This window comes from Streptomyces sp. NPDC059524 (genome assembly GCF_042749255.1).
Classification (GTDB): Bacteria; Actinomycetota; Actinomycetes; order Streptomycetales; family Streptomycetaceae; genus Streptomyces; species Streptomyces xanthii.
The window spans coordinates 1-46,735 of the sequence record NZ_JBHYTK010000049.1 but is presented as its reverse complement, the minus strand read 5'-3'; the positions used below and the strand labels follow the sequence as shown (position 1 = coordinate 46,735).

Annotated in this window: 39 protein-coding genes; 19 read left to right on the top strand and 20 right to left on the bottom strand. The window is 73.0% G+C overall.

Annotated elements, in window-relative coordinates:
* Window positions 1-100: 100 nt before the first annotated feature.
* Window positions 101-598 carry a hypothetical protein gene (locus ACFW9D_RS16400; RefSeq protein WP_188340540.1) on the bottom strand — a complete coding sequence of 166 codons (498 nt, stop codon included), beginning with the start codon at window positions 596-598 and terminating at the stop codon, window positions 101-103.
* Window positions 599-643: 45 nt separating this feature from the next.
* Window positions 644-1,285 carry a CGNR zinc finger domain-containing protein gene (locus tag ACFW9D_RS16395; protein ID WP_384622553.1) on the bottom strand — a complete coding sequence of 214 codons (642 nt, stop codon included), beginning with the start codon at window positions 1,283-1,285 and terminating at the stop codon, window positions 644-646.
* A gap of 79 nt (window positions 1,286-1,364) precedes the next feature.
* Here ACFW9D_RS16395 and ACFW9D_RS16390 point away from each other — a divergent pair, with 79 nt between their 5' ends.
* Complete coding sequence (locus ACFW9D_RS16390; RefSeq protein ID WP_384622550.1) at window positions 1,365-2,102, top strand: leucine-rich repeat domain-containing protein; 738 nt, start codon at window positions 1,365-1,367, stop codon at window positions 2,100-2,102.
* Between the two features lie 189 nt (window positions 2,103-2,291).
* Here the strand turns inward: ACFW9D_RS16390 and ACFW9D_RS16385 are convergent, their stop codons facing one another.
* The 6 genes from ACFW9D_RS16385 to ACFW9D_RS16360 all read right to left on the bottom strand — a co-directional run bounded on the left by ACFW9D_RS16385 (window position 2,292) and on the right by ACFW9D_RS16360 (window position 7,957).
* A complete protein-coding gene (locus ACFW9D_RS16385) occupies window positions 2,292-3,218 on the bottom strand; it encodes a universal stress protein (RefSeq protein WP_384622547.1) in 927 nt (308 codons plus the stop codon).
* A gap of 149 nt (window positions 3,219-3,367) precedes the next feature.
* Window positions 3,368-3,610: a DUF397 domain-containing protein gene (locus ACFW9D_RS16380; protein WP_188340537.1), complete on the bottom strand. Its 243-nt coding sequence runs from the start codon at window positions 3,608-3,610 to the stop codon at window positions 3,368-3,370.
* 84 nt (window positions 3,611-3,694) lie between these two features.
* Window positions 3,695-4,873: a thiolase domain-containing protein gene (locus tag ACFW9D_RS16375; RefSeq protein WP_188340536.1), complete on the bottom strand. Its 1,179-nt coding sequence runs from the start codon at window positions 4,871-4,873 to the stop codon at window positions 3,695-3,697.
* Entirely contained in the window at window positions 4,870-5,949 is a 1,080-nt protein-coding gene (locus tag ACFW9D_RS16370; RefSeq protein ID WP_384622542.1) for a thiolase domain-containing protein, read from the bottom strand. Before ACFW9D_RS16370 ends, ACFW9D_RS16375 begins: the two co-directional genes overlap by 4 nt.
* A gap of 1 nt (window position 5,950) precedes the next feature.
* Window positions 5,951-6,913, bottom strand: coding sequence for a Zn-ribbon domain-containing OB-fold protein (locus ACFW9D_RS16365; RefSeq protein WP_384622539.1), 963 nt, complete (start codon window positions 6,911-6,913; stop codon window positions 5,951-5,953).
* Between the two features lie 243 nt (window positions 6,914-7,156).
* On the bottom strand, window positions 7,157-7,957 hold the full coding sequence (locus tag ACFW9D_RS16360) for a crotonase/enoyl-CoA hydratase family protein (RefSeq protein WP_384622536.1): 801 nt from the start codon (window positions 7,955-7,957) through the stop codon (window positions 7,157-7,159).
* Between the two features lie 191 nt (window positions 7,958-8,148).
* Here ACFW9D_RS16360 and ACFW9D_RS16355 point away from each other — a divergent pair, with 191 nt between their 5' ends.
* The 3 genes from ACFW9D_RS16355 to paaK all read left to right on the top strand — a co-directional run bounded on the left by ACFW9D_RS16355 (window position 8,149) and on the right by paaK (window position 12,010).
* Window positions 8,149-9,771 (top strand): acyl-CoA synthetase, encoded by a 1,623-nt coding sequence (locus ACFW9D_RS16355; RefSeq protein WP_384622533.1) that lies wholly within the window; start codon window positions 8,149-8,151, stop codon window positions 9,769-9,771.
* Between the two features lie 50 nt (window positions 9,772-9,821).
* Entirely contained in the window at window positions 9,822-10,625 is an 804-nt protein-coding gene (locus ACFW9D_RS16350; protein WP_384622530.1) for a GNAT family N-acetyltransferase, read from the top strand.
* 77 nt (window positions 10,626-10,702) lie between these two features.
* A complete protein-coding gene (paaK, locus tag ACFW9D_RS16345) occupies window positions 10,703-12,010 on the top strand; it encodes a phenylacetate--CoA ligase PaaK (RefSeq protein ID WP_188340530.1) in 1,308 nt (435 codons plus the stop codon).
* Window positions 12,011-12,372: 362 nt separating this feature from the next.
* On the opposite strand, the gene ACFW9D_RS16340 is transcribed toward paaK, so the two are convergent.
* On the bottom strand, window positions 12,373-13,887 hold the full coding sequence (locus ACFW9D_RS16340) for an acyl-CoA synthetase (RefSeq protein ID WP_384622527.1): 1,515 nt from the start codon (window positions 13,885-13,887) through the stop codon (window positions 12,373-12,375).
* Between the two features lie 117 nt (window positions 13,888-14,004).
* On the opposite strand from ACFW9D_RS16340, the gene ACFW9D_RS16335 reads away from it, so the two are divergent.
* Window positions 14,005-16,419, top strand: a complete 2,415-nt coding sequence (locus ACFW9D_RS16335) for a penicillin acylase family protein (RefSeq protein ID WP_384622524.1) — start codon at window positions 14,005-14,007, stop codon at window positions 16,417-16,419.
* 72 nt (window positions 16,420-16,491) lie between these two features.
* On the opposite strand, the gene ACFW9D_RS16330 is transcribed toward ACFW9D_RS16335, so the two are convergent.
* Both ACFW9D_RS16330 and ACFW9D_RS16325 read right to left on the bottom strand, forming a co-directional pair.
* Window positions 16,492-18,057: an acyl-CoA synthetase gene (locus ACFW9D_RS16330; protein WP_384622521.1), complete on the bottom strand. Its 1,566-nt coding sequence runs from the start codon at window positions 18,055-18,057 to the stop codon at window positions 16,492-16,494.
* A 270-nt stretch (window positions 18,058-18,327) separates the two neighbouring features.
* On the bottom strand, window positions 18,328-19,428 hold the full coding sequence (locus ACFW9D_RS16325; protein ID WP_384622519.1) for an NAD(P)H-dependent flavin oxidoreductase: 1,101 nt from the start codon (window positions 19,426-19,428) through the stop codon (window positions 18,328-18,330).
* 178 nt (window positions 19,429-19,606) lie between these two features.
* Between ACFW9D_RS16325 and ACFW9D_RS16320 the strand changes: the two genes are divergently transcribed.
* Both ACFW9D_RS16320 and ACFW9D_RS16315 read left to right on the top strand, forming a co-directional pair.
* Window positions 19,607-21,400 (top strand): serine hydrolase, encoded by a 1,794-nt coding sequence (locus ACFW9D_RS16320; RefSeq protein ID WP_384622516.1) that lies wholly within the window; start codon window positions 19,607-19,609, stop codon window positions 21,398-21,400.
* Between the two features lie 101 nt (window positions 21,401-21,501).
* Complete coding sequence (locus ACFW9D_RS16315) at window positions 21,502-22,749, top strand: FAD-dependent oxidoreductase (RefSeq protein WP_384622514.1); 1,248 nt, start codon at window positions 21,502-21,504, stop codon at window positions 22,747-22,749.
* A gap of 8 nt (window positions 22,750-22,757) precedes the next feature.
* Here the strand turns inward: ACFW9D_RS16315 and ACFW9D_RS16310 are convergent, their stop codons facing one another.
* The gene (locus ACFW9D_RS16310; RefSeq protein WP_384622511.1) at window positions 22,758-23,375 is read right to left on the bottom strand and encodes a TetR/AcrR family transcriptional regulator; all 618 of its coding nucleotides are present in this window, start codon (window positions 23,373-23,375) and stop codon (window positions 22,758-22,760) included.
* A gap of 112 nt (window positions 23,376-23,487) precedes the next feature.
* Window positions 23,488-24,540 carry a LacI family DNA-binding transcriptional regulator gene (locus ACFW9D_RS16305; RefSeq protein ID WP_188340522.1) on the bottom strand — a complete coding sequence of 351 codons (1,053 nt, stop codon included), beginning with the start codon at window positions 24,538-24,540 and terminating at the stop codon, window positions 23,488-23,490.
* A 264-nt stretch (window positions 24,541-24,804) separates the two neighbouring features.
* On the opposite strand from ACFW9D_RS16305, the gene ACFW9D_RS16300 reads away from it, so the two are divergent.
* From ACFW9D_RS16300 to ACFW9D_RS16255, 10 genes are read left to right on the top strand one after another with little or no spacing between them, the layout of a single operon-like run.
* Window positions 24,805-26,076, top strand: a complete 1,272-nt coding sequence (locus ACFW9D_RS16300) for an ABC transporter substrate-binding protein (RefSeq protein WP_384622507.1) — start codon at window positions 24,805-24,807, stop codon at window positions 26,074-26,076.
* 11 nt (window positions 26,077-26,087) lie between these two features.
* On the top strand, window positions 26,088-27,044 hold the full coding sequence (locus ACFW9D_RS16295) for a carbohydrate ABC transporter permease (RefSeq protein ID WP_384622505.1): 957 nt from the start codon (window positions 26,088-26,090) through the stop codon (window positions 27,042-27,044).
* Entirely contained in the window at window positions 27,031-27,939 is a 909-nt protein-coding gene (locus tag ACFW9D_RS16290; protein ID WP_384622502.1) for a carbohydrate ABC transporter permease, read from the top strand. Before ACFW9D_RS16295 ends, ACFW9D_RS16290 begins: the two co-directional genes overlap by 14 nt.
* 53 nt (window positions 27,940-27,992) lie before the next feature.
* The gene (locus ACFW9D_RS16285; protein WP_384622499.1) at window positions 27,993-28,757 is read left to right on the top strand and encodes an SDR family NAD(P)-dependent oxidoreductase; all 765 of its coding nucleotides are present in this window, start codon (window positions 27,993-27,995) and stop codon (window positions 28,755-28,757) included.
* The gene (locus ACFW9D_RS16280; protein ID WP_384622495.1) at window positions 28,745-30,544 is read left to right on the top strand and encodes a heparinase II/III family protein; all 1,800 of its coding nucleotides are present in this window, start codon (window positions 28,745-28,747) and stop codon (window positions 30,542-30,544) included. The genes ACFW9D_RS16285 and ACFW9D_RS16280 overlap by 13 nt, the downstream gene beginning before the upstream one ends.
* 1 nt (window position 30,545) lies before the next feature.
* Window positions 30,546-32,552 (top strand): hypothetical protein, encoded by a 2,007-nt coding sequence (locus tag ACFW9D_RS16275; RefSeq protein ID WP_384622492.1) that lies wholly within the window; start codon window positions 30,546-30,548, stop codon window positions 32,550-32,552.
* On the top strand, window positions 32,549-33,163 hold the full coding sequence (locus tag ACFW9D_RS16270; protein WP_384622489.1) for a DUF624 domain-containing protein: 615 nt from the start codon (window positions 32,549-32,551) through the stop codon (window positions 33,161-33,163). The genes ACFW9D_RS16275 and ACFW9D_RS16270 overlap by 4 nt, the downstream gene beginning before the upstream one ends.
* Window positions 33,163-34,263: a DUF1565 domain-containing protein gene (locus ACFW9D_RS16265; protein ID WP_384622487.1), complete on the top strand. Its 1,101-nt coding sequence runs from the start codon at window positions 33,163-33,165 to the stop codon at window positions 34,261-34,263. Before ACFW9D_RS16270 ends, ACFW9D_RS16265 begins: the two co-directional genes overlap by 1 nt.
* Window positions 34,260-36,653, top strand: a complete 2,394-nt coding sequence (locus ACFW9D_RS16260; protein WP_384622484.1) for a polysaccharide lyase 8 family protein — start codon at window positions 34,260-34,262, stop codon at window positions 36,651-36,653. Before ACFW9D_RS16265 ends, ACFW9D_RS16260 begins: the two co-directional genes overlap by 4 nt.
* Window positions 36,654-36,655: 2 nt before the next feature.
* Window positions 36,656-37,630, top strand: a complete 975-nt coding sequence (locus tag ACFW9D_RS16255; protein ID WP_384622481.1) for an acetylxylan esterase — start codon at window positions 36,656-36,658, stop codon at window positions 37,628-37,630.
* A gap of 32 nt (window positions 37,631-37,662) precedes the next feature.
* Here ACFW9D_RS16255 and ACFW9D_RS16250 read toward each other — a convergent pair whose 3' ends face one another.
* From ACFW9D_RS16250 to ACFW9D_RS16220, 7 genes are all read right to left on the bottom strand, one after another.
* Window positions 37,663-39,036 (bottom strand): SMI1/KNR4 family protein, encoded by a 1,374-nt coding sequence (locus ACFW9D_RS16250; protein ID WP_384622478.1) that lies wholly within the window; start codon window positions 39,034-39,036, stop codon window positions 37,663-37,665.
* A gap of 51 nt (window positions 39,037-39,087) precedes the next feature.
* Entirely contained in the window at window positions 39,088-41,340 is a 2,253-nt protein-coding gene (locus ACFW9D_RS16245) for a tetratricopeptide repeat protein (RefSeq protein WP_384622476.1), read from the bottom strand.
* Window positions 41,341-41,358: 18 nt separating this feature from the next.
* Window positions 41,359-42,261 carry an oxygenase MpaB family protein gene (locus ACFW9D_RS16240; RefSeq protein ID WP_384622473.1) on the bottom strand — a complete coding sequence of 301 codons (903 nt, stop codon included), beginning with the start codon at window positions 42,259-42,261 and terminating at the stop codon, window positions 41,359-41,361.
* A 64-nt stretch (window positions 42,262-42,325) separates the two neighbouring features.
* Complete coding sequence (locus ACFW9D_RS16235; RefSeq protein WP_188340510.1) at window positions 42,326-42,883, bottom strand: hypothetical protein; 558 nt, start codon at window positions 42,881-42,883, stop codon at window positions 42,326-42,328.
* Window positions 42,884-43,055: 172 nt separating this feature from the next.
* Window positions 43,056-44,234 carry an acyl-CoA dehydrogenase family protein gene (locus ACFW9D_RS16230; RefSeq protein WP_188340509.1) on the bottom strand — a complete coding sequence of 393 codons (1,179 nt, stop codon included), beginning with the start codon at window positions 44,232-44,234 and terminating at the stop codon, window positions 43,056-43,058.
* A gap of 146 nt (window positions 44,235-44,380) precedes the next feature.
* The gene (locus tag ACFW9D_RS16225) at window positions 44,381-44,764 is read right to left on the bottom strand and encodes a ferredoxin (protein ID WP_384622470.1); all 384 of its coding nucleotides are present in this window, start codon (window positions 44,762-44,764) and stop codon (window positions 44,381-44,383) included.
* A gap of 37 nt (window positions 44,765-44,801) precedes the next feature.
* Complete coding sequence (locus tag ACFW9D_RS16220) at window positions 44,802-44,972, bottom strand: hydrophobic protein (RefSeq protein ID WP_188340507.1); 171 nt, start codon at window positions 44,970-44,972, stop codon at window positions 44,802-44,804.
* Between the two features lie 121 nt (window positions 44,973-45,093).
* Here ACFW9D_RS16220 and ACFW9D_RS16215 point away from each other — a divergent pair, with 121 nt between their 5' ends.
* Window positions 45,094-45,471: a VOC family protein gene (locus tag ACFW9D_RS16215; protein ID WP_384622467.1), complete on the top strand. Its 378-nt coding sequence runs from the start codon at window positions 45,094-45,096 to the stop codon at window positions 45,469-45,471.
* A gap of 165 nt (window positions 45,472-45,636) precedes the next feature.
* Window positions 45,637-46,716, top strand: a complete 1,080-nt coding sequence (locus ACFW9D_RS16210; RefSeq protein WP_384622465.1) for a hypothetical protein — start codon at window positions 45,637-45,639, stop codon at window positions 46,714-46,716.
* Window positions 46,717-46,735 lie beyond the last annotated feature (19 nt).

Below are 46,735 nucleotides of genomic sequence, written 5' to 3'. Positions count from 1 at the left end.
GTCGCGGCTGCCTGGCCCTCCCGCCTCGGCGGGTCAAGTAGCGGGCCCGGCACCGCGGTGGCGGCGGCCCGGCCCCGGTCGTGTGTCGTGGGAGCTGGGCTCAGCCCTGCTGGAAGAGCTCCGCGGGCAGCGGCTTGAGCAGCGCGTACAGGTCGTCGGTGATGGGGCGGTCCCAGGAGGCGATCGTCACCAGCACGTTGTCGCTGCGGTCGAACTGGACGCAGGAGATGCGGGTCTCCGACAGCTTGAGGCGGCGCACGATGAGGAGGTTGTCGCCCTGCATCACGGGGACGTCCTCGACGTCGGTGACGGTGACCTCCTCGTCGTTCTCCAGCGCGATCAGGAGCTGGGCCACCTCGAAGGGGATCTCGCCCTCGGCGGTGTCCCGGGCCGGGGAGCCCTCGGGCAGGTTGCCGATGATCATCGCGGGGCCGCGGCCGCCGAACAGGTCGTAGCGCAGGAACACGCCCTGGCAGGAGCCGTCGGGGGCGGGCAGCAGGCCGGCCCCGAGATTGCCCGGCCAGTCACCCGGGTCCATGGCCAGGACGTCGAAGTCGGGGCCCGCGGGGGTCGCTGCGCGGCGGCGGAGGAAGGACATGCGGTCCATCGTACGTCGACTCGGCGGCTCGCCCCGTGTCGGGGTTCACTCGCTGTGAGGTGCCCGTCCCGTGCGGGAGTTGTGCCGCTCGTGGTGGCGGGCGACCCGGGCGCGGTTGCCGCAGGAGGGCTTGCACCACTCCTGGCGCGGGTGCTCCTTGAGGAAGTAGCGCACACAGCGCGGGGCGTGGCAGGCCCGCAGCCGGGTCCGGTCCTCGCTCGCCAGGAAGGCGGTCGCGGCGCGGGCGAGCGCGGCGACGAGGAGGTCGGCGGGCGGTGCGTCCTGCGCCGCGCGCTCCTGTACGAGGGGTGTCGCGTCGTCGGCGGTGTCCCAGGTCAGCACCGGGACGACGGGGCACAGGGCGGCGGCCGCGTTCAGCCGGGCGAGCGCCTCGGGCACGGGGAGCAGGCGGCGGGCGTCGGCGGGGCTCGGCTCTCCCGGGCGCACGGCGCGGGCGAAGAGGGCCCGTACGGCGGCGCGCAGGTCACGTACCCGCTCGAGGGCCGGTTCGTCGGCGCGGAAGCCGGTGCCGGCGGGGAGCGCGTCGGCGCGCTCGCGGACCCAGGCGGTCAGTCCGTCGGGCGTGGTGAGGTCGTCGGCGACGCCACCGTGGCCGTCGTGACGGACGGTGAGGGTGAGGTCGAGGGCGAGCCGGGTGCTGTCGGGGGCGGCGCCGTTGTCTGGCATGCGGCCATCATAGGACCCGCGCTAATGATAGATTCCGCGCCGACCATTAGACGGGCGGCGGGTGGGGGCGAGGGCTGAGATGGCCGCGAGCGGAGCGGTGCCGAAGGTGCTGAACTACTGGCGGGCCGGTCTGGACTCCGTGCCGGACGAGGTGTGGCGCCACCCGGAGACGGAGGTGCTGCTCCTGGCGGACAACCGTCTGACCGCGGTCTCCGACCGGATCGGTGATCTCACCCGGCTGCACACGATCGACCTCGGCCACAACCTGCTGACGTCGGTGCCCGCGCGGATCGGCACGCTGCCGGAGCTGACGCGTTTCCTGTACCTGCACGACAACCGCCTCACGGAGCTGCCGGACACACTGGGGGCGCTCGACCGGCTGGCGTATCTGAACGTCGGGGAGAACCGGCTGACGGCGCTGCCGCCGGCCCTCGCCGCGATGACCGGCCTGGTCGAGCTGCGTGCCCAGGACAACCGGCTGACGGCGCTGCCCGACGGAATCGGCGGCCTGTCCGCGCTGCGTGAACTGTGGCTGCGCGGCAACGCCCTGACCGCTCTCCCGGATTCGGCGCGCGACCTGACGGAACTGCGCGAGCTGGAGCTGCGGGACAACGCGTTCGCGCACGTGCCCGAGCCCCTGCGCGCGCTGCCGCGACTGCGCCGCCTGGACCTGCGCGCCAACCGGCTGCGCGAACTGCCCGCCTGGATCACGGAGCTCCCCGCGCTGGAGAAGCTCGACCTGCGCTGGAACGACGTGCACGTCGCGCCCGGCCTGCTCGACGAGCTGACCGGGCGCGGATGCGTGGTCCTGCGCTGAGATCCCCACAGGCGAGCCGGCGTTCCGCGGCCGGGCTCGGTCGAGCGTGCACGACCGGCACCCTCACGCGCGGCGCGGTCCCCCACGCCGCCCACTGAACACCCCGCGCCACCCCGGTCCCGCCCGATCATGGGTGGCGGCACCGCGGACGGCAGAACCGGCCGTCGACCGGGTGCTCGCCGGACCGGCTCAGGCGGGTTCGTCCCCCTCCGGCGCCGGGGGCACCACCGCCACCGGGCTCGCCGCGTGCAGCAGCACCGCGTGCGTGACCGAGCCGAGCATCGGCGCGGGGCGGGTGAGGCGGCGGCGGTGCCGGCCCACGACGACCAGTTCCGCCTCGCGGGAGGCGTCGACGAGATGCCCCGCCGCGTCGCCGGGCGCCACGTACAGCTCGACCTCTACTTCAGGGTGAGACTTCCGCTGTTCCACGAGCGCGTCATTGGCGAGGTCCAGCGTCTCGCGCTCGGCCGCCTTCTGGTCCTGGACCGTCGGCGTGAAGTCGCCGAACGCGCTCCAGGCCAGTACGGGCCAGGGGTACGCGGCGACGACGTGGAGCCGCGCACCGGTGCGGGAGGCGTGGGCGAAGGCGAAGGCCAGGGCCGTCTCGTCGGGGTCGTCGGTCTGCAGTCCGACGACGACGCGCGGACCGGCCGGCAGCGGCGTCTCGGAGTCGATCCGGCGGCCCGGCCGGGGCACCACGACCACGGGGCAGTCGGCGTCCCGGGCCGTCGCGACCCCGTTCGACCCGAGCAGCAGGCTGGCGAAGCCGCCGCGTCCGCGCGAGCCGAGGACGAGCAGCTGGGCCCGCGCGCTCTCCTCGGGCAGCAGTGCGGCCGGGAGGCCTTCACGGCTGACGTACTCGACGGGCGGCAGTTCGCCGCCGCGCGCCACGAGCGAGGTGCGGACGGCTTCCAGCACCCGGTCCTCGCGCTCGGGGGACTCGCCCCCGGCGACGAGCACCCCGGGCTGCACGGCCGGCGCGTACTGCCGCACGTGCAGGACGCGCAGCGCCGTGCCGCGCCGGGACGCCTCGGCGAGGGCCCAGTCGAGGGCTCTGCGGCTGTCGTCGGATCCGTCGACCGCGGCGACTACGGGCTGGGCGTGCGGCGTGCTCATGGCTGGTTTCGCCTCCGACACCGGGCACGGTGTCCGTGCCCTGTTAGACCGGCTGTTCCTGCGGCCAGGGTTTCGCATGCGCGCGCCGCAGGACAGGGCCGAAGGTCACGTGTCGGAGGGAAATCGGTGAGGGGCCCGCGGACGACGGGCTACGTCAGATCGAACTCGCCCTCGCGGGCGCCGTGCACGAACGCACCCCACTCGGCGGGGGTGAAGATCAGCGAGGGGCTCTGCGGGCTGCCGCTGTTGCGCATCGCGACGAACCCCTCGACGAAGGCGATCTGGACGTCGCCCCTGCCGTTGCTGCTGGACCGCCAGTCCGCCGCGCTCAGGTCCAGATCCGGCTTGTCCCACCCCGCGAGCGGGTGCTGGTCGATGGTGCTCTCGGCCACGTCCGTGCTCCTCCCGGTTCGTCGTCCGTGCGCCAGCGTAGCGACCGGGCCGGGCCCCGCACAGGCCGCGAGGCGCGGCGGTGTTCAGCTCGTGGGCGGCTCCGCGCCGACGAGCCACATGGAGAAGAACTGCGCGCCGCCGCCATAGGCGTGCCCGAGGACCTTGCGGGCCCCGTCCACCTGGTGTTCCCCGGCCTGGCCGCGGACCTGGAGCGCCGCCTCGGCGAAGCGGATCATGCCGGAGGCGCCGATCGGATTCGTGGAGAGGACACCGCCCGACATGTTGACGGGGAGGTCCCCGTCGAGCTCCGTGACACCCGATTCGGTGAGTTTCCAGCCTTCGCCCTCGGCGGCGAAGCCGAGGTTCTCCAGCCACATCGGCTCGTACCAGGAGAACGGCACGTACATCTCGACGGCGTCGATCTCACGGCGCGGGTCGGCGATGCCCGCCTGCCGGTACACGTCGGCGGCGCAGTCCTTGCCGGCCTGCGGCGACACGAAGTCCTTGCCCGCGAACAGGGTCGGTTCGCTGCGCATGGCGCCGCCGTGCAGCCAGGCGGGCGGGCGCGGGGCGCGGGCCGCTCCGGCGCGGTCGGTGAGGATCATCGCGCAGGCGCCGTCGGAGGACGGGCAGGTCTCGGAGTAGCGGATGGGGTCCCAGAGCATGGGCGCGGACTGCACCTTCTCCAGGGTGATGTCGTGCTCGTGGAGGTGGGCGTAGGGGTTCTTGAGGGCGTTGCGGCGGTCCTTGTAGGCGACGAGGGAGCCGACGGTGTCGGGGGCTCCGGTGCGCCGCATGTAGGCGCGGACGTGCGGGGCGAAGAAGCCGCCGGCGCCGGCGAGGAGCGGCTGCTGGAAGGGGATCGGCAGGGAGAGTCCCCACATGGCGTTGGACTCGGACTGCTTCTCGAAGGCGAGGGTGAGGACGGTGCCGTGGACGCGGCCCGCGATCAGGTTCGAGGCGACGAGCGCGGTCGAGCCGCCGACGGAACCGGCGGTGTGGACGCGGAGCATGGGCTTGCCGACGGCGCCGAGCGCGTCGGCGAGGTACAGCTCCGGCATCATGACGCCCTCGAAGAAGTCGGGCGCCTTGCCGATGACGACGGCGTCGATGTCGGCCCAGGTCAACTCGGCGTCGTCGAGGGCGCGTCGGGCGGCTTCGCGGACGAGTCCGGCGAGGGAGACGTCGCGGCGGGCGGCGACGTGCTTGGTCTGGCCGATGCCGACGACCGCGACCGGTTCCTTGTGTGCCGTGCTGGTCATCGGGTCGCTCCTTCGGATCCTTCGGAAGCTTCGAGTACGGCGACCAGGTTCTGCTGGAGGCAGGGCCCGGAGGTGGCGTGGGCGAGGGCGCGCCGCGCCTCGCCGCGGTGGATGCGGGCGGCGGCCTCGCCGATGCGGATGAGGCCCGCGGCCATGACGGGGTTGGCGGCGAGGGCGCCGCCGGACGGGTTGACGTCGACGTCGTCGCCGAGCCGCAGCGCCTTGCGCAGAACGACCTCCTGCGAAGTGAAGGGGGCGTGCAACTCGGCCGTGTCGACCGGTCGTTCGAAGGCTCCGGCGTGTTCGGCGGCGAGCCGGGTGGAGGGCGAGTCGGTGAGGTCGCGGACGCCCAGGGAGTGGGCCTCGATGCGGTGGTCGATGCCGCGGATCCAGGCGGGCCGCTCGCACAGTTCGCGGGCGCGGTCGCCGGCGGCGAGGATCACGGCCGCCGCGCCGTCGCCGACGGGCGGGCAGTCGCCGGTGCGCAGCGGCTGGACGACGTAGTCGCCCTGCGGGACGCCGGGGCCGCGCAGTTGGGCGTGCGGGTTGGTCGCGGCGGCGGTGCGGCTGCGGGCGGCCACCCCGGCGAGGGCCTTCTCGTCGGTCTCTCCGGCGTCGACGAGGGCCTGTGCCTGAAGGGCGGCGAGGGCGACGGAGTCGGGCCACAGCGGGGCCACGTAGTAGGGGTCGAGCTGGCGGGTCAGCACGTCGCGCACGGAGCCGGGCGATGACTTGCCGTAGGAGTAGACGAGGGCGGTGTCGGCCTCGCCGGTGAGCAGCTTGGTCCACGCCTCGTACAGCGCCCAGGCGCCGTCCATCTCGACGTGCGACTCGGAGATCGGCGGCCAGGCGCCGACGCCGTCGAGCGCCATCGTGAACGAGAAGGCGCGGCCCGCGAGGTAGTCGCTGGATCCCGAGCAGGTGAACCCGATGTCGCTGGTCCTCAGGCCGGTGGCGTCGAGGACCTGGTGCAGCACGGGCATCAGCATCTCCACCTCCGACACCTCGTCGGTGGTGCGCCGGTGGTCGCTCTGCGCGAAGGCGACGACGGCGATGTCCCGGATCGGCGGCCGCATCTCAGATCAGCTCCTTGTACGAGTCGTAATCGGCGTCGGGTTCGCCGGTCGGCCGGTAGTGGTCGGGGTAGCGCCCGCCCTCCGTCCAGACCGGTTCGACGCGCAGCCCCATGCGCACCTGGTCGTAGGGGATCCCGGCGATGCGGCCGTGCAGGGCGAGGTCGGCGCCGTCGAGTGCGATGTGCGCGTAGACGTACGGCACTTCGATGTCGAGGTTCTTCGCCTTGATGTTGACGATGCAGTACGTGGTGACGGTGCCGGCCGGGCCGACCTCGACCTGTTCCGTCGTGGCGACGCCGCAGGTGGGGCAGGCGCCGCGAGGCGGGACGTAGACCTTGCGGCAGGAGGGGCAGCGTTCGCCGACGGTGCGGCGGTCCGCGAGGGCGTTGATGTACCGGGTCTGGGCGCCGCCGGGACTGTACTCGTAGTCGAGCCGGGCCGGGGTGACGATGCCGGTGACCATGTCGCCGAACTCGCCCTGGTGCGAGGCGGCTTGAGCCGGTTCCGTGGTGCTGTCGTCCGGTTCGAAGCAGGCGATGTCGGTGATGGCGCCCTCGCGCTCGGCCGCCCAGCGGACGCGGACGCGCTGCCCGGTGCGGACCGCCTCCGGACCGGGTACGTCGAGGGCGTGCAGCAGGGCGGTGTCGGCGCCGTCGAGCTTGACGAGGACCCAGGCGAAGGGGGTGTCGAGGGGCTGGCCGCGGCGCGGTTCGTGGTTCCACGCCCAGGTGGTGACGGTGCCGGTGGCGCCGACCTCGACGAGGTCGCGGAGCTCCTCGGCGGTGTCCGGGTCGTACTCGACGGGCGGTACGAGGACCTTGCCGGTCGGGGTGCGGACGCCGAGGGTGACCTTGTTCCGGAGTCCGGTGAGGAAGGCGCTCTGGACGGGGCCCAGGGAGCGGGTGAACGGGAACTCCACGATCAGGGGTGCCCGGAGTATGTCTGGGCGGGGGGCTGTCGTCATCGCGCGGGTCTCCTTCGGTTCGGGTCGGGTCCCCGTCTGCGGGGTTCGCTGTCTCGTCGCCGGGTGCGGCCCGGTGGGGGCTGGTCGCGCAGTTCCCCGCGCCCCTGAAAGGCAGCGGCTTCGCCGCGCCTTTCTCCGTGAAAAGGCCGGCCCGCACCTGTGTCAGGGAAATGCACCCGAAGGGCATGCATTTCAGGGGCGCGGGGAACTGCGCGATCAGCCCCCACCGGGCGGACGGCCGGGCTACTCGCGAAGGAAAACGGCGGGGCGGTGCTCCGCAAATGCGCGGGCGCCTTCCTTCGCGTCGGCCGTGTCGAAGATGGGCCACCCACGCTTGAGCTCCGCGGCGAGCCCGTCCGACTCGGACAGCTCCGCGGTCTCGTACACGGAGGCCTTCACGGCCTCGACGGCGAGCGGCCCGCACGCGTTGACCCGCTCGGCCAGGGCCAGCGCCGCGTCCAGCGCCGTGCCGTCGGGCACGACGCTCCCGACGAGCCCGATGGCCGCCGCCTCCGCCGCCGAATAGGGCCGGCCCGTGAGCAGCATCTCCAGCGCGTGCGTGCGCGGGATCTGCCGGGGCAGCCGGACCGTGGAGCCGCCGATCGGGAACAGCCCGCGCTTGACCTCGAAGAGCCCGAACATCGCCGACTCCCCCGCGACCCGGATGTCCGTGCCCTGGAGGATCTCCGTGCCGCCCGCGACACAGGCCCCCTCGACCGCCGCGATCACCGGCTTGCGCGGCCGGTGATGGCGCAGCATCGCCTTCCAGTGCAGGTCGGGGTCGGCCTTCATGCGGTCTCTGTACTGCTGTCCGTCCATGCCCTTGCCGGCGAGGGCCTTGAGGTCCATGCCGGCGCAGAACGCGCCGCCGGCCCCGGTGAGCACGACGGAGCGGATCGCGTCGTCGGCGTCCGCCTCCAGCCAGCCGTCGTAGAGGCCGACGAGCATCGGCAGGGACAGGGCGTTCTTCGCCTCCGGCCGGTTGAGCGTGAGGACGAGCGTCGCGCCCTCACGCCGTACGTCGAGATGTTCGGTACCGCCCATGGCTGCCCTCCAGTCGGCCGGAGCCCCGAAGTCCCGTAGCCCTCGGAACGAGAACAGGTTGCAGGAGGGGGCGGACGGGCACAAGAGTTTTCTGACAGGTAGTCAGATTTCTTGCCGCGGCCTCTTCCGCCTTCCTGCCGACTCTGCTGTGATGACCGGCACACGAGACGGTGCCACGGTCAGGAGGAGCGGTGGAGTACAACCTTGCCGACCTGTTCGAGTCGGTCGTCGACGTGGTCCCTGACCGCGAGGCGCTCGTCTATGTCGATCACCCGGGCACCGGGGCGGAGCGCCGGCTGACGTACGCGGAGCTGGACGCGGCGGCCAACCGCCTCGCGCACCACCTCGTCGACAGCGGCGTCCGGCCCGGCGAGCACCTGGGGCTCCACCTCTACAACGGGGTCGAGTACCTCCAGACCGTGCTCGCCTGCCTGAAGGCGCGCGTCGTGCCGGTGAACGTCAACTACCGGTACGTGGAGGAGGAGCTGGTCTATCTCTACCGCGACGCCGATCTGGCGGCGCTGGTCTTCGACGCCGAGTTCACCGAGCGGGTGGCGGCGGCGCTGCCGCGGACGGAGAAGCTGCGGCACCTGGTCCGGGTGGGGACCCCGGATCCGGCCGCGCCGCCGCTCAAGGCCGTGGACTTCACGGAGGCGGAGGCGGCCGGTTCACCGGAGCGCGGGTTCGGGCCACGCTCGGCGGACGACCAGTTCATCATCTACACGGGCGGCACCACGGGCATGCCGAAGGGCGTGATGTGGCGCCAGGAGGACCTGTTCTTCTCGGGGCTCGGGGGCGGCGCGCCGACCGGGGAGCCGGTGGCGCGGCCGGAGGAGCTCGCCGAGCGGGTCGCGGCGGGCGGTGACGGCATCACGTTCTTCCCGACGCCGCCCCTCATGCACGGCACGTCGACGCTCACCGCGTTCATCGGTTTCAACTTCGGCCAGCGCATCGTGATCCACCGCAAGTTCGCGCCGGAGGAAGTGCTGCGCACGGTCGCGAAGGAGAAGGTCACCAGCATGTCGCTGGTGGGCGACGCGATGCTGCGTCCGCTGATCGACGCGCTCAGCGGCCCGCTGAAGGGCACCGACTGCTCGTCGATGTTCAGCGTCTCGTCGTCCGGCGCGATCATGTCGGACTCGGTGCGCGCGGCGTTCCAGGCGCTGGTGCCGAACGTGATGCTCCTGAACAACTTCGGCTCGTCCGAGTCCGGGTTCAACGGCACCGCGACCGACGGCTCGGGCGCGGGCCAGGGTTTCCGGCTGCGGGTCAACGCCCGTACCCAGGTGGTGGATCCGGCGACGCACCGGCCGGTCGAGGTCGGCGAGGTGGGCCGGCTCGCGCAGCGCGGCCATGTGCCGCTCGGCTACTACAACGACCCGAAGAAAACCGCCGAGACGTTCTTCGAGTACGACGGGGCGCGCTGGGTGCTGCTCGGCGACATGGCGACCGTGGACGAGGAGGGCATCGTCACGGTCCTGGGCCGGGGCTCGCAGTGCATCAACACCGGGGGCGAGAAGGTCTATCCGGAAGAGGTCGAGCAGGCCCTCAAGTCGCACCCGGACATCTACGACGCGCTGGTCGCCGGCGTCCCGGACCCGAAGTGGGGCAACCACGTCGCGGCCGTGGTGCAGCTGCGCGACGGCGCCCCGGAGCTGACCCTGGACTCGCTCCAGACGCACTGCCGCACCCATCTGGCCGGGTACAAGATCCCCCGCCAGCTCGTCGTGACGGACCGCATCCAGCGCTCCCCCAGCGGCAAGGCGGACTACCGCTGGGCGCGCTCTGTGGCGGCGGAGTCGGCGGCCGGCTAGCGCGGGTTAATCCGGTTGCCCCGGCATCACGGCGGTGCTGGGGTGACCGCATGGATTCCGAAGCGGTACTGAAGCTGTACGACCGGCAGATGCGGCGCGAGGCGCGGCCCGACGAGGCGGGCGCGGTGATCGAGCGGACCGGCGGCGTCGTGCGCCAGCTGGGCCCCGAGGGCGGCTGGAGCGCGGTCCTCTGGTCGGACCTCGACGAGGAGAGCGCCGACGCGGCGATCGCGGAGCAGGTCCGCTTCTTCGGCGCGGCCGGGCGTGACGTCGAGTGGAAGACGTACGGGCACGACCGGCCCGCCGATCTGCCCGCGCGCCTGACGGCGGCCGGGTTCACGGCCGAGGAGCGCGAGGCGCTGCTCGTCGCCGAGACGGCGGCGCTGCCGCTCGACGTGCCGCCGCCGGACGGGATCCGTCTGCTGCCGGTGACCGAGGAGGCGGACGTCGCGCTCGTCGAGAAGGTCCACGACCAGGCCTTCGAGGGCGGCCGCTCGGTCATCGGACAGCTGCTCCGCAGCCAGCTGGCCCAGGATCCGGGCACGGTCGCCGCGGTGGTCGCGCTGGCCGGGGACGAGCCGGTGAGCGCCGCCCGGCTCGAGCTGCACCCGGGCACGGACTTCGTGAGCCTGTGGGGCGGCGGCACGGTGCCGGCCTGGCGCGGGCGCGGGATCTACCGCTCTTTGGTGGCGTTCCGGACCCGCATCGCCGCCGAGCGCGGCTTCCGGTACGTGCATGTCGACGCCTCGCCGTACAGCCGGCCGATCCTGGAGCGCCTCGGCTTCGCCGTGCTGGGCACGACCACCCCGTACGTCCTGGAGGCGAAGGACAACCCGCAGGCCCGTATCTCTTGACGTGGGCGGTCCCGGCTTGAATTACTGACGTCAGCAGATCAACCGAATGATCGGTCGGGACTTCGGGAGTGCGGACGATGACGTCGAGGGCTTCGAACACGCAGGGCTGGGACGCGGGCGAGCTGATGGGCCTGCCCGAGCTGCGGGCGCTGCAGCTGGAGCGGCTGCGGGAGACCCTGGCCCGTGTCTACGAGCGGGTGCCGTTCTACCGCGACGCCTTCGACAAGGCCGGGGTCCGCCCGCAGGACTGCGCCTCCCTCGCGGACCTGGCCCGCTTCCCGTTCACCACCAAGACGGACCTGCGGGACAACTATCCGTTCGGGATGTTCGCCGTGGACCGCTCGGACGTGCGCCGGCTGCACGCCTCCAGCGGCACGACGGGCCTGCCGACCGTCGTGGGGTACACGCAGGACGACCTGGACACGTGGGCGGACCTGGTGGCGCGGGCGATCCGCGCGGCCGGGGGCCGCCCCGGGGACACGGTGCACGTGGCGTACGGGTACGGCCTGTTCACGGGCGGTCTCGGCGCGCACTACGGAGCCGAGCGGCTCGGCTGCACCGTGATCCCGGCGTCGGGCGGGATGACCTCGCGGCAGGTACGGCTCATCCAGGACCTCAAGCCCGAGATCATCATGGTCACGCCGTCGTACATGCTGACGCTGCTCGACGAGTTCGAGCGGCAGGGCGTGGACCCGCGCGCCTCCTCGCTGCGCGTCGGGATCTTCGGCGCGGAGCCGTGGACGGAGGAGATGCGGCGCGAGATCGAGGAGCGGGCCGGGATCGACGCCGTCGACATCTACGGTCTGTCCGAGGTCATGGGCCCGGGCGTCTCGCAGGAGTGCGTGGAGACCAAGGACGGACTGCACATCTGGGAGGACCACTTCCTCCCCGAGATCGTCGATCCGATCACGGGCGAGGTGCTGCCCGACGGGGAGCAGGGCGAGCTGGTCTTCACGTCGCTCACCAAGCAGGCGATGCCGGTGATCCGCTACCGGACCCGGGACCTGACCCGGCTCCTTCCCGGCACGGCGCGGCCCGCGTTCCGCCGCATGGAGAAGATCACGGGCCGCAGCGACGACATGGTGATCCTGCGCGGGGTGAACCTGTTCCCGACCCAGGTCGAGGAGATCGTGCTGCGCACCCCGGCCGTCGCCCCGCACTTCCAGCTGAAGCTGACCCGCGAGGGCCGCATGGACGCCCTGACGATCCGCGCGGAGGCCCGCCCGGACGCGACGCCGGACGAGCGGGAGGCGGCGGCCCGGGCCATCGCGGCGGGCATGAAGGACGGCGTCGGCGTGACGGTCTGCGTGGAGATCGTCGACCCCGAGACCCTGGAGCGCTCGGTCGGCAAGATCAAGCGCATCATGGACCTGCGCGGCGCGTGAGGCCACCGGGCCGAGAGCCGGGCCGAGCGACCACGGCCCGGCTGCCCCGCCGAAGCAGCGGGACAGCGACCCGCCCCGGCCTGACGCGACACCGGGCCGCACCAAGCCGCACCCGCCGACAGCCACACCGCCGAACCCCGGAGCCGCCGGCCGCCGCACTCACCCGCGCACCCCCAGGCCCCACCGGGACGGCGAGACACCGGCGCCGCACAGGACCCGGCTGACGGGCCACCTCACGGCACGCGCGGGCACACCCCTGCGACACCGGCCCTTGGGCTCCCCGCCCGCCGTACGCTCCCGCGTGCCGGTGCGCACGGTGCCGGGCGGTACCCGTGCCGGGGGCCGCCGCGTGAGCGGCCGGATCAGTCCTGCGCGAAGCGGTCCCGCAGTTCGCGCTTGAGGATCTTGCCGCTCGCATTGCGCGGGAGTTCGTCGACGAAGACCACGCGCTTCGGCGCCTTGAAGTGGGCGAGCTTCTCGCGGGCATGGGCGAGGAGTTCGGCCTCGGTGACTTCTCCGCCGCGCACCACGACGGCGGTCACGGCCTCGATCCAGCGCTCGTCCGGCAGACCGACGACGGCCGTCTCCGCGACGGCGGGGTGGGTGTAGAGCGCGTCCTCGACCTGGCGGGAGGCGACCAGGACGCCGCCGGAGTTGATGACGTCCTTGACCCGGTCGACGACGGTGAAGTAGCCCTCGGCGTCCCGCACGGCGAGGTCGCCGGAGCGGAACCAGCCGTCACGGAAGGCCTGTTCGGTCTCCTCGGGCTTGTCCCAGTAGCCGTCGCACAGCTGCGGCGAGCGGTAGACGACCTCGCCGGGCGTGCCGTCGGGCACGTCCTTGCCGTCCTCGTCGACGATCTTCGCCTCGACGAACAGCACCGGGCGGCCGCACGAGTCCATCCGGCCCTCGTGCTCGTCGGGGCCGAGGACGGTGGCGAGCGGCCCGATCTCGCTCTGCCCGAAGCAGTTGTAGAAGGCGAGCGAGGGCAGCCGTTCGCGCAGCCGCTCCAGGACGGGCACGGGCATGATCGAGGCGCCGTAGTACGCCTTGCGCAGGGCGCCGAGGTCGCGGGTGGCGAAGCCGGGGTCCTGGGACAGGGCGATCCACACGGTCGGGGGCGCGAAGAGACTGTCGGCCTCCCCCGCCTCGACGAGGTCGAGGACCGGCCCGGGGGCGGGCGCGTCGAGCAGCGTGTTCGTCGCGCCGACCGCGAGGTAGGGCAGCAGGAACACGTGCATCTGGGCCGAGTGGTAGAGCGGCAGCGCGTGCACCGGCCGGTCCGTCGCCCTGAGGTCGAGGGCGTGGATCGCGCTGACGTACTCGTGCACGAGCGCCCGGTGCGTCATGCGGGCGCCCTTGGGCAGGGCGGTCGTGCCGGAGGTGTAGAGGAGCTGGACGAGGTCGTCGGCGTGCGGCGCCGGACCGTCGTGGGGCGCCGCAGCGGGCAGCCGGGCGAGCAGGGAGTCGTCGGCGTCGCGCAGGGCCAGGGTGTCGGTGCCGTCGGGCAGGTGGCGGGCCAGGTCGGGGTCGGTCAGGACGAGGGTGCTGCCGGACTGCCGGACGAGGTAGGCGAGGTCGTCGCCGGTCAGGTTCTGGTTGACCGGCACGTGCACGAGGCCGGCCCGCGCGCAGGCGAGGAAGCCGATCAGGTAGGCGTCCGAGTTGTGCCCGTAGGCGCCGACCCGGTCGCCGGCGGACAGGCCCAGGCCGAGCAGCACCCCGGCCGCGCGCGAGACGGCGTCGTCCAGTTCCTCGTACGTCCAGGAGCGCGGTCCGTAGCGCAGGGCGACCCGTGCCGGGGTGCGGCGGGCGCTGCGCCGCAGCACGCCGTCGACCGTGCTGCCCGTTGCCTCTGCTGCCGGTGAGCTCGTCATGGCGTGATCCTCAGCGGTGCGCAGCGCCGGGTCAAGAGGTGTGTGCAAGGGCCTCCGCAGCCGACATACCCGTTGGTACGCTCAACCACCCCTGTTTCCCCTCCAGTTGGGAGCACGATGCGCACCCGCCCGAGAGGACGGTCCCTTGCGGCCGTCGGGATCACCCTGCTGACCGTGCTCGGCAGCACGGCCGCGGCGCCCTCCGCGCAGGCCGGCCGCGCGGATCACCCGCACGGCGGCGGACTGTCCGCCACCATCCGGTACACCGAGTACGGGATTCCGCACATCGTCGCGAAGGACTACGCGAACCTCGGGTTCGGCACCGGGTGGGCCCAGGCCGCCGACCAGGTGTGCACGCTGGCCGACGGGTTCGTGACAGTGCGCGGCGAGCGTGCGCGCCGGTTCGGGGCGGACGCGGCACCGGACGGCTCGCTGTCGTCGGCGACCACGAACCTGGCGAGCGACCTGTACTTCCGCGGGGTCCGCGACACCCGCACCGTGGAGAAGCTGCTGGCCACCCCGGCCCCGGCGGGCCCGAGCCAGGACGTCAAGGACGCGATGCGCGGCTGGGCCGCCGGGTACAACGCCTGGCTGCGCGACCACCGGGTCACGGACCCGGCGTGCAAGGGCGCCGACTGGGTCGAGCCGGTGACGACGCTGGACGTGGCCGCGCGCGGGTTCGCGATATCCGTGCTGGGCGGGCAGGGCCGCGGCGTCGACGGCATCACGGCCGCGCAGCCGCCGGCGGCAGGGGCCGCGGCCCCGCAGTCCCCGGACAAGGAGGAACTTGCCGACGCGGCCCGCGAGTTGTTCGCCCAGGACGACGCGGACATGGGCTCGAACGCGGTGGCGTTCAGCGGGGACACGACGGCGAACGGGCGCGGCCTGCTGCTCGGCAACCCGCACTACCCGTGGCAGGGCGGCCGCCGGTTCTGGCAGTCGCAGCAGACGATCCCGGGCGAGCTGAACGTGATGGGCGGCTCGCTGCTCGGCACGACGGGCATCTCCATCGGCCACAACGCGTACCTCGCCTGGAGCCACACGGTCGCCACGGGCGTCACCCTCAATCTCCACCAGCTCACCCTCGACCCGGCCGACCCGACCGCGTACATGGTCGACGGCCGGCGGGAACGGATGACGCGCCGGACGGTCACGGTGCCCGTCAAGGGCGGCCCGGACGTCACCCGCACCCAGTGGTGGACGCGCTACGGCCCGGTGGTCACCTCCATGGGCGCGGGTCTGCCGCTGCCCTGGACGGCGACGACGGCGTACGCGCTGAACGATCCGAACGCGCTGAACCTGCGGGCCTCGGACACCGCGCTCGGCTTCAGCAAGGCCCGCTCCACGGACGACGTGCTGCGCGCGCTGCGCCGCACCCAGGGCATCCCGTGGGTCAACACGATCGCGGCGGACTCCGCGGGGCACTCCCTGTTCACGCAGTCGCAGGTGCTGCCGCGCATCACCGACGACCTGGCGGCGCGCTGCTCGACACCGCTCGGCAAGGTCACGTATCCGGCTTCCGGGGTCGCGGTGCTCGACGGGTCGCGCGGGGACTGCGCGCTCGGCAAGGACGCGGACGCGGTGCAGCCCGGTATCTTCGGCCCGTCCCGGATGCCGGTCCTGAAGGACGCGCCGTACGCCGAGAACTCCAACGACAGCGCCTGGCTGGCCAACGCGGACCGGCCGCTGACCGGGTACGAGCGGGTCTTCGGCACGGTCGGCACGCCGCGCTCGATGCGGACCAGGGGCGCGGTCGAGGACGTCGCGGCGATGGCCGGGCGCGGGAAGCTGACGGTGGCGGACCTCCAGCGCCAGCAGTTCGCGGACCGGGTGCCGGCGGGTGATCTGGCGGCGGCGGACACGGCGGCGGCCTGCGCGGCGCTGCCGGGCGGCACGGCGACCGGCAGCGACGGCAAGGCGGTCGACGTCTCGGAGGCGTGCCGGGTGCTGGCCAGGTGGGACCGCACGATGCGGACGGACAGTCGCGGGGCGCTGCTCTTCGACCGGTTCTGGCGCAAGCTGACGACGAAGGTGCCGGCCGCGCAGCTGTGGAAGGTGCCCTTCGACGCGGCCGACCCGGTCCGCACGCCGAACACGCTGAACACACAGGCGCCCGGGTTCGCGACGGCGCTCGCGGACGCGGTCGCCGAACTGCGCGGCGCGGGCCTCCCGTTGGACGGGGAGCTCGGCGGCAACCAGTTCGTGGTGCGCGGCGGGGAGCGGATCCCGGTGCACGGCGGCACGGAGTCGCTGGGCGTGTGGAACAAGGTCGAGCCCGTGTGGGACCCGGCCGGCGGCGGCTACACCGAGGTCGTGCACGGGTCCAGCTACATCCAGGCCGTGGGCTGGGACGGCGGTCGCTGCCCGGTGGCCCGTACGCTCCTGACGTACGGCCAGTCGTCGAACGCGGCGTCGGCGCACTCCCGTGACCAGACCCGGCTGTTCTCGGGCGGGAAGTGGGTCACGGAGCGTTTCTGCGAGAAGGACATCCTGCGTTCGCCCGCGCTGCGGGTGGTACGGGTGCGCGGCTGAGCCGCTGCGACGGCTCGGTGACGGGTGAGGGGGAGGCCGGCCGGCCTTCCCTCACCCGTGGAACCGGACGGTTCAGACAGCCCGGGTGCGGCCCTCCCAGTACGGGTCGCGCAGCCGCCGCTTGTACAGCTTGCCGTTCGGGTCGCGGGGCATCGTCTCGATGAAGTCGACGGTCTTGGGCCGCTTGTAGCCCGCGAGCCGCCGCTCGCAGTGGGCGAGGATCTCCGTGGCGAGGGGCTCCCCCGCCGTGTAGCCGTCGGCGACCTCGACGACGGCCTTGACCTCCTCGCCCCAGTCGTCGTGCGGGATGCCGAAGGCGGCGGCGTCGGCGACGGCGGGGTGGGCGAGGAGCTCGGACTCGATCTCGGCGGGGTAGATGTTCACGCCGCCCGAGATGATCATGTCGATCTTGCGGTCGCGCAGGAAGAGGTAGCCGTCCTCGTCCAGGACGCCCAGGTCGCCGACGGTGAAGAAGTCGCCGATGCGGTTCTTGCGGGTCTTGCCCTCGTCCTTGTGGTACGCGAATCCGCCGGTGCTCATCTTCATGTAGACGGTGCCGAGTTCGCCCGGGGGCAGCCGGTTGCCGTCGTCGTCGAAGACGGCCAGTTCGCTGATGGGCCAGGCCTTGCCGACCGTGCCGGGCTTCTTGAGCCAGTCCTCGGCGGTGGCGAACGCGCCGCCGCCCTCGCTCGCCGCGTAGTACTCCTCGACACAGCCGCCCCACCAGTCGATCATGGCGCGCTTGACGTGGTCGGGGCAGGGCGCGGCACCGTGGATCGCGTGCCGCATGGACGACACGTCGTAGCTGTCCTTCACGCCCTGCGGCAGCGCGAGCAGGCGGTGGAACTGGGTCGGCACCATGTGCGTGTGCGTGCACCGGTGGGTGTCGATGAGGCGGAGCATCTCCTCGGGCGTCCACTTGTCCATGAGGACGAGGGTGTGCCCGATGTGCAGCGACGCGCCCGCGAACTGGAGCACGGCCGTGTGGTAGAGCGGCGAGCAGACCAGGTGGACGTTGTCGTCGAAGGGCTTGACGCCGAAGATGCCGAGGAAGCCGCCGAGGTACGACTCCTCGGGGAGCTTGCCGGACAGCGGGCGGCGGATGCCGCGGGGGCGGCCCGTGGTGCCCGAGGTGTAGTTCATGACCCAGCCGAGGGTGCGGTCGGCGGGCGGCTGCTCGCTCTGTCCGTCGAGGAGTTCGGCGTACGGGCGGAACGTGTCGACGGCGCCGCCGACGGCGTAGCGGTGCGTGGGCGGGAGCTTCGCCTCGTCTGCGGCGGCGCGGGCCTGTTCGGCGAAGCGTTCGTGGGCGATGAGGACCTTGGCGCCGGAGTCGGCGACGATCCAGGCGATCTCGGGGCCGACGAGGTGGTGGTTGACCGGGACGAGGTAGAAGCCGGCCTGGGCCGCCGCGAGGTAGGCGGTGAAGAACTCGACGCCGTTGGGGAGGACTACGGCGAAGGCGTCGCCGCGCTCCATTCCGGCGGCGCGGAGGCCGTGGACGAGGCGGTTGGTGGCGGCGTGGAGGTCGCCGGCGGTCCATTCGGTGCCGTCCGGGGCGATCAGCGCGGGGCGGGCGGGATCCTGTGCGGCCTGGGCCCAGAAGCCGTTGGGTTGTTTCGCGGTCGGGTCGGACATGGGGTTGATCCCTTCTGGAGCGGGGGCGCGGCTTCTCAGTGGGGTGATGGCGGTCTCGTCGCCGAGTGCGGGTGGTGGGGGCTGGTCGCGCCCCGCGGCGGAGCCGCATATCGACACGGCCCCGCGCCCCTGAAATGCAGACGCTTCGGGTCGCATTTCCCCGATGCGGCACCCCTCTATGGAGGTCGCGCACGAAGTGCGCATCTCCAGGGGCGCGGGGAACTGCGCGACCAGCCCCCACCGGGGCCGCGCCCCGCGACGAAACCGGAGTCACCTCCCCGCGATCCGGTTCAGCCGGTTGACGGCCACCTCGAAACCCCGGGTCAGATCGTCGAAAACGGCCTGGACGCTGCGCTCCTCGTTCATACGGCCCACGATCTGCCCGACCGGCGTCCCGAGCAGCGGCTCGACCTCGTACTTCTGGATCCGGGAGACCGCCTCGGCGACGAGCAGCCCCTGCAGCGGCATGGGGAGCGTCCCGGGCCCGGCCGGGTCGTCCCACGCGTCGGTCCACTCCGTGCGCAGCTGCCGCGCCGGCTTCCCCGTGAGCGCCCGCGACCGCACCGTGTCCCCCGATCCGGCGGCGAGCAGTTTGCGGGTGAGCGCGGCGGAGTGGAGGTCGGCCTCGGTCGTCGTGAGCCAGACCGAGCCGAGCCACACGCCCTGCGCGCCGAGGGTGAGCGCCGCCGCGACCTGCTGCCCGCTGCCGATGCCGCCGGCGGCGAGCACGGGCAGCGGGGCGACCGCCTCGACGGCCTCGGGCGTGAGGACCATGGAGGCGATCTCGCCGGTGTGGCCGCCGGCCTCGTAGCCCTGGGCGACGACGATGTCGATGCCCGCCTCGGCGTGCTTGCGGGCGTGCCGGGCGCTGCCGGCGAGCGCGGCGACGAGGACGTCGTGCTCGTGGGCGCGGGCGATGACGTCGGCCGGGGGTGAACCGAGCGCGTTGGCGAGGAGTTTGATCGGGTAGTCGAAGGCCACGTCGAGCTGGCTGCGGGCCACCTGTTCCATCCAGCCGGTGATGCGCCAGCCGGACGCCTCGCCCTCGGCGAGTTCGGGGACGCCGTGCCGGGCGAGCGTCTCGCGGACGAACTCCCGGTGCGTCTCGGGGATCATGGCCTCGACGTCGGCCTCGGTGACGCCCTCGACCTTCTTCGCGGGCATGACGACGTCGAGTCCGTAGGGGCGTCCGCCGGCGTGCGCGTCGAGCCAGTCCAGGTCGCGTTTGAGTTCGTCGGGCGCCGTGTAGCGGACCGCGCCGAGCACGCCAAAACCTCCGGCGCGGCTGATGGCGGCGGCCACCGCCGGGAACGGGGTGAACCCGAAGACAGCGTGTTCGATGCCCAGTCGTTTGCTCAGCTCCGTCTGCATGGGCGCAGAATGCCGCAGCGAACCGGCGGACGGAAGAGCTTTTCTGATGCACCGTCAGATTTTCCGGTCACGGAACGGTCCCCGACGGCACGGCCGGGACGGTTGACACACCCTCTCGCTGACATGAAAGTTTCATCCGTCGAGCGAGATCCCGAAAGATACTTTCAGGAGGCTGTGCATGAGATCGACGGAAGCGGGCGGCACACGGTCCGGTCTCACCCGGCGCCGGCTGGGCGCCGCGACCCTGGCACTGGGCGGCGCGCTGGCCCTCACCCCGTTCCCCGCGGGCCCCGCCGCGGCGGCCCCGGCCGGCCCCGCGCGCCCCACCCTGCGCCGCGGCTCACCGGAGCGCGCGGGCCTGCTCGCCGGGCATCTGCGCCAACTGGTCGCCGACGCCGAGAAGTTCCTAGACCCCTCCCCCAAGCACCCGTGGTACGCGGGCGCGGTGCTGCTCGCCGGCCGGGGCGGGACGGTGGCGCTGCACCAGCCGATCGGCAAGGCGGTGCGGTACGCGCACTACGACGACAAGACGGACACGGGCGTCGAGTTCCCGCCCGAGCAGCAGATCGACATGGCCGAGGACACGGTCTTCGACCTGGCCTCCGTCTCGAAGCTGTTCACGTCGATCCTCGCGGTGCAGGAGATCGAGCGCGGCCGTCTGGAGCTGGAGGCGACGGTCGCCTCCTACCTGCCGGACTTCGCGGGCGGCGGCAAGCAGGACGTGACCGTACGTCAGCTGCTCACGCACACCTCCGGGTTCCGCTCCTGGATCCCGCTCTACAAGGAGCCGACGCGCGAGGGCCAGATCGGGCTGATCTGGAAGGAGGCGCTGCAGAACCCGCCGGGCTCCACGTACCTGTACTCGGACCTGAACCTGATCTCGCTCCAGCTCGTCCTGGAGAAGCTGACCGGCACCCCGCTGGACGCGCTGCTGCGCGAGCGGATCACAGGCCCGCTGGGCATGACCCGCACCCGCTACAACCCGCCCGCCGACTGGAAGCCGAAGATCGCGGCGACGGAGGACGCGCGGGCCCCCTGGTCCGGGCTGGACCGGGGACTGGTGTGGGGCGAGGTGCACGACGAGAACGCGTACGGGCTCGGCGGCGTCGCCGGGCACGCGGGCGTCTTCTCCACCGCCTGGGACCTCGCGATCCTCGGGCGGACCCTGCTCAACGGCGGGATCTACGGCAAGGCGCGGATCCTTTCGGAGGACTCGGTCGAGCTGCTGTTCACCGACTTCAACACCGCGTTCCCCGGCGACGACCACGGACTGGGCTTCGAGCTCTACCAGCACTGGTACATGGGCGCGATGGCGACTCCGCGCACGGCGGGACACACCGGGTTCACCGGCACCTCGCTGGTGCTCGACCCGACGACCGACTCCTTCCTCATCGTGCTCGGCAACTCGGTCCACCCGGTGCGCTCGTGGCGGTCCGGCTCCGCACCCCGGGTCGCCGCGGCCGACAACATGGCGCGCGCCGTCGCCGTACGTCCCGCGCACGGGCGCACCGCCTGGTTCTCCGGCATGGCGAGTGCCACCTCCGCGACGCTGACGCTGCCGGACCTGCGGCTGACCGCGCCGGACGCCGCACTCACCTGCGCCCTGTGGTGGGACACCGAGCCGGCCTCCGACTTCCTGTTCCTGGAGGTGTCGACGGACGGCGGCGCGAGCTGGAAGCCGCTCCCCTTCACCACGCGCCGCGACCGCGACGACCCGCAGGACCACCGGTCCGGGTCCGTCGACGGCTGGTCGGGCCGCGCCTGGCACCGGCTGACGGCTCCGCTCGGCGAGGCCCGGTCCGCCTCCACCCGGGTCCGCTGGCGGTACGCGACCGACCAGTTGTACGTGGGGCGCGGCGCCTACGTGGACGGGATCAAGGTCACCGACGGCCGGACCGTCGCCTTCGACGAGGCCCGCCCCGCCGACTCCTCCCGCATCGAGGCGACCGGCTGGACGGCCTCCCGGGACTGAGCGGAACCACCTTCCCTAACCGCTCGGTAAGACATCTGACCGAGCGGTTAGACTCGCTCGCGTCGGCCTGGGGGACGGGACGCACGAGGGAGGACGGACGCGTGGAACGGACGACGTGCTGTGTGGTGGGCGGCGGGCCCGCCGGGATGATGCTGGGGCTGCTCCTCGCGCGGGCCGGGATCGAGGTGACGGTCCTGGAGAAGCACGGCGACTTCCTGCGCGACTTCCGCGGCGACACCGTGCACCCCTCGACGCTCCGTCTCCTGGACGAGCTCGGCCTCGGCCCGCGCTTCGCGGCGCTGCCGCAGCGCCGGCTGACGCAGATGCGCATGCACATCGACGGCGTCGAGGTGGTCGCCGGAGACCTGCGGCGCATCCCCGGCCGGCACAAGTACATCGCGATGGTGCCGCAGTGGGACTTCCTCGACCTGCTGGCCTCGGCCGCCCGCGCCGAGCCGTCGTTCACCCTGCGGATGCGGGCCGAGGTGACGGGGCTGCGCACCGCGCCCGACGGCCGGGTGTGCGGGGTGCGGTACGCGGACGAGGGCGGCGGCGCGCACGAGCTGGCCGCGGATCTCGTCGTCGCCTGCGACGGGCGGGACTCCCGGGTGCGGGCGGCGGCGGGGCTCGAGCCCGAGTACCGGGACGTGCCGATGGACGTGTGGCAGGTGAAGGTGCCCGCGCCGCGCGACGCCGTGAAGGACGGGCGGGTGTTCCTCAGCATCGGGGCGGGGCAGGTCGCCGCGACGATGGACCGCGGCGACTACTACCAGACGTCCTATCTGATCCGGCGCGGCGCCGACGCGGAGCTGCGCGCGGCGGGCCTGGACCGCTTCCGCGACCGGCTCGGCGACCTGCTCGGCTGGGACCGCACGGTGACGGCCGCGATCCGCTCCTGGGACGACGTGAAGCTGCTGGAGGTGACGATGGGCCGCCTCACCACCTGGCACCGCGAGGGCCTGCTGTGCATCGGCGACGCGGCGCACATGATGTCGCCGACCGGCGGCGTCGGGGTCAACCTGGCGGTGCAGGACGCGGTGGCGGCGGCCCGCCTCCTGGCGGCCCCGCTGCGCGAGCACCGGCTGACCCGCGCGGATCTGGCCCGGGTGCAGAAGCGGCGCCGGCTCCCGATGGCGGTGACCCAGAAGTCGCAGGAGGGCGAGCACGAGATGCTGCTGCGCCCGGCCCTGGAGGGCACGCTGCGCGGGGACCGCCTCCCGCTCCCTCTGCGCCTGGTCCGCCGGGTCCCCGCCCTGCGCACCCTGACCGGCTATCTGGGCGGCGTGGGCATCCGCCCGGAACACGCCCCGCCCTTCGCCCGCCGGGCCCCGGAACGCCCACCGTCCTGACGCGCGCCTCAGTCCGCCGCGATCGCCCTGAGGACGAAGGCCTCCGTCTCCCGCGCCGCCGCGGTCAGGTCGAAGTCCGGGTCGGCGAGCCAGTGCGCGACCACGCCGTCGATCGCTCCGCCGATCACCAGGGCCACGGCCTTCACGTCGAACTCCCGGAACCGGCCGACCTGTTGACCCGCTTCGAGCAGCTCGGCCAGACCCTGCCTGCGGCCACCGACGTCGTGCTGGCCGGGGGCGCGGAAGCGGGTGCCGGCGTGGTCGTCGAGCAGCGTCTCGGTGATGACGCGGACGTGCCGGCGGTGGTCGCGCTGGTAGCCGATCATCGCGTGGACGTACGCGACGACGGCCGCCCGGGGGTCGTCGCCCCGCTCGGCGACGCGCTCGGCGACGTACGCGGTGAACGCGTCGAGGACGTGCGCGAACGCCGCCTGGGTCAGGTTGTCCTTCGACGTGAAGTGGTAGAGGACGGCCGCCTTGGAGAGGCCCGCCCGTTCGGCGATGGCGGAGAGGGAGGCGGCCGCGAGCCCCTTCTCGGAGATCAGGTCGATGGTGCACTCGACGAGCTGCCGGCGCCGGGCCTGCTCCGTGAAGGTGGGCGCACCGTCCGTGCGGCGGGGAGTCATGGGGCACCACCCGTGTCGAATCCGGTAGGTCGAGAAGGGAGAGAAGCCCGGCCGGGGCGAGGAGGCCGAGCGGTTCGACAGCCGACCGTACACCAGTGCGCCGGTGCTCCCCTCAGCGCACGCCCGGGGCCGGCGCCGTCGACTCGCGGACCACGAGACGAGGCCTGATCAGCAGCGACCTGCCCGCGCCGCTGGACGTCTCGATCCGGGCGCGCAACTGCTGGAAGGTCTCGGCGGCCATCTCGGGCAGCGGCTGGCGGACGGTGGTGAGCGGCGGCTCGAACAGCTCGGCGAGCAGAATGTCGTCGAAGCCGACCACCGACACCTCGCGCCCCGCGCTCACGCCCGCGTCCCGGGCTCCCCGGCACACCCCGATCGCGCACATGTCGTTGATGGCGACGAAGCCGGTGGGCGGTTCGGGTGCGGCGAGCAGTTCACGGGCGGCGGAGCGGCCGAGCTCGGCGGACTCCTTGTCGCCGAACTCGCTGGTGGCGGCGCCGGGCCAGACGACCGCGGACGCGGGGTCCACGCCGCCCTCCTCCAGCGCGGACCGGAAGCCGCGCAGCCGCTCGCGCCGGTTGACGCTGCTGACCGAGCCGGAGACGAACGCCAGCCTGCGATGGCCGAGTTCGAGGAGGTGGCGGGTGGCGAGCTCGGCGCCCATCGCGTTGTCGACGCTGATGCTGGCGAGGGAGGCGGGGTCCCCGGACTGGGCGGCCCGGTCGAAGGCCACCATCTTCAGGCCGCGCTTGAGCAACGGCGCGACGTGGTCGAGGGTCGGCAGCGAAGAGCACAGGACGACGCCGCTGACCCCGTCGGCGAGCAGCTCCTCGCCGTACTTCAGCTCCCTGGCCGGGTCGCGCTCGCTGTTGCACAGCAGCACGTGGTATCCCTCGGCGAGTGCTACGGCCTCCAACTCCCGGGCCAGCGCGCCCCAGAAGGGGTTGGCGACGGACGGGACGATCAGGCCGATGACCCGGATGCGGCCCGTGCGCAGCATCCGCGCGGCCCGGTTGGGGCGGTAGCCGAGCGTCTCGATGACCTGCTCCACCCGAGCGAGGGTCGCCGCCTGCATGCGGTCGGTCCGCCCGTTGAGCACATTGGACACCGTGCTCGCGGACACGCCTGCCGCCTGCGCGACCTGATGGATCGTTACCCCGTTCAACGCGGTGCCACCTCCGGCTCGTCACGTCACTGTAAACATCAGTGTACCGATTTACTGAACAAGGATCACCGCCCCGTCCGAAAAGATTCTTGTGCACGGCCGGTTGACGCCTTGTGAGCGGCGTTCTTAGCATCACTGCATCGATTTACCGAAGGTCGACCCCATCACCGCGCCATCTCATGGCCGTTCCTCTGCCTTCGCCTCACTGCATCGATACACAAGGTTCTCGACCATCTCGCTCCCTCGCCTCTTAAGGGGTGTCCCATGGAACTCACGAGACGATCGCTGCTCGCCACGCTCGGCGCGGGCACGGCGGTGGCGCTCACCGGCTGCGCCGCAGGATCCGGCACGGGCGGCAAGGCCGACGGACCGGCCCAGGGGGAGATATCCCTGCTCACCCCCATCTACGAGGGCACGGACGGCAAGCAGCTCCTGGAGGGCGAGATCATCCCCGCCTTCCGCAAGAAGCACCCGGACGTCACGGTGAACGTCGACTACACGACCTACACCCAGCTCAACGAGAAGATCACCACCGCGCTCGCCGGCGGCCTGCTGCCCGACGTGCTGATGATGGGCGTCGGCTGGATCCCGCCGTTCGCCGCCAAGAAGGTGCTCGCCGAACTGCCCGAGGACCTCGCGTCGAAGTACGGCTACGAGGAGCGGGTGCTGGAGCCCTCCCGGTACGGCGGCAAGCTGTACGCCCTGCCGACCGTGATGGCGACCCGCCTGGTCGCCTACCGCAAGGACCACTTCGCGGCCGCCGGCATCAAGAAGCCCCCGGCGACCCTGGCCGAACTGCGCGCCATGGCGAAGGAGCTGACCAAGGGCGACCGGATGGGCATGGACCCGTTCTCGATCGATCTGCGCCAGTGCTGGGAGACCTTCCTGTTCGCCAACGGCGGCTCGATGTTCAGCGCCGACGGCAGGAAGCCCACGTTCACCGGCGCGCGGGGCGTCGAGGCCCTCCAGTTCTTCAAGGACCTCCAGGCGGACGGCTCGGCCGACTACACGAAGAAGACCGAGGCCGACGCCGGGGCCGCGACCAACCTCCAGCTCGGCAAGGCCTCGATGATGATGACCGGCAGCGGCCTGTGGAAGCAGCTCCAGGAGCAGAGCCCCGAGCTCATCGAGAAGGACCTGATCGGCGCGTTCGTGCTGCGCGGCCGCCGGCCCGCGATGCTCACCGGCGGCACCCTCGTGTGCCAGTCGGCGCGCACCCGGCACGCGGCCGCCGCACAGGCCCTTGTCGCCCACCTCGCCGCCCCGGACAACGTGCTCGCTGCCGCCAAGCAGCGCGCGACGGTGCCCGGCATCAAGGACCTGCGCTCGTCCCCGTACGTGAAGAGCAACAAGCTGGTCGACTTCTCCGTGCGGAACCTGGGCAGCGCCTGCGCGGAGGGCGGGACGCCCGCCTGGATGGAGATCCGCGAGAAGATCAAGCCGACCCTCGAACCGGCGATCGTGAGCGGGAAGTCGGCGGCCGCGGCCGTCGCGGAACTGGGTGAGCTGGCCCAGTCGGCCATCTCCCGGCTGTGAGGGCGCCGACCGTGGGAGCCGTCTCCGTACTCCACACCCGGCCGCCCGCCCCGCCGGCCGAACCGCCGCGCCCCGCGCCCGCCCGGCCCCGCCGCGGCCCCGGCGCCCGGCGGCGCCGCGCGGGACTGCTGATGGTGGCGCCCGCGCTGCTGCACGCGGCGCTGTGGATCGGCGTGCCGGTCGTCGCCGCCGTGTTCCTAGCGTTCACCTCGTACGACGTGCTGAGCGCGCCCCGGTTCGTGGGCCTGGACAACTTCCGGGACATGCTCGACGACGCCGTGTTCCGCAAGTCGATCCTGAACACGGTGATCTACACCTTCTTCACGGTGCCGTTCGGCATGGTGCTCGGCCTGCTGCTCGCCCTGGCGCTCGACAAGGGGCTGCGGGCGCGCGGCGTGTTCCGCACCGCGATCTTCCTGCCGCAGGTCACCGCGACCGTCGCCATCGCGCTGGTGTGGCTGTGGATCTACAACCCGCGCAACGGCCTGTTCAACACCCTCCTCGCCCTCTTCGGCATCGAGGGCCCGGCCTGGCTCGCGTCCACCTCGTGGGCGATGCCGTCGGTGATCCTCGTCGGCATCTGGCAGGGCATCGGCATGAAGATGCTGATCTACCTGGCCGCGCTGCAGAACCTGCCGAAGGACCTGTACGAGGCCGCCTCCGTGGACGGCGCCTCACCGGTGCGGCAGTTCTTCTCGCTCACGCTGCCGCTGCTCAAGCCCGCCACGTTCTTCGTCCTCATCACCTCTCTGATCAGCGCGTTCCAGTCCTTCGACCAGATCTACATCCTCACCGACGGCGGCCCGGCCGGCTCGACGACGATGATGACGTACGAGATCTACAAGTCGGCGTTCCGCGAGTTCCGCGTGGGCTACGCCTGCGCCCAGTCGCTGGTGCTGTTCGTGCTCCTCATGGGCTTCACCCTCGTCAACCGGCGCATCATGGGAGGCACCCGTGGCCACGACTGAGACCCGGCCCGCGCCCGTGCGGGCGGCCGCCCGCACGCGGGTGAGGCCCGGCCGGATCGGCCTGTACGTGACGCTCGCGCTGGTGTCGCTGCTCATGGTGACGCCGTTCCTGTGGATGATCGTCACCTCGCTGAAGACGCCCCAGGAGATCGCGGCGGAGCACGCCGGACTGCTGCCCGCGCACTGGGACTTCGGGAACTACGCCGACGCGTTCCGCGCCGCGCCGTTCGCCACGTACGCGCGCAACAGCTTCGTCATCGCCCTCAGCCACACCGTCCTGAACGTCGTCTTCGCGTCCATGGCCGGGTACGCGCTGGCCCGGATCCGGTTCCGCGGCAGCGAGTTCCTGTTCTACTGCTTCGTCGCCGCGCTCATGATCCCCACGTACACGAAGGTCCTGCCGGAGTTCCTGATCGTGCGGTTCATGCCGCTCGCGGGCGGCAACGACCTGTTCGGTCAGGGCGGCAGCGGCTGGCTCGACACCTGGTGGGCACTGATCGTGCCGGGGGCGGTGACGCCGTTCGCGGTGTTCCTGTTCCGCCAGTTCTACCTGGACCTGCCGGTGGAGCTGGAGGAGGCGGCGCGACTCGACGGGCTGGGCGAGTTCCGGATCTACGCCCGGATCATGACGCCGCAGGTCAAGCCGGCCCTGATGACGGTGGCGCTGCTGACCTTCGAGTCGTCGTGGAACAACTTCCTGTGGCCGCTGCTGGTGACCCGCACGGACAGTCTGCGCGTCATCCAGGTCGGTCTGTCCGTCTTCAAGACGGAGAACGGCACGCAGTGGCAGTTCCTGATGGCCGGCACGACGCTCGCGACGCTGCCGATGGTGCTGCTGTTCCTCCTGGGGCAGCGCTACTTCGTCCAGGGGTTCGCGCACACCGGCCTCAAGTGACCCTGCCCGCACCACTCTTCGCTCTCCCCGTTCTCGTGAAAGGTCCTCTCCGCATGTCCAGTGATCTCCAGGGTTCCCGCGCTCTCGTGACCGGCGCGGGCCACGGCATCGGCCGGGCCGTCGCCGTCGCGCTCGCCGCGGCGGGCTGCGACGTGGCCGTGCACTACCGCAGTTCCGCCGAGGAGGCCGGGCGGACCGTCTCCGCGATCGAGGGCCTCGGGCGGCGCGCCAAGGCGTTCCAGGCCGACGTCACGGTCACGGCCGAGGTGGACCGGCTCGTCGCGGACGCGGCAGGATTCCTCGGCGGGCTCGACGTCCTCGTGTGCAACGCCGGGCATCTGATCGGCCGCACCCCGGTCGCGGAGATGAGCGACGCCCACTTCGACCAGGTGATCGACGCGAACCTGACGTCGACGTTCCGTACCTGCCGGGCCGCGCTGCCGCATCTGACCGCGTCGCCCGCCGGGCGCATCGTCACGATGTCCTCGCTGGCCGCGCACAACGGCGGCGGCCCCGGCTCGGTCGCGTACGCCGCGGCGAAGGCCGGCGTCCGCGGCTTCACGAAGGCGCTCGCCAAGGAGGTCGCCGCGTCGGGCGTCACGGTGAACGCGGTGGCCCCGGGCTTCATCAAGGGCACGGCGTTCCACGACACGTTCACCGCGCCCGAGGCCCAGGAGGCGATGGCGGCGGGCATCCCGGTGGGGCGGCCCGGCACACCGGAGGACGTCGCCGCGTCGGTCGTGCATCTGGCCTCGCCCGCGTCGGGCTTCCTCACCGGCACGACGCTGGACATCGACGGTGGCGTGTGGCCGCGGTGAAGCGCGCGATCCCGCGGGAGCGAGGCGGCTGGTGGCACGCGTACGTGTGCCCCGCGCACGGGCTCGAACTGGACCACGGCGACCCGCTGACCGGCGTCTTCCCGGCCGGTGGCGCACGCTGCGCCCGCGGCTGCCGGGTGGACACGCCGGACGTGCGGGGCGCGTGGACGGTCCTGTCCCATCAGGCGTGGGCGCGGCACGCCCGGGTCCTGGCCCTGCGCGGCGAGGACGCGCAGGCGCTCCGGCTGCTCCTCGAACACGCCGAGGTGTACCGGGAGTCGGCACGCGCGTCGCACGAGGGGGCGCAGGCGTGGATGCTGCGCGGGCGGCTGTTCCACCAGGCGCTGACCGACGCGATCTGGGCGGTGACCGTCGGGCACGCCGTGTGGACGCTCGCCGAGCACGGCACGCCCGGCACGGACGCCCTGCTGCCGCTCCTCGACGAGCTGGAGCGGGCGGCCCTGGACGCCCGGCACGTCCTGGTCGACCGAGGCGACCTCGCGTCGAACTACACGACGTGGCTGACCGCGGCGGGCATCGCGACCGGGCGGGCGGCGGCGCTGGTGCGCGGCACCCCGTGGGACGGCGCCAAGCAGTGGCTGGAGGGGCCGCACGGGCTGTACGCCCAGGTGCGGGCGTGTGTCGGCGCGGACGGCTGGGAGTGGGAGGGCAGCACCTATTACCACGGGTTCGTGCTGCGGGCCGCGCTGCTCGCGCTGCGCGGCGTCGCCCCGGCGGACGTGCCCGCGGACGTCGCGGCGCTGCTGACCGGCATGGTCGACGTGCTCGCCGCGCTGGCGACGGACGGCGGGGTGCTGCCCGCCCTGAACGACGGGCCTTACCTGCGGGTGCCGCTCGCCCTGGAGTGGCTCGAACTGTGCGCGCTGGCCGACGGGTTCGCGCCCGCGCCACGGCTCGCGGCGGTGGCCGCGCGGGCCCGGCTGGAGGCCGGGGACGCCGACGACGGACTGGACCGGCTGCTCGGCCGGGGCTCCTGGTTCGGGGGGCCCGCGCTGCCCGCGCGCCCGGTGCCCGCGCCGGTGACGGTGTTCGGGACGGCCGGGTACGCGGTCGTCCGGGCGGCGGGCGCGCACGCCGTGCTCGCGTTCGGTCCGCACGGCGGCTCGCACGGCCACCGCGACAAGCTGGCCCTGTCCCTGTACGGGCAGGAGGCGTGCTGGCAGCCGGACCCCGGCGAAGTGCCGTACGGGCACCAGGAGTTCCGGGAGCACTACGCGTCGACGGCGGCGCATCCGGCGTTCGCGGTCGACGGCGCGGAGCAGGCGGAGTGCGCGGGCCGGCTGCTCGCGCGGGACGCCACGTCCGTCACCGCCGAGGTGACCGGAGCGTATCCGGGGGTGCGGGCGGTGCGCCGCGTCGAGGCCGCCCCGACCCACCTCGTCGACGTGCTCACGCTCGACGTGACGGACGGCGGACCGCGCCGGCTGACCGGACAGTTGCGCCCGGGCGTCGCCCTCGATGTGCAGGTGCAGTCCGAGGGCGCGCTGCGCACGACGTGGTACGGCGGGGACGAGGTGCTGCACGGCTGGCACGTGGCGTCGGAACCGGTGCGGCCGGTGACCCGGCCGGGCCCCGGCCCGGCCGACGATCCGCAGGTGGCGCGCACCTGGGTCGATCTGACGGCGCGCGCGTCGCGGCTCGTCCTGGTGTCCGTGTACCAGGCGGCGGCGCAGGGTCCCGCGGTGACGGGTGTGCGGCTGGCCGGCGACGAGGTCGTGGTGGAGCTGGCCGACGGGACGCGCGCCGGGCACGGGACGGGGGCCTGACATGCTGCTGTCGGCGACACCGCCCGCGGGGCCGCGCCCCGGTCAGGAGCGGCGGCTGCTCGACGAGGCCGCGCGGCACCGGGCACTGACCCCGCCGGCCCGGCACCCGCGCGAGAGCATCACCTGGCTCGGCGCCGCCGCCGCGCATCCCGCGCTGGCGTACCGGATCACGGGCGACCCGGCGCATCTCGCGGAGGCGGAACGCTGGATCGGGGCGGCGGTGCGTCTGCCGCACTGGGGGCGCGCCCATCTGCCCGACCACGACCTGGACGCGGGCTGGCTGCTGCACGGTCTGGCGCTCGCGGGGCACTGGCTGGGCGGGGCCCTCTCCCCCGACCTCACGGACCTGCTGCGGCACAAGCTGCTGGTGCAGGGGCGGCGCATGTACGAGTTCGCGGTGGAGACGGAGGGCCGCTGGTGGTCGTCCTCGTACTGGCAGAACCACAACTGGATCTGTCACGCGGGGCTCGCCACGGCGGGCTACGTGCTGGGCCGTGAGAAGTGGACGGAGCGGGCGAAGAGCAATCTGGGCCGGGTGCTGGACGCGCTGCCGGCCGACGGCTCGCACGCCGAGGGCGTCGTCTACTGGCGGTACGGGGTGCCGTGGCTCGCCGCCCATCTGGATCTCCTCGAGGAGTGCGAGGGGCTCGACTGGTGGGGCCGGGGCGGCTTCATGGAGCACACCTTCGGGTTCCGGCTGCACCAGTCGGCGCCCGGTTTCGCGGAGCAGGCCGGGCACGGCGACTGCCACGACCGGCACAGCGGGCACAGTGTGGCGCTGTACCGGAAGCTGGCGGCGCGGTTCGGGATCGGCGAGGCGCAGTGGCTGGCGGACCTCGTGGACCGTGAACTCCGCGACGGTGAGATCGAGTTGAGCGCTGTCCGGCCGGGGATCCGGGCGGAGGCGTTTCTGGAGTACCTGTGGCACGACCCGGCGGTGGTGCCGGTCGCGCCGCAGGGCACGCACGCGCACTTCCCCGATCTGGGGCTGCTGACCTCGCGCACCGGCTGGGACGGCGCGGCGACGTTCGTGTCGTTCAAGGCCTCGCCCGGGGGCGGTCACCAGGCGTGGGAGGCCAGTGCCCGGCATCGCGCGGAGCAGGGGTGGGAGACGCTGAACTGCGGGCACCACCATCCGGATTCGGGGTCGTTCGTGCTGGCGTCGCAGGGCGCGTTCCTCGCGGTGGACGAGGGCTACAGCAACCGCAAACGGGCGGCCCACCACAATCTGCTGCTGGTCGACGGTCAGGGCTTCGCGGGCGAGGACCGCTACCACGTGTACGAGGGCCTGCCGTACGCGCGTCAGGCGCGGATGCGGGACGCGCTGGCCGGCGGCGGCTGGCTGCACGGCACCGCCGAGCTCGCCGCGATGTACCCGGACGAGCTCGGGGTGCGGCGCCTGGACCGCACGCTCGTCTGCACCCCGTCGGGCCGGCTCGTCCTGCTGGACGAGGGGCGGGCGGACGCCCCGCGCACCTGGACGTTCCTGCTCCAGACGGACGCGCCGACCACGGCCGCCGAGGACGGCCGGGACCGGCTGATCGAGGCGGGCGACGCGCGGGCCGTCCTCCGCCGCCTCGCCCCCGACGCCGTACGGATCACATCGGAACCGACCCGGATCGAGGCCAACCCGACAGCGAGCACACCGGAGTTGAGCATCACGCGCACCCAGCACACCCTGCGGCTGACCACGGCGGCCCTGGGCCGGGCCCGGCTCCTCACGACGATCGAGCCCGGGGCAGGGCCCGCCACCGCACGCGCGGTCCCGCACGGCGTCGCGTTCGACACGCCGGACGGCCCGGAGACGGTACTGCTGTCCCCCGGGGAGCACGAGCGCGTCGAGGCGTGCGGCTGGGCGGCCGACGCGGCGGCGCTGCTGCTCGCACCCGGCCGGGAGCCGTACGTGGTCGCGGCCCGGCGGCTGGCCCGGGACGGGCACGTCGTACGGGAGTGGGCCGAGCCGTACACGGGCCCGGCACCCGTCGCGGACCGGGCGGTGACTCGATGACGATGACCGCTTCCCTCGGCGCGCGCGGCCGGGGCCGGCTGCTCGGCCTGCTCGACCGGATCGCGCAACCGGCCGCCGCGGGCGCCGCGTTCACCGTGCTCGCGCTCGGTGTCGTCACCTGGCTGCCCGCCCTCGCGGCGCTCGCCCACACGCTCCAGCGGTGGCGCACGGACGGCGACAACCGCTGCTTCACCGGCGTGTTCACCGCGTTCCCCCGCTCCTGGCGGGCCCTGTGGCGGCACGGTCTCCTCGCCACCGCGGCGGTCGGTGTGCTCGCCGTGAACTCCCTGTTCCTGAGCGGCCGTTCGAGCCCGTACGCGTTCGTGCTGCTCGCCGCCCAGGCCGGTCTCGCGGCCGCCCTGGGCGTGCACTGCACGGCGCTCGCCGCACACGCCGGACTCGACCCCTCGGGGGCCGTCACGGACTGGCACCGGCGCGCCCTCGCCCTGGCCTTCGGCTCCCCCGCGCGCGGCACCGCGCTGCTCGGCGCGGCGGTGTCCGCGCTCGTCCTGACCCTGCCCGTGCCGCTCGGACCCCTGCTGTTCGGCCCGAGCGTGCCCGTTCTGCTCGCCCTGCACCTCGCCGCACCACGACCGGAGAGGACCTCCTGATGTCCAGACGGACCCTGCTCACCCTCGCGCTCGGCGCCTGCGCCGTCCTGGCCCTGCCCGCCGCACCGGCCTCCGCCGCGTCCGCGTACTACGTCAGCCCGACCGGCAGCGACGGCAACGCCGGCACGTCGTCGGGCGCGCCGCTCGCGACGATCCAGCGGGCGCTCGACCTCGCGCCCGAGGGGGCGGTCGTGCACCTGGCGTCCGGCACCTACCGGCAGGACGTCGTGACCCGGCGCGAGAACGTCACCCTCACCGGCCCGGCGAGCGCCGTCGTCAAGGGCGCGGGCGCCACCCGGATCGTGCAGGTCCAGCACGACGGGACGGTCCTCGACGGATTCACCGTGGACGGTCTGTTCGGCTCGTCCTCCGACGTGTCCGGGTACCGCTCCAAGCTCGTCTACGTGATGAGCACGACGCCCGGCAACGGCGTCAACGCCCTGCGGATCACCGGCATGACGCTGAAGAACGCGGCCGACGAATGTCTGCGCCTGCGCTACCTCGTCACCGGCGCCGACGTGTCCGGCAACACGATCAGCGACTGCGGCGTCGCCGACTTCCGCTTCGGCGGGGGCGGCAAGAACGGCGAGGGCCTCTACCTCGGTACCGCGCCCGAGCAGCAGGGCGACAACGGGGCGCCCGACGCGGCCCCCGACGTCAGCAAGAACAACCGGATCCACCACAACACGATCGTCACGCGCGGCAACGAATGCGTGGACGTGAAGGAGAACTCCACCAACAACTACGTGGAGTACAACGACTGTTCGCAGCAGCGCGACCCCAGTTCGGCAGGTCTCGACGCGCGTGGCAGCGGCAACATCTTCCGGTACAACACGGTGCACGACAACACGGGAGCGGGCGTCCGGCTCGGCGGCGACACCGCGACCGACGGCATCGACACCCAGGTGTACGGCAACACGATCACGGGGAACGCGGGCGGTGGCGTCAAGGTCATGCGGACCCCGCAGGGCCCGGTGTGCAGCAACACGATGAGCGGGAACACGGGCGGGAACTCGGTGGGCACGTACGGCGCCGACTACACGCCCGACGCGCCCTGCTCCGCCGTCACCGGGCGCCCGGTCACCGGGGCCGCGTCATGAGCGCCACCCGCCGCACCGTTCTGGCCGGCACCGGTGCCGTACTCGCCGCGACCGCGCTGCCCGGCTCGTTCCTGACGCCGGCCCTGGGCGCGGACACCGGGACCGCGGCGGGCGACTCCGTGGACCTGCTCACGCGCTGGCGCACGCTGCTCACCGGCGGGCCGGGGCTCGACACGGCCGAGCCGCGGATCGCCGCCGCGATCGCCCGCATCGACCGGGCCGCCGTCTCCGCGCTCAAGGGCCTCGACCCGTCCCGCACCGACGGTCTGTGGCCCGATCTGACCAGCACGTCCGTGTCGAACCACGTCACCACCTCGTTCAAGCGGCTCGCCACCGCCGCGACCGCGTGGGCCGTGCCCGGGACGGACCGGTACGGGGACGCGGCGCCGGCCGATCTGCTGTGCCGGGGCGTGGACTGGATGCTGGAGCACCGCTACGGGCCGGGGCACGCGCGGTTCGACAACGACTGGGACTGGGAGATCGGCTGTGCCCTCGCGCTCAACGACACGGCTGTCCTGCTGCACGAGGTGCTGGGCGCGGACCGGCTGACCCGGGTCACCGACGCCGTACGGCACTACACGCCGGACCCGGACCTGTGGCGTGCCGACCGGCAGATCGCGACCGGCGCCAACCGCGTGTGGATCTGCACGGTCGTCGCCGTCAACGCCGTGCTGCGCGCCGACGGCACCGACCTCGCGCGGGTGCGGGACGCGCTGTCCGACGTGACGGGCGGCGGCGCCAACAGCGTGCTCGCGTACCAGGACTCGGGGTCCGGCACCGGCGAGGGCTTCTACTCCGACGGCTCCTTCCTCCAGCACTACAAGCACCCGTACAACGGCGGCTACGGCAAGGAGCTGCTCGGCAACCTGTCCCGGCTGCTGCACCTGCTCGACGGCACCGACTGGGAGGTCACCGACCCCGAGGTGGCCAACGTGCGGCGGTGGGTGACGGACGGCTTCGACCCGCTCATCGCCCGCGGTGACGTGCAGGCCGGTGTGTGCGGGCGGGAGATCGCCCGGTCCAGCAAGCAGGGGCACGTGGCGGCGCAGACGGTGATCGAGGCGGTCCTGCGGCTGCTGCCCGGGCTGCCGGCCGCGGAGGCCGACCGGTTCGGGGCGCTGGTCAAGCAGTGGATCACCGAGGACACGTACCGGGACTTCCTCGGCGTCACGGACCTGGCCTCGCTCGTCGCCGCGCAGCACCTGCTCGCCTCCGGCGTCAGGCCGCGCGGACCGCTCGTGACACACCGCCAGTTCCCGCGCATGGACAAGGCGATGCACCACCGCCCCGGCTTCACCCTCGGCCTGTCCGTGTACTCCAGCCGGATCTACAACTACGAGTCGATCCAGAACGAGAACCTGCACGGCTGGCACCTGTCCGACGGCATGGTCCTGCTGTACGACGACGACCTCGGCCACTACAGCGAGGACCACTGGCCGACCGTCGACCCGCTGCGCCTGTCCGGGACCACCGTCGTCGCCGAACGCCCCGCCGACGCGGCGGGGCAGCGCACGTCGAGCACCGCCGACTGGGCGGGCGGGGCCGCGCTGCCCGGGACGACACTCGGCGCGTACGGCATGGAGCTGCGGGCGTACGGCAGTTCGCTGCGCGCGTTCAAGAGCTGGTTCTGCCTGGACGACGTGATCGCGCACGTCGGCTCCGGCATCACGGCGGACGCGGGCCGGGTGGAGACGATCGTCGAGAACCGCAAACTCCGCGACGTGTCCGCCGAGTTGACCGTGGACGGCGTGCCCGCCCCGTCCGACGCCGGCTGGTCCGGGGACTACGAGGAGGCGACCAGTGTCCATCTCACGGGCACCGGCGGCTACGTCTTCCCGCGCCCGACCGCGGTACGCGCGCTGCGCGAGCAGCGGACGGCGACCTGGCGGGAGATCAACATCAAGTACGGCACGGACACGCCCGTCACCCGGCCGTACCTGACACTGTGGCTCGACCACGGCACGGCCCCGTCCGGGGCGGGGTACTGCTGGCTGCAACTGCCGGGCGCCTCCGCCGAACGCACCCGGCGCACCGCCCTCGCGCCGCCCGTGCGGACCGTCGCCGCGACGGAGGCGGTGCACGCGGTGCGACGCGGGGCGGACGGACTGCTCGCCGCGAACTTCTGGGCGGCGGGCCGGGCCGAGGAGCTGTCCGCGGACGGGCCCGCGTCCGTACTGGTCCGCCCGCGCGACGGCGAGGTGGACGTGGCGGTGAGCGATCCGACGCAACTGCGCGAGCGGGTCGTCCTGGACCTCGCACTGCGCGGGTACACCGTGGCGCGGGCCGACGCGGGCGTGAGCGTCGCCCGGACGCTGTCCGGCACCCGGATCTCCGTCGACACCGCGGGCCGGCACGGCGCGACGGTGTCTCTGACCCTGACGAGGAGCTGACCTTGCTGTTCGACATGCCGCTGGACCGGCTGCGGGAGTACCGCCCGGAGCCGGAGGAGCCCGCCGGCTTCGACGCGTTCTGGCGCAAGACCCTGGAGGACGCGGCGCGACACCCGCTGGACGCCCGTTTCGTGGCGCACGACGCGGGGCTCGCGACGGTGGACGTGTACGACGTGACGTTCAACGGGTGGGGCGGGCAGCCGGTGAAGGCGTGGCTGCTGCTGCCGCGCGGGCGCACCGGGCCGCTGCCCGCGGTCGTGCAGTACATCGGATACAACGGCGGCCGGGGCATCCCGTACTCCTGGCTGACCTGGAGCGCGCTCGGGTACGCGCACCTGGTGATGGACAACCGCGGGCAGGGCGGCGGCGGCAAGAACACCGCCGACACGCCCGACGTGGCGCCCGAGGGGCACGGCTCGTCCTCGCCCGGCTTCCTGACCCGGGGCATCGAGGACCCGCACCGGCACTACTACCGGCGGCTGATCACCGACGCGGTGCGGGCCGTCGACGCCGTCCGCGCCCACGAGGCGGTGGACGCGGCACGGGTCGCGGTGCTCGGCGGCAGCCAGGGCGGCGGGCTCGCGCTCGCCGTGTCCGGGCTGCGCGAGGACGTGGCGGCGACGATCGCCGACGTGCCGTTCCTGTGCCACTACCGGCGCGCCTCGCAGATCACCGACAACGGCCCGTACGCGGAGATCGCCCGCTTCCTGTCCGGGCACCGCTTCGGCGTGGAGTCCGCGATGGAGACCCTGTCCTACTTCGACGGGGTCAACTTCGCGGCGCGGGCGACGAGTCCGGGCTGGTTCTCGGTCGGCCTGATGGACAAGATCTGCCCCTCCTCGACCGTGTTCGCCGCGTATCACCGTTACGCGGGTCCGGCGTCGATCGAGGTGTTCCCGTACAACGGGCACGAGGGCGGCGCCGAGTACGACCTGCCGCGCAAGATCGGGGCGCTGCGGGGCGTGTTCGGCGGCTGAGACGGCGGGGCTCCGCCCCCGGTGGCGGTGTCTCAGCCGTGGTGCCGGTCCGCCGGTCCGAGGTCGCCCTTGAGGAGGGTGCGGACGATCGGCGGGCGGTTCCACAGGGCCAGGATCTCGTTGGCGAGGGCGGCCGGGACCGATGTCGTCTCCGGCAGGCCGTGCGTGTCGATCGCCGCTGCCGACAGACCGCGCGGGACCGCGTCCGCGTCGAGCAGCACCCGCCATTCGCGGGGGCCGAGGCTCAGGAACTCCAGGCCGGTGAGGCGGGCGATCTCGCAGGGGTCGGCGAGCGTGCCCGCAGACGCTGACAGGGTGCGCAGCCGGGGCAGGCCCACAGCTGGGGCGAGACTGACCGGCTCCCCGTCCAGCACTCCGATGGAGAGCACCTCCAGGCCGGGGTGGACTGCGGCCTCGACGCTCGGCGTGGCGTGGATGTTGACGTGGGCGACGGCCGCTCGCCGCGCCTCCGGTTCTCGCCGCTCCTCCTCGCGTTCGCGCCCGAACAGCAGGTCCGTGAGGGAGTCCGCGAGGAGTTCCGCGCCGACGTACTCCTCGTGGCCGATGAGGATGATCTGCCCGACGTGGCCGCGCGGGCCGGGCGTGAGGTCGACGGCGAGCCGGTCACCGCCGCCGTTCTCCCCGAACACGATCCAGCCGGGCGAGCCGACCAGCCCCTGCACCCGCGCGTCGGGATCGGTGCCTACGGCCTCCAGTGCGGCGTGGTCCCAGGGTGCGGGCCGCGTGGTGGCGTCGGCGATGTGGCAGGAGGCCAGCGGGTAGGGCTCCCACCGGACCGCCTCCTCGTACCGCAGCGCTTCCCGGCGACCGGCGTCCGAGTCCCAGTGGAGTTTGAGGTCGGCGACCCGGTAGAGCGCCTTCAACTCGTCGGGCAGCGGGACGCCGAGCCGTGCCTCCGCGTCCGCGATCTGCGCGTCGCTCGCCCCTTCGGCGGCCGGCATCCGCTCCTTGACCGTGCGGGCCAGCAGCTCCGGGTCCGCGGTCGGGGCCGGCACCGCGTCCGGCGCCGGATCGGGCAGCCGGCGCCAGGGCTCGGGCACCGCGCCCTCGACAAGGAGCAGCATTCCGGGGCTCGGCGCGTCCGGCCGCTCGAGTCCCATCACGCGGAGCGTCGCGGGCCCTGACGGGGTGAACCGCACCGAGAACGTCACGCCCTCGACCCCGGCGGCCGCGACCGCCTCGCACACCGGGCCCGCCGCGCCGGACTCGTACGCCGCGGCGGAATCCTCCAGCCGCAGGCTCCATTCGGCCGCGCCGATCCGCCCCGACGCGTACCAATCAGTGTCGGCGTTCCGGCCCTCCCCGTGGCGTCGCAGCAGTCGCAGCAGCGGCACCCAGGTGCCGAAGTCGTGGAGCGGCGCGTGGTCGAGTCTCTGAACAGCCATGCGTGTGACCCTAATGACCCCGGACGACCGGCGACTCGGCCGGTCCCCGGCTCAGCCGCGCGGGCGCAACCCCTCCACCCGGCGGTACAGTTCGGCCGCCTCCGCCGTGCGGCCCAGTTGTTCGAGGCAGTGGGCCTCGTCGGTGCGGCTGGTGAGGGTGTCGGGGTGGGCCGCTCCGAGGACACGCTCGCGGGCGGCGGCGACGGTGCGGTACGCGCCGAGCGCGTCGTGCCAGCGGCCGAGCCAGCCCAGGCCGACGGCGACCTCCCGGTGGCTGATCAGGGTGTCGACGTGGTCGGGGCCGAGCACCCGCTCGCGCAGGGCGCACACGTCGCGGGCCTCGGCGAGGGCCTCCTCCCAGCGGGCGAGACGGCCGAGGTTGACGCCGAGGCCGTGCCGGGCGCGCAGTGTCTCGGGGTGCTCGGGCCCGCTGACCCGGGTGCGGTCGTCGACGAGGTCCCGGTACAGCGTGAGCGCCTCGGCGCTGCGGCCGAGCCGGCCGAGGCTGATGCCCACCTCGTAGCGGGCGGCGAGTGTGTCGGGATGGTCGGGGCCCAGTGTGTGGGCGCGGGCGTCGGCCACGTCCCGGTAGGTGCGCAGCGCCTCGCTCCAGCGGCCCAACTGGCCCAGGGTGTAGCCGACTTCGCAGCGGGTGACGAGGGTGTCGGGGTGATCGGCGCCGAGGACGCGGGCGCGCGCCTCGGCGACCTCGCCCGCCATGCGGTGCGACTCCTCGACGCGGCCGAGCCGGCTGAGGTTGAAGGCGAGGTTGTGGCGGCAGCGCAGGGTGTCGGGGTGGTCGGAGCCCATGGTGCGCTCGCGGGCGGCGAGGACCGCGGTGTACATCTGGTGCGCCTCGAAATGCCGCCCCAACTTGCCGAGCACGTAGGCGACTTCCTGGCGGGCGCCGAGCGTGTCGGGGTCTTCGGCGCCGAGTGTCCGCTCCCGGCCCTCGACGACGCGCCGGTACGTGCGCAGGGCGTCGCTCGCGCGGCCGGTGCGGCTGAGGGCGAAGGCCACCTCGTAGTGGCTGGAGAGGGTGTCGGGGTGGTCGGGGCCCAGGGCGTGCTCGCGCGCTGCGGCGACCGCGCCGTGCGCCTCGCCGGCCTCGTCCCAGCGGCCCTGCCGTCCGAGGGACAGTGCGGCGTTGTGCCGCCCGGTGAGTGAGTCCCGCAACTCCGTTACGTCCACTGGCTGTTCGGCCGCACTGGGCCAGACCGCGGGTACCGCCCCCGGGGTCCCCTCGTTCCTCCGGGGGATCCACTCGCGGGCGAGGCCTCCGGCCGGGTCCGGTGGTGTCGTCCGGAGGCCCGCGCCTCCGGCGGCCTTGTGTCCGGTGGTCATGCCGCGGGTCCAGGACGGCAGCCGGGGCTCTTCCGAGGGCGCGGGCCGGACGGCCTCCGGGGTGTTGCGGGGCCGTGCGGGGGCCGCGGCTCCGGTCGGGACGGCGGCGATGCGCGCGGCCAGCTCGGCGGCGTCGCGGGGCCGGTCGTCGGGTTCCTTGGCGAGCAGGTCCCGGATGATCCGGTCCAGGTGGCGGGGCAGGTCGGGGCGCAGGCTCCGGGGCGGCTCGGGCACGGTGTCGCGGTGTCCGACGAGCACGGCCCAGGCGTCGACGAGGTCGAAGGGCGGGGCGCCGGTCGCGAGCTCGTAGAGGACGCAGCCCAGGGAGTACAGGTCGCTGCGCTCGTCGACGTGGACGCCGCCGATCTGCTCGGGCGACATGTAGTGCGGGGTGCCCATCGCGATGCCGGTGCCGGTGAGGCGGGAGGTGAGGCCGATGTCGTGGCCGAGGCGGGCGATGCCGAAGTCGCAGATCTTCACGGTGCCGTCGGCGAGCCGGACGATGTTCGCGGGCTTGAGGTCGCGGTGCACGATGCCCTGCGCGTGGGTGTAGGCGAGGGCGGCGGCGACCTGTGCGGCGATGTCGACGATGTCGTCGACGGGCAGCGGGTGCTGCCGGTCGTCCTCCAGGAGCCGGCTCAGGTCGCGCCCTTCCAGGAGCTCCATCACGAGGTACAGGACGCCTTCGTACTCGCCGAAGTCGTGGACGACGGTGATGCCGCGGTGCTGGAGCGCGGCGGCGACACGGGCCTCGCGGCGGAAGCGCTCGCGGAGCACGCGCGTGAAGTCCTGGTCGCGCTGCGGCCCGGCGGGCTTGAGGCACTTGACGGCGACGTGCCGGCCGAGCGACTCGTCGCGGGCGCGCCACACCTCGCCCATGCCGCCGCGGCCGATCGGTTCGAGCAGCCGGTACCGCCCGTGGATCAGTCCGGTGTCCCGTGTCTCCCCCAGCTCCCGCATGTCCCGCTGTCGCCCCCGTCAGCTCGCTGCGCCCTCCCCCGGCCCGTCCAGTATGGCCAGCCCGCTGCCGGTTTTGTACGGTGCCGGACGGGTTTCGGGACCAAGTCGTGCCACGGCCCGCAGGACGTGCTTCGGGGGCAGTTGCCAGCGCAGCCGTGCGGGGACGAGGCGCAGGGCGGTGCCGGTGGCGCGCAGGCGGCGGGTGACGACGGCCGGGGCGGGTGCGGGTCTGCCGTACAGGGTGTGGGCGTACGGCGGCAGGGCGTCGTAGGCGAGGTGCGCGACGTGTCGCCACAGGAGGGCGCGGGCGGGGACGAGGAGCGCAGGGGTGGGCGGCCTGCGCAGGAAGTCGTCGACGACGCGGGCCTCGGGTCCGGCGGCGAGCTCGGGCCGCACGCTCTCGAAATAGGCCGCCAGTTCGCGCCGCGATCCGGGGACGCGGTCGGGGTCGAGGCCGACGAGGCGGGCGCTGGTGCGGTGCTCGGCGATGTAGCGGTCGGCCTGTGCGTCGGTGAGCCGGAATCCGGAGCGGCGGGCGACGTGGAGGTAGGAGTCGATCTCGGCGCAGTGCACCCAGAGCAGCAGTGCGGGTTCGTCGACGCCGTAGCGCTCACCGGTGTCCGGGTCGGTGGCGCCGAGCCGGCTGTGGATCTTCCGGACCCGGGCCCCGGCCCGCTCGGCGGCCTCGGTGGTGCCGTACGTGGTGGTACCGACGAAGCTCGCCGTGCGCATGAGCCGGCCCCAGGCGTCGCGCCGGAAGTCGCTGTTCTGGAGGACGCCGCGGACCGCGCGGGGGTGCAAGGCCTGGAGGTACAGGGCCCGCACCCCGGCGATCCACATCATGGGGTCGGCGTGCATCTGCCAGGTCACGGAGTCGGGCCCGAACAGACCCGGATCCGGCGCTTGCTCTGGTGAGCCCATGGGCCCAGTGTGCGGAGATTCCGGTCGGGACGCCAGAGCCGGCCGGGGCGCCGGCCCGGAGGGCTCACTTCCAGACGGCGAACGGCTCGTCGTCACTGCTGCGCAGCAGGCCGCCCTTGACCCACTCGACCTTCTCGGGCGACGCGTCGGAGCCCGCCTCGGAGAGGTAGACCGAGCAGCCCTCGTAGCTCTCGCCGGCCGGGGCCTTCGCGAACTTCGCGGAGTCGTGCTCGTCGAGGCACTTGTCGAACTTCGGCGCCTCCTCGTAGCTGAGCTGTCCGTCGTCGCCGACGACCGGCTCGGGGAAGGCGGCCATGATGTCGAGCCGCGTCAGCAGGTCCCCGTCCGCGGTGACGTCGAAGGAGGGCCCGTCCACGTCCCCGGACTCGGACTTGGTCACCTTGTAGTGAACGTAGTAGGGCGTGCGGCCCTGGTACTCGGAGGCGTCCTTGAGCACCGAGAGGTCCCCGTTGGACCCGGTCTCCACCCGGACCACGCTGACCTCCAGGTTGTCCTTCGTCGCCTTGTCGCCGTAGGACAGCTCCTCAGTGTCGGAACACCCGGTGAGCGCCAGCGCGGCGGCGGCTCCGAGGGCGGCGAGTGTCGCGGTTCGGCTGTTCAAGATTCCCCCTGGATGGTGGTCCGTACGGCACGGGTCGGCCCGCGGAGCATGTCTACCGCACCCGACTGACAGGCCGTCCGACAACTCCGCAACCGGAGACGGGCATCACAGGAAGCGCACAGGAACCACGCGCACGACTCGCCCCGGTCCGGGGCGGGTCGTGCCGCTCGCCTCAGCGCCGTACGCGCGGCATCCCGAGGCCGATCCAGGAGATGATCTCGCGCTGGATCTCGTTGTTGCCGCCGCCGAAGGTGAAGATCACGGCGGAGCGGTAGCCGCGCTCCAGTTCGCCGTGCAGGACCGCGCCCGTGCTGCCTTCCTTCAGTGCGCCCGCCGCGGCGACGATCTCCATGAGCCAGGCGTAGGCGTCGCGGCGGGCCTCGGAGCCGTAGACCTTGACGGCGGAGGCGTCCTGGGGGGTGAGGGTGCCCTGCTGGACGGCGTTCACCATCTGCCAGTTGAGGAGCTTCATCGCGTCGAGCTTGGTGTGGGTCTGGGCGAGGCGCTTTCTGACCCAGCCGAGGTCGATGACGCGCCGGCCGTCGGCGAGCTTGGTCTCCATGGCCCAGCGCTGCACGTCGTGCAGGGCGCGGATCGCCATGGTGCCGTGCGCGGCGAGGGTGACCCGCTCGTGGTTGAGCTGGTTCGTGATGAGCCGCCAGCCCTTGTTCTCGTCGCCGACCCGGCGGCTGACGGGGACGCGCACGTTCTCGTAGTAGCTCGCCGTGGTGTCGTGGGAGGCGAGGGTGTTGATGAGGGTGCAGGAGTAGCCGGGGTCCGAGGTGGGGACGAGGAGCATCGTGATGCCCTTGTGGGGCGGCGCGTCGGGGTCGGTGCGCACGGCGAGCCAGACCCAGTCGGCGGTGTCGCCGTTCGTGGTCCAGATCTTCTGGCCGTCGACGACGTAGTCGTCGCCGTCGCGGACGGCGCGGGTCTTCAGCGCGGCGAGGTCGGTGCCGGCGTCGGGCTCGCTGTAGCCGATGGCGAAGTCGATCTCCCCCGAGAGGATCTTCGGCAGGAAGAAGTCCTTCTGCTCGTCGGTGCCGAACTGCATGATCGTGGGGCCCACGGTGTTGAGCGCCATCAGCGGCAGCGGAACGCCGGCCTGGGCGGCCTCGTCGAAGAAGATGAACTGTTCCATGGGCGTCAGTCCGCGCCCGCCGTACTCCTCGGGCCAGCCGACCCCGAGCCAGCCGTCCGCCCCGAGCCGGCGCACCGTCTCGCGGTAGAACCGCTTCTGCGCGGCGGGGTCCTCGTAGCGCGCGTACGCGTGCTCGGGGACCAGCTGGGCGAAGTAGGCGCGCAGCTCGGTGCGCAACTGCTGCTGCTCAGGCGTGTATTCGAGGTGCACGGCCCCTCCTGGCGGTCGACCGGGCTGCCTCGGCCCGGACTTCAGGCGCGGATGCGACGGCGCACACAGTAGAACGCGTTCCAGAAATAGGGAATGCCATGGACTGACTGGATGTCAGATCGACGGGGCCGCACACCTGTTGCGAGTCACACGAGGGCGGCGAGGAACTCCGTGCACGCCCGGGCGCACCGGCGACAGCACCCCGCGCAGTCGCCGGCGTCCGGGGCCCGGTCGCAGGCCTGGGCGCACTCCAGGCTGACGGCCCGGCACCATTCGACGTGCAGCCGCATCCCGTACGGGTCCTGACGGAGCTCCTCGGACAGGAGCCGGCAGGTCGCGTCGCACACCTCGGCGCAGCGCAGCAGAGCCCGGCGCAGGTTCGGCCGGCGCGGGGCGCCGGCGGTGACGGCACCGAGATCGGCGGCCCCGACGGACGTCACGCACCGCTTGGCGCACTCGGTGCAGGCCTGGGCGCAGTCGAAGCGCTCCTCCAGGAAGCGGACCGGCGCGTGGATCTCGGTCTGGGTCATGACTCCTCCCGGAGTCGCGGCGGACGGATCGGCGGCCTCACCACCGGTACCAGCGGGACCTCGACCCGCTCGCGGTCGTGCCGCGGACGAGGAAGCCGAGCAGCCACAGGACGAGAACGGCCAGGGCGACCCACCAGAGCACCTTCACGGCGAAGCCGACGCCGAAGAGGATCAGAGCGAGCAACAGAACCAGCAGAACAGCGATCACGGTCGGTACCTCCTTGAACGCCCCGGGTTCCCCCGGCCGCGCGTCCTACACGGAGAGCGCAGGGAATCGGCGCGGCCGGATCGGGGTACCCCGCCCTCTCCACGAGCGGAGGAGGCGGGGCATGAGCCTGGTGCACACGGGAGTACTGGTCCTGGACTGCCAGGATCCGGCGCGGCTGGCCGAGTTCTACGAGGCGTTGCTAGGCGGCGAGGTCGTCGTCGCGCCGGGCGGGGAGCGCGCCGACGTGACCGGAGAGCGGGGCACCCGCATGGCGTTCCGCCGCGACCCCGCGGCCGCGCCGTCGAGCTGGCCGCGCCCGGAGGACGCGCAGCAGGCGCATCTGGACCTCCTCACGGCGCCGGAGGACCTCGACGAGGCGGAGCGCCGGATCGTCGAGCTGGGCGCGCGGCCGCTCCGGACCCGGGACGCGCCCGGTCCGCACGAAGCACGCCTGTACGCGGACCCGGCCGGACACCCCTTCACGCTCCGCCCCGCCTGAACGCCGGCGCGGCCGGCGCGGTCGGGGCGACCGGCATGTCGGCGCGTGACCTCGGGCGGGCCGTGGCGCCCCTCACACCCACGGCGGTCCCCTCCGGCCTCCATTTCGTTGTAGAGTACAACCACAAGCAAAGGTTGTATTTGCCAACCCATGGAGGTCCCGCCCATGTCCGCCGCGCGCAATCCGGCGCTGCGCCACGTTCTGACGCATCTGCTCACCCCCCTTCTGATGTGTGTCGGCATGGGCCTGGCCTACCTCGGCGCCTTCGCCTCGCCCGAGCCGCACCATCTGCCCGTCGCGGTGGTCGGCGCCGGGCCCGAGGCGAAGGTGTTCGCGCAGACCGTGAAGGACAAGGCGGGCGACGCCCTCGACGTCCGCACGGTCGACACCAGGTCCGCCGCGGTCGACCAGCTGATGACGCGGGACATCGACGGCGCGTACGTCGTCGGCGACTCCCCCGAGCTGATCGTCGCCTCGGCCGGTTCGGACACCACCGTGTCCGTCGTCGAGAAGATCTTCACGCCGGTCGCGGCCCAGCAGGGCGACCCCCTGAAGGTGACCGACGTGGCGCCTCCGGTGTCCGACGACCCGACGGGGCAGGGCCTGTTCTTCCTGCTCGTGGCGGTCAGCATCGGCTCGTACGCCTCGGTCGCCGTGATCGGCGGCGCGGGCGCCGTGCTGCGGATGCGGACCCGTGCGCTGCTCGTCGTCGGAGCCTCCGGCGCGGTCAGCCTGATCGGCGCCGCGTTCGCCGGGCCCGTCTTCCATCTGGCGCACGCCCACCTGTGGGGCCTGTGGGGCATGACGTGGCTGTACTCGGCGGGCATCCTGCTGATCGGCGTCGGACTGCACACCTTCCTGAAGCGGTGGACGACGCTCGGCGTGATGGTGCTGTTCGTGATGCTGAACTTCACCAGCTCCGGCGGAATCTTCCGGCCCGAGCTGCAGAACGGCTTCTTCGGCAGCCTGCACGCCTTCTGGAACGGCGCCGGGTTCGTCGAGGGCGCCCGCAGCCTCCTCTACTTCGGCAGCCACGACCTGGGCCGCAACGTGTGGTCGCTGGCCGCCTGGCTGCTGGTCGGCGCGGTCGTCCTCGGGATCGCCGCCCTGCACGAGCACCGGCAGGAGCGGAGCCCGGCCGCCGCGGGACACGCCGCACCCGCCCACGCCGTCCCGGCCCGCACCGAGCGCGCCCGGGCCGAGGAGGACAGCGAGGAGGAGATGGAGGAGGCCGTCGGCGTCTGACCGGCCCCACCCCCGGACG

Coding starts and splice junctions, on each gene's coding strand:
- ACFW9D_RS16400 (WP_188340540.1), bottom strand. CDS start 598: ATGTCCTTCCTCCGCCGCCGCGCAGCGACCCCCGCGGGCCCCGACTTC.
- ACFW9D_RS16395 (WP_384622553.1), bottom strand. CDS start 1,285: ATGCCAGACAACGGCGCCGCCCCCGACAGCACCCGGCTCGCCCTCGAC.
- ACFW9D_RS16390 (WP_384622550.1), top strand. CDS start 1,365: ATGGCCGCGAGCGGAGCGGTGCCGAAGGTGCTGAACTACTGGCGGGCC.
- ACFW9D_RS16385 (WP_384622547.1), bottom strand. CDS start 3,218: ATGAGCACGCCGCACGCCCAGCCCGTAGTCGCCGCGGTCGACGGATCC.
- ACFW9D_RS16375 (WP_188340536.1), bottom strand. CDS start 4,873: ATGACCAGCACGGCACACAAGGAACCGGTCGCGGTCGTCGGCATCGGC.
- ACFW9D_RS16370 (WP_384622542.1), bottom strand. CDS start 5,949: ATGCGGCCGCCGATCCGGGACATCGCCGTCGTCGCCTTCGCGCAGAGC.
- ACFW9D_RS16365 (WP_384622539.1), bottom strand. CDS start 6,913: ATGACGACAGCCCCCCGCCCAGACATACTCCGGGCACCCCTGATCGTG.
- ACFW9D_RS16360 (WP_384622536.1), bottom strand. CDS start 7,957: ATGGGCGGTACCGAACATCTCGACGTACGGCGTGAGGGCGCGACGCTC.
- ACFW9D_RS16350 (WP_384622530.1), top strand. CDS start 9,822: ATGGATTCCGAAGCGGTACTGAAGCTGTACGACCGGCAGATGCGGCGC.
- paaK (WP_188340530.1), top strand. CDS start 10,703: ATGACGTCGAGGGCTTCGAACACGCAGGGCTGGGACGCGGGCGAGCTG.
- ACFW9D_RS16340 (WP_384622527.1), bottom strand. CDS start 13,887: ATGACGAGCTCACCGGCAGCAGAGGCAACGGGCAGCACGGTCGACGGC.
- ACFW9D_RS16335 (WP_384622524.1), top strand. CDS start 14,005: ATGCGCACCCGCCCGAGAGGACGGTCCCTTGCGGCCGTCGGGATCACC.
- ACFW9D_RS16330 (WP_384622521.1), bottom strand. CDS start 18,057: ATGTCCGACCCGACCGCGAAACAACCCAACGGCTTCTGGGCCCAGGCC.
- ACFW9D_RS16325 (WP_384622519.1), bottom strand. CDS start 19,428: ATGCAGACGGAGCTGAGCAAACGACTGGGCATCGAACACGCTGTCTTC.
- ACFW9D_RS16320 (WP_384622516.1), top strand. CDS start 19,607: ATGAGATCGACGGAAGCGGGCGGCACACGGTCCGGTCTCACCCGGCGC.
- ACFW9D_RS16310 (WP_384622511.1), bottom strand. CDS start 23,375: ATGACTCCCCGCCGCACGGACGGTGCGCCCACCTTCACGGAGCAGGCC.
- ACFW9D_RS16300 (WP_384622507.1), top strand. CDS start 24,805: ATGGAACTCACGAGACGATCGCTGCTCGCCACGCTCGGCGCGGGCACG.
- ACFW9D_RS16285 (WP_384622499.1), top strand. CDS start 27,993: ATGTCCAGTGATCTCCAGGGTTCCCGCGCTCTCGTGACCGGCGCGGGC.
- ACFW9D_RS16275 (WP_384622492.1), top strand. CDS start 30,546: ATGCTGCTGTCGGCGACACCGCCCGCGGGGCCGCGCCCCGGTCAGGAG.
- ACFW9D_RS16270 (WP_384622489.1), top strand. CDS start 32,549: ATGACGATGACCGCTTCCCTCGGCGCGCGCGGCCGGGGCCGGCTGCTC.
- ACFW9D_RS16265 (WP_384622487.1), top strand. CDS start 33,163: ATGTCCAGACGGACCCTGCTCACCCTCGCGCTCGGCGCCTGCGCCGTC.
- ACFW9D_RS16260 (WP_384622484.1), top strand. CDS start 34,260: ATGAGCGCCACCCGCCGCACCGTTCTGGCCGGCACCGGTGCCGTACTC.
- ACFW9D_RS16250 (WP_384622478.1), bottom strand. CDS start 39,036: ATGGCTGTTCAGAGACTCGACCACGCGCCGCTCCACGACTTCGGCACC.
- ACFW9D_RS16245 (WP_384622476.1), bottom strand. CDS start 41,340: ATGCGGGAGCTGGGGGAGACACGGGACACCGGACTGATCCACGGGCGG.
- ACFW9D_RS16240 (WP_384622473.1), bottom strand. CDS start 42,261: ATGGGCTCACCAGAGCAAGCGCCGGATCCGGGTCTGTTCGGGCCCGAC.
- ACFW9D_RS16225 (WP_384622470.1), bottom strand. CDS start 44,764: ATGACCCAGACCGAGATCCACGCGCCGGTCCGCTTCCTGGAGGAGCGC.
- ACFW9D_RS16215 (WP_384622467.1), top strand. CDS start 45,094: ATGAGCCTGGTGCACACGGGAGTACTGGTCCTGGACTGCCAGGATCCG.
- ACFW9D_RS16210 (WP_384622465.1), top strand. CDS start 45,637: ATGTCCGCCGCGCGCAATCCGGCGCTGCGCCACGTTCTGACGCATCTG.